Genomic DNA, 42407 nt, shown 5'->3' on the forward strand with positions numbered 1-42407 from the left:
GATACCGCCGCCCCCCCCGGTCCCGTTGTCCCCTCCGCCGGTGGGGGGGCCGTGGGGGCGGGTATTCCCCCGCGAAGGGGCCAGTACAGGCTTAAACATCAGTCGTATATCACCTTCTTCTTCCAGGTCTCTTCCTCATCGGTCTTGAGCCCTTCGGTCAGCTCGTTTTGCTCGTCCTCGGCCGGGGCCATGCGGTCCAGCACCTGAGCGTTGGCGCGGGCCAGCAATTTCTCCAGGTAGGTCAGCTGCTCTTCATATACCTTCGGCTCCGGCTGCTTGCGCAAATACTGCACACCGCGCTCGAAGGCCAGGCGCGCCTGGCCCGGCTGGCCGTTCTGCAGGGCCTGCTGGCCAAGGTTGTTGAAGAACTCGATGTGCAGCAGCACCAGGATATGCCGAATTTCCTTGACCCAGTGCTTGGCCTCGGGCGCGGGCAGGAAGCCTTCCTGGGCGGCGCGGGTGACCTGGTTGTGCAATGCCTCCAGCAGGAAACGCACGTCCTTGGCCTTGACCTCGGTCTGTATCGGGTTGGGCGGGTTGTTGACCGGGGTCTTTTCGCCCAGGGCAATCAGCCCTTCCAGTTCGGCGATGCGCGCCTTGAGTGCGGCATTGTGCTTGTCCAGCGTCAGCTGGCGCTGGTTGAGGTTGAGTTCCAGGCGGGTCAGCAGCAGTTTAAGGGCCGGGGTCATGAACTGGCCGGGGAAGGTTTCGGTGATTTCGCCACAACGGCGCAGGCGGTCGGCCAGCTCTATCTTCAGCCGGGCGCGCTCAAGCTTGCCGTTCTCGACCACATTGTTGAGGTAGCCGATCACGATCAGCAACGCGATACCCGCCACGATGAGCAGGGTGATCAGGAGTGGTGTCACCGTTAATGCCTCATTGAAGAAGAATTACAGCTTTGAGTGTAGTGAGTTTGCCTGGGGGCGAACAGCGGCTATATGCCTGTACCGGCCCTTTCGCGGCTAAAGCCGCCCCCACAAGGATTGCACAAGGCCTGAGGGCGGTGCGTTCGGTGTAGGAGCGGCTTTAGCCGCGAAAGGGCCGGTACAGGTCACCCCGCTCTCTTTATCGTCCACTCAGCCCGGATCTGCACCCCAACCCACCCGGAAGTCATTGATTTAAATAAATTTCTACAAAGGGGTTGACGCCTGTTCGAACCATCCATAGAATGCGCGCCACTTGCAGCGTAAAGCACACAGCGAAACGCGGCAGGGAGTGAAAGCAGGCAGTAATGCCAGCAGCGTGTCCCCTTCGTCTAGTGGCCTAGGACACCGCCCTTTCACGGCGGTAACAGGGGTTCGAGTCCCCTAGGGGACGCCATATTGCGGGAATAGCTCAGTTGGTAGAGCACGACCTTGCCAAGGTCGGGGTCGCGAGTTCGAGTCTCGTTTCCCGCTCCAAATTCTCCGGCAACGCTTAACGGCGGGGCAGGAAATAAAAATCCAGTCTGGATCGTGAGGTTCAGGTGCTGGTGCACTGAAAAGTGTTGTGTGTCCCCTTCGTCTAGTGGCCTAGGACACCGCCCTTTCACGGCGGTAACAGGGGTTCGAGTCCCCTAGGGGACGCCAAATGCGGGAATAGCTCAGTTGGTAGAGCACGACCTTGCCAAGGTCGGGGTCGCGAGTTCGAGTCTCGTTTCCCGCTCCAGTTTAAATACTGTGGCGTCTATGCGGTGCAGTGGTGGTGAAGGTCTTCAGGGCGCTTCACGCCGATAGCGGTAAAGCTTCACAATGCGGGAATAGCTCAGTTGGTAGAGCACGACCTTGCCAAGGTCGGGGTCGCGAGTTCGAGTCTCGTTTCCCGCTCCAATCTAGAAAACCACTCTTAGGAGTGGTTTTTTTTTGCGTTTTTTCTATCCTGCCAACAATCAGTGCCTTGTGACTGATGTCTGCATCTGTCGGCTCGCCAAGCCCTCCCAGCCCAGGGCCAAGCAATGTTCGCCCCTCCCCCGGTCGATGCCATGCTCGGGTCCAGGTCCATGATTTTGGTGCTGGGGCGGCGCCACGGATCACGCCGGGGTGGGTTATCTGCGACCTCAATGACTCAATTTTAGCCGTGTGTTATGCCAAGGTCACCTGATAAAACTACCAGTAGGCGGATGTTGTTGCATGGTTTAAAACCTTTTTGCGTATTGACTTTTTAGAAGAGTTTACATCAAGAAGGGGCTAGTCATGCTGAATGATAATAAAATAGTAAATATCGATCTGTTAAATTGGCCGATGATTGCTGGGCTGGATCGAAAGAAGGTTAATCAACTGCTGTTTCAAGCGTATGTTCAACGGTTTAATGCATCCAGTTTTCTGCCGCCTGTAAGTGGGGTTATTGAAGGTGGTGGTGCTGAGTGGCGGTATAAAATTGAAAGTTTTTTGTTGAGCGAGCCTGTGCTCAATTTTAAATCACTGGATATTTCAAAGTCCAGGGCAGAAATGAGTATGCAAGTGCTAGGCGGCACGCAAATCTCGCAAAAATTTATAAATGGTCAGTGGTACGCCCAGGCGATTGAGTATATAAACCCGTTGCAAGGGCCTGAATTGCTATTCAAGTTGAGGTTGCAGGATACACCGATTGCTGTGGGTGTTGAGGGTGGTTTATCCATCGACTTAAGTACCAGTGATGACTTTGAACTTACGTTTGCCGAGTCGCCGGAAGAGCAGAAGCTGGGAGGCGATTTCTTCAAGATTTTGTTCGGGAAGCTCAAGCCAGAACAACGCGTTTATCCAGTCGGAAAAATCGAGCTCGGCGCTATTCCTTGGTTTCGACCGAAAGCTGCGGTACTGCGAACCCAGAGAAAGCCGGGGAAGGGGAACGATGGGGCTTTGCTGATTTTTGTTCAGTTGGAGACCTCGCCCGCGGGCACGCTGCCTGATGACAGCTGGGATTATATGTTGTCGGAAGAAGGGTCTGCCCGGGTTTGGCTTAACCGCTATTATGTATATTTCCCTCTGATGGAGGGTGGCTTCAAGAGAACTTATGCTGCAAAAACTTACTCCTGTACTCCGGATTCAAAAGGCAGATATACAAATGTAGAAATGATCAGGGGGGATATTAACCTTAAAGAAATTGCTGTTCGTACTGAGACGGTGCTTATAGGCGATATTGGCCGGCTGATGTGTGAGCAGGAATGGCGTTTCGCCCCGATCGTGTCGCCAGGAGGGGGAAGGGTGGTGGGAACGCTGGATGATACTGGTTTCTCGATTAAGGGCATGCCTTTTGATTTTAAAATGAATTTTGACTTTTACACGTTTCACGGAGATGATCGATTTATCTTCTGGAGTAAAGGTTGGAGGGGGGAGTTGTGGAATTTTCTGCGTGAGGAATATCCAATAATCGAAGATAAAAAGATGCTGGTAACAGCAGATTACTCAAGAGGGGAGTTGCCTGATATTGAGCTGAGTCCGTTACTTTTAAAAGATGATGCTGAGTCAACGGGTTTGGCTGAAGTGTCAGATTCCGGTGATCCTTATTTGAACCCTGCCGATAGTGACGGATACGCCAGGTACGTCGCTGAAAAAATGGGAGCGCACATAACCGATTGGCTTCAAGGCGATGAAGCTTTCCGCATACTTTCTAACCATTTAAGCGGGATCTTGAGAGCCGATCTTGAGGTGTCCGCAGATTTAGATAAACTTGCTGATTTGGTCAAGTTTAATTTTGGTGAAGTAATCGATATTAAGAAGCGTAGTCTTGTATTGGACGGTGACGTTATCGGTGATGTTAATCCAGTATTGACAGAATTTCGCATTCTACCCCTGAGCGTGAACCTGTTGGCGGGCGCGACGCATACCTTCAAGGTTTCCCCCGATCAAGAAGACATCGAGTGGTCTCTGGACGACCCAAGTCGTAGCGGAAAGTTAGGGGAAATATCGCCTGACGGGCAATACACTGCCCCGGCCGCCGGTCAGCTTGACGGACTGTTCAGGCATGTGCGCATCATGGCTAAACACAAAAAAACCGGCCATAAATCATTCGCCTTGGTCACCGTTATTAAAAACGCCCTTAATGTTAACCCGTTAATTGACAGCACCTCGGGTATCGCGCGTACGTTGAAGGCAGGTTCCTTAGGTGTAGAAGGTGAAAAGTTAACCTGGAGTGTCAAGAAAACGGGGACAGAAGGCAGCCTCGATAAAACCTCCGGTAGCACGGTCACTTATACGCCATCGACAAACTTCGGCACTGACCCTAACGTCATTTTTGTAGTGGATGAAGTGACTGTAAGCAACGGTAAAGAGTCGGCAACCAGCTACATCGTCAACCGCAAGTCTGACCCCGTGAATGTGATCAAATACGAGGTGAATGCCAATAACACCGTGAGCTGTAGGGCAACGGTTAACGACAAGGACCAATCTGCGACGTGGAAGATTTTGAAAGGGCCCGGCAAGATAGACGCTACTAGCGGCTTGTACACGGCCGATCCTGCGTCAACCATGCGTTTTGTCTTGATTCATTCACTCGTTACAATTCCAGTCGTTGATATGGAATTTGCTGGTTATCTCATCCTCCCGCTTCCGCTAGCCGAGCAAGACCGCGCCCTACCTGGCACGGTGAAAGTCTCGTCAACCGGCGACATTGTGCGCGAAATTCGTCCCATGAGCTGACCCTCCCGCCCGAAAAGCGGGTGCCGGTATGCCCGGCACGCGCTTTTTTGTCGTCATTCAACCAGCAGGGGTATCAGCGCAGCAAAGGCTTGCCAGGTTAGTGAATCGTCGAAAGTGGCGTAAGCCAGAATCTCCAAGGGCTGATTCAAGGTGAAATACTCGAGATCGGCTTTGGTGAAAGTGCCGATCTGTACTTCGCCGCTGTTGCTGGTAACCGTTGTGGTACCGATTGGCCTGCGCAAGTTCCCCCCGGAGCCACGCTGGAGCCCATACAACTCCAGCTTCACCTCTTGCCCGATGGTAACGAACGGCCACGCCTGGGCGCTTACCTTTGCCGTGCCATCCGCCAGCCGCTTGATGCTGAGTTGCCCGCCGTTGACCTGGTCGCAAGACGGTGTCGGCATGTTGGATACCGCCTCGACCTTCAAGGTGTGCGGGTCCGAAGGGGCCCACTCGCCGTCACGTTGCAGCACTTCGTAGTACAGGGTCAGGGTGTAGCCCGATTGTTCGGCCACTCTGTGGGCCGGTATGTGATAGGTGCGCTTGCCCGGCGCGGTCGGTGTTGGTGAAAAGGCGCCGCGCGAGCCCGGTGTGCCCCAGTACACCTTTATGGTTTCGCCAGGTTCGATGGTTTCCTCGCTCTCGGTGACCAGCAGGGTCGCGCCGGAGATGGCCTGGATCGGCCTCAGCGTGCTGCCGCTGCTGCCGCCGTCGGCTTCCTTGACAGTGGGTGGGGGGAGTATACGGGGCGCAGGTGTGGCCTTGGTTGTCAGCGGGTAGTCGTTGCCCTTCTGCGCGGGCGTCAGGGCGCGGGCCTGAATGCTGAAGTAGGCAAAGCGCGTGCCGTCCTTGGCAAGCCGTATGGCAGCGCCGGGGATGCTGATCTGCTGCGCCTGGCCGGCTTCTGCTTTGCTCAAGGTTTTGCGGCCAACCTCGTTATTGCCGCCCGGCAGCTCATTCCAGTACCAGATCAGCAGGTCGCCGGCGTTGCCCCCTTCGTAGGCAGTGGTGGTGCCTTTGAGTTCATCGCCGTTGGCCTTGAGGTACCTGTCGGTTACGCCGGCCGAGATCACCTCTGGCGGGAAGGTGATGAAGCTCATGCCAGGCAACGTGGGGGGCACTTTGTCCACGGTAACGATCAGGTCGTGGGAGGTGGCATCGTTACCATCGCCCAGAACCACGTGGTAGTTCAGGGTGTGCTGGCCATCGCCCATGCGCTCGACAGGTGCCAGGATGTACAGCTCCTCGGGCAGGACCTGGCTGTCCCAGGTTATGCTATCCACCCAGGTACCATCCCAGTAAAGGGTGAGTGTTTCAGGAAATTCGGGTGATGGCTCGGAGTTTTTCCACATCTCGAACTCCACCCGCAACGCTTCGCGCGTAGCGCTCATCGGCAGCAGGTTGGGCTGGCCGTCGGGGATATCGGGAAGCAACTGCAGCACTCTTGGGGGAGGGAGTGATGGGGCCTTGTCATCTGATGGCCTGGCAGTGTCGGCTTCACAAGGGGAAGCGGGGTTTCTGGAACCTGTCATGGAGTAATCCCTCAATAAAAAAGGGGAGGCAATCGTGCCTCCCCCATGTTTGTGTATTACCAGCTGTAACGCAGCCCGGCACTGACGCCCCAGGGCTGTTCTATCTTCTCGCCGTGGCTGTAGTCGAACTCGGCGTGCATCTGCCACTGCTCGGCCCAGGCCACGGATACACCGGTACCGAACTCGGCGCGCGAGCCGGACAGGTCGTTGTGGAAGGTGTTGCCGTTGACCTTGACGTCGTTGTCTTGGGCAAACTCGTGGGCCACTGCCGCCTTCAGGTACGGTTGCACGCTGCGGCCCTGGCCCAGATCGAAGTTGCGGCCTGCCACCGAACCCAGCTTGGCCTGCAGTGAGCGGGCACTGTCGCCATGGCCGCGCATGCCGTTGTCCAGTGTTACGCTCTGGCCTTGCACGGCCATGGCCGAAAGCTGCGCGTAGGGTTCGATGAAGTAGTCGTTGGCCAGGCGCAGGTGGCGGCCGAACTCCACGGAAGCGCCCAGCCCGTTGCTGTCGTAGTCGCCTTTGGCTTGCTTGCCATCGCTCAGGCGCACATCGGCCTGGTTCTGGTAGCGGTTGAACTTGGCTACCGCATCCAGGTAGTAACCGCTTTGCGGTTGCAGCCAGGTCGCATAAGCCCCGATGTGGTAGCTGTCGACCTTGCCCGAGGCGCCGCGGGGCAGGTTCAGGTCCGAGTTGCTATAACCCGCGGTTACCCCGGCCAGCCAGTTGCCATCGCCCAGCGGCAGGGGCGTGTCGGCACCGAACGACAGGCCCTGCTGGGTTTGCTGGTAGCCCGTACCAGCGCTGGATGACACATTGAACTTGTTGCCATAGCTGCGCATCCACGCGCCAGTCTTGCCGGTATCGCGGCGGATTTCACCCATGCGGCTGCGCAGTGTGGTGAGTTCGCCATACCACACGGTTGGTGCGCTGTTGAACAACCCCAGCAGGGTTTGCGTGCCGGGGCTGACGGTACGGGTGGTGGTGTCGAGGTACCAGTCGTTGCCGTCTTCGCTCTGCTTCAGGCCGTAGGAATAGGCGCCCAAGTCAACGGGGCCGCCTGCCAGGGAGAAGCGGGCATCGCCGCTGGCAGTGTGCACCAGGTGCAGGCTGCTCTCGGACTGCGGGTCGCTGCCGCTGCTGCTGACCTGCAGTTGATGGTCGCCAGTGGCATGCCCGGTGACTTCCAGGTGGTCGGCTTCACCCGTGCCGAAATCGACATCCATGATGAACGTGCCGTTGCCTTCCAGGTTGGCCACCGACAGGGAGTGGAAGTCGCCTGCTGCTGCGCCGAAGCGGATGGCCCCGCCGTTCATGGCCAGGTCGTTGAGCTGGGCATCGCGGGTCATTGTCCATTCGGCCTGGCTGTTGATGGCCAGTTTCTCGATGTTTTCCAGGTTGCCTTTCAGGGTGCTGCCGTTTTCCAGCGTGAGGTCGGCGCGCCCACCCTGTTCGGCAACAATGTCGCCCACCAGATGGCTGGCGTTGACCCGCAGCGTAGCGTTGCCGTCAGCGGCAATCGACACCAGCGGGCCGCTGCCGGCACTCAAGGTGGAGCCATTGAGGATATCGATGCTGGCATTGACCGGGTTGCCGGACCCTGCGCCGACCACGATGGCCGAGCCACTTTCGCCGATGACCTGGGTGGCGTCGAGTACCACGCTGCTGGGCCCGGAAGCCTGGCCGCGCACATTGGTAACGCTGATGCCTGCCTGGCCGCCGCTGATGATGCTGTTGCGTGCTGTCAGTGTACCGCCCATCAGTACCGCGCCCTGGGCGGTGCTGTTGGTGCCCCGCAGTTCGCTGTTTTCGAGCGTCATGCTGCTGGCGTTGAGGGTGGCGCCACGCAGCGCGCCGCTGATATGGCTGTTTACGGCGTTGATCTGCGAGCCACCGCGTGCACTGATGCCTTGGCTTCTGGGCCCGCTTACCGTGCTGTCACGAAGGGTGGCGGTGGTGCCGTCCAGCGTCATGCCACTGGCGCCGCCAGCGCCTGTCACGGTGGCGCCATTCACCTCAAGGGTGGAGCCTTTCTCGCCGTCGATCTCTTTGGTGACAGCGCCGTTGACAGTGAGCTTGGCGCCAAACACGTGATAGCTGTCGAGCGGGTCAGCGCCATCGATGATGGTATCTTTGGTAATGGGGATGGCAGCCTCGACGACACCGCTGAACAACAACAAGGCGCTGGCCGATGCAATAGCCAAGGCAATCGCTGAATATCGGCCAGGGTGGGGGCGGGCGGTAATCATTGTCTCTTCCTCGAACATAAGTGGAGTGCAGATGGAAACTGCGGGCAACTTAGTCGGAATGCTCTCTTTTTTATGTAGGAAAATTCTGATCAATGAGTTGACTGAGTCGGCTGGAATCGGGTGCAACAGCTATAGGCACCCGCTGATTAATCAGCTTTAAACCGGACACGTTCCACTTGGGCCGGCGATGTTTACTACCGTGTCAAAAGGATCCGAACTGACTGGGTCACCTTTGTAATCGAACGAAAAGGATACGCGCCCTCGACCTCGGGGGCGCCCACCCACATCGTCGTAGATGGGTAGGATATGTTTGTCGTACGGCTCGATACGCCAGATAAAACCGGTAACTGGGTGGTCAGCATCAATTTTTACGATTTCTTCTTTTACATTCTCCTTGGGGAGCGGAGTGTCGCCGCTCTCGCCCCAATAAGGTTGCCAGGTCAGTGTTATTTCGGCGCCTGCCTGTAGGCCGAACTTGCTCAGGTCTGGCACTTGCAGGCGGAAGGCGGGGTCGGCAGAAGGATTATCTGGATCTTCGAGAGAACTGCAGACCAGACGGCCTGCTGGGTTGAGGCCCAAGAACTCAGGTTTGGGTGCGACTACAATCACAGCCTCTACTTTAACCTCGGTGGCAGGGGCGTGTTGGGCGTTACTGGAGTCATTGGCCCTGATTGCATAATGTACGGGAAGGGCGGGGGCATTGCCCGCCTCGTTGATATAGTTCCAAGGTATTGTCACTTCAATGGGTGAAGGGTCACTGGTATCCACTGTGTAGTCAGCTTCAACCACATGTGTGCCATCCCAGTAAAACTCGACCAGTTGGCCATCTACTGCTGGCGTGTACAGATCGAACTGCAGTGTTGCATCCATGCCGTTGTGCGCCTTGAGCAACTCGTTGGGTGTGCTCGAGCCTTGTGCGAATACCGAGCATGGGGCCAGGTTGGGATTCACCGGGTCTGGCCAGCTGGGGTCGGGGTCGGGGCGTACCGGCCCGATGTAGCTGAAGTCGACTTCGATCATGGTCGATTTGCCCGGGTCTGGCGGCGTCGGGATGGCAAGGCCTCCGCGCCTTACCCGGTAGCTGACAGTTGTTTTTAGCGGGGCCGTTGCGGCGCCATAGGCTGCCTTCAGCACCTCTCTGGGCACCGGCAGTTGATAAGGCAGAGGCCCGACGACCGGGTGTTCGAATACCTGATCGCCCCATTGCACAACGAACGTATCTGTGTGTTCGCCATTTTCGAAGGCGGGTATTTGCACGATCACCCCACGCCTTGCATCTTCCAGGTCGATCGTGTTGTCGCCTGCGGCCTGCGGGACCACCGGGTCGCCCAGGCCCGCCGGGAGCTTGCCCAGTGCGGCAGTAACGTTTTTGTAGATGCCGAGCCGGCTTTCGTTACCGGCGATATCCCAAAGGATGTACACCGCGTAGCAACCACCGTTGCCCACCTGCTTGATCACAGTGGGGGGGATGAACAACTTGCGATCGGCCGGGACGGCAACATACAGGACCGGGTCGGGCAGGTCCGCAGGGTCATCCGGAAGGTGGTTGAGGTAGAACACCGCAACCTTGTCGTTACCTTTCTGCCCCGGGTAGGCTGGAAGTTCGATTTCGAGGCCTTGGGGGTTGGCATCCAGGTAGTCGTCGGTAACGGCTACGTCGGCAATGATCAACGGGGCGGGTGTCGATGTGCCCCATGGGGGCGTGCGATCGACGCGCAAGGTGATGGCAGGCGATTCATAAGGCGGATTGTCCACGAACAGTTCGTAGCGCAGTTCCAGCGTGGCATCAGCGGCCATGTAGGACTTTGGCAGCAAGAGCGTCAGCGGGAAAGGCGTAGTGCCGTCTATGGTCTCGCGCTCCCCAACATTTACCCAATTGCCATCGATCAAGAGTTGCAGTTGTACACCGTCGCCCTCGTAGGCGTCCCGCCACTTCTCAACTTCAACGGGAAGATCGTTATCCACTGCTGTCTTGATCAATGTGCCGTCATTCGGGTCGATAACTGAGTTTACACGCGGGGGTAATACGTCGGCGTCCATCATGGCAAGCCTTTCAACGCGGGCTTGTTCGAATGCCTGGCGAGTTTGTGCTTTGCTTGAAACGGTGGAAGATATGGCCATGGGGTGATGTCTCCTGTAGAGGAAAATCAGGATAGATTATTGTGTTTGGCCTGTATGAATGACAGGCCAAAGGGTACTGAATAGTATCTTGATAAAGCAAAACTGCTTTTTGGGTCGCAAAGGCTTTGCCGCTTTCTAGAAACTTTGTCTACGAAAATCTCTGCCATTAGTTAATCCCAGTAGATATCTTGACTCTCCCTGTCGATGTCTGGCGGTATTGGATCGCTTAAGCAGCTTTGAAGGTGCACTCAGATCTGCTTCAAAAGAAGACCGTTGGAAAATTTGTCTTTGAAGGGGTTCATCAAGCTTATGGACATTGTCCAGGGTTCGCCCAAGTAAATTCGAATGTTTAGCAGAATCCCACGTCATAGAAGGATCCCACGGCATAGAAGGATCCCACGGCATAGAAGGATCCCACGGCATAGAAGGATCCCACGGCATAGAAGGAACCCGCTGTTTACCCAAACCCGTGACCCACTTGGCAATCCCTCGCACCGCCTGGTACCCCTGAATGAGCGCGGCCGGCGCGCCCAGCGCAATACCGGCATACGTCGCAATCTTCCCCGCGAACAACAACCCTGCGTCTTCAAGGGCATACCCAATTGAGCTCAGAATCAGGGCTGTAGCCTCGGCCACCACTGACGCACCGAGCGAGACGGCGGTTACGGTGGCGGCGGTAATAGCTACTCCAGAGGCAATGGCTGCAGGCAAGGCCGCCCCGAAGCTGATCACGCCAAGCACCAGGAATGCTGCGGACAGCCCAATGCTCAGCCAGGCATCACTCGAACTGCCACTGGCGCTGTTACCGCCGGCGAGCGCGTGTGGGTTGTCTTCGTCGGGGCGCCGCGGGCGACCGCCGCTCCAGCCTTCGGCGGCATGCCCGGTGGGGTCGCGGAAGGTAATCGGGTTGCCGTTGCAATAGGCATATGGGTTGAGCCCGCCACCGTCGAACGGGCTCAGTGAATCGGGGCTGTGGAAGCGCATCAGTACCGGGTTGAAGGCGCGATAGCCTCGACCCAGCAGGTACCAGCCTGTGCCCGCTTCCCGGAGCTCGCCGTTGTAACCGAGCACACTCTGCCCGGATGGCGTGGAGTCGCCATAGGCTGCGTAACTGAACGTGGTCATCTCGCCATTGTGCAATTCGCACAGCACGCTGCCACTGGCACTGGTCTGTAGCAGCAGCGTGTCGTTGGCGGAACCGGCTGTCTGTTGCGCCACGGCGTGTTCGGCGGCGTACAGCAAATGTGTGGTCCGGTTTCCTTTTATGGCAACCGACAGGCGGTTTTCCTCGAAGAACAGCAACTGTTGCGGGTCGCTGCCGGCCTGGCTGGCATACAGTTCGTTGTGGGCGTCGTAACGGTAGGTTGCGATTGCGGCGCCTTTGCCATCCTTGACTGCCGTCATTCGTCCGCGGCTGTCATGTTCCGGAGCCAACCCTCGCTCGTCACGTTCCAGGTGGCCATTCTTGTCGTAACTGAAGGTGAGTTTCGGCTTCGCGGGTACGTAGGTGATGCTTTCCAGCTGGCATGGGTCGGCCTTGCGGTAGCCGTAGACAGCCCTTTGTAGTTCCGTGGTGCCCTCAAGCTTGTAGGTGGTGGTCTTGACGTTGTCGTAGCCATCCAGCGTCATGGTCAACTCCATATAGGGTTGACCAAACGGGTCCTTGGGCAGTTGGCTGCCGTTGCATTGGTGGCCGGTCAGGCGCTGGCGGCTGTCGTAGGTGAAGGTCTCGTGCAGTAAAACCTTGCCATCTTGTGTGGTGGTACGCTCATCCAGCAGCTCATCCTTGCCCCACACCTGCGTGACGATGCGGGTCGGCTGGCCGTCGATGGTCTCGGTCCGCTTGTTTTCGCGGCCCTCTTCGTCGTATTCGATTTCGGTGACCTGGGTCGCGCCGCCACTGGCCATATTCTGGGTGGTGATCTTCCAGAGGCGGCCCAAGGTATCGTACTGGTAGCCCACCGTTACCAGGCCTTGGGTCGAAGACTCCAGGCGCAGGTGCGTGTCATACACGTAAGTGGTTTTGAGATCGTTTGCCTGGGTTCGGGAATGGGGCAGGCCTGTCGACGAAATGTCCTGCGAAGTTTTCCATTTCTTGCCGTCTGGACCTGTCCATGTTTCAGACGTCAGTTGCCCAGCCGCGTCATAACCATAGGTCCGCTCGCCGTTTTCGTCCTTCTTGGTATTGCGTGCGGTCAACAGGTCGCCTGTGACCGGGTGGTAGTTGAACTCGAAATCGTCACCGGCGATCAGGCTCTTGTTCGGCGCCAGGCTCAAGGCCAGGTCGTACTCGAACGTGATCGTGTCGCCTGCTGGTGTGGTGTGGCTGTCGGGCTGGCTGCGGCCACCTGTAAAGGCGTAAGTCTCGGTACGTTCGCCCACCGTGCGCGAGACCAGCCGCTCCAGGCTGTCGAACTGCTGGCTGGCAATCTGCTTGCGATCTGCGGCCTTGCCTTCTGGCGTGACCGTCAGCGCAACGGGCAGTGCTTCGGCACTGTGGCTGGCGTAGGCCCGTTCAACCAAAGTGGCATCCGGTAGCCGGGTACTGGTCATGCGGTCACGGGCATCGTAGGTGTAATGGGTGCTGTGCCCGCGTTCATTGGTATCCGTGGTGCAACGCCCCAAGCCGTCATAAACCTGCAGCCGCTCTTGCCCAGGCAAGTACTTCCATTGGCTATCCATGCGCCGGGTGCGAATCGGTTTCTCGAACAGGTTCATCCACGTCTCCACCCTGGACGCAACCTTGCCGTCGCTGCCGGTGGTCCAACGGCGGATCACTGGCCCGGAAGTGTGCTCAACGGTGCCAATCGGGTTGGTTTCCTGATGCTGGGTGATGCCTTCGGGGGTGATGGTTCGTGTGAGCTGGTTCCAGTCATCATACTGATAGCGGGTACGCCGCGATTGTTGCTCGCCAAGGTACCAGTCATGGGTGGTCTCGCTGGCTTTGTTGCCTCGTTCGTCGTAGCTCAGGGCATGGGTGTCGTGCAGGCGTGTCGGCACTGCGCTGTCGACCTTGTCGCGTGCAACACGCACTGGGCGGCCTAGGCCATCCACGTAGGTTCGCGTGTTGGTTCCAAGCGCGTCTGTCAACTTTTGCCCGGGCAACTCCACATTCGCCCCGTCTGTAGCGCCGCGCAGATAGTAGGCATAGCTGCGCTCGGCCGGGAACTTGCCGTCAGCCGAGGCGACGGATTCAAGCGTTACCCGGCCCAGCTTGTCGTAGTCGTAACGTGTGACGACGCCATCCTGGTCGTGCTCTTCGCAGAGCAGGCCGGTACGGGCCGACTCCAGGCGTATCTGGGTAGCCACTTGACCATCCCAGACGCCCATGGTTTTTTCGGTGGTTTGCACCTGCGCAAGCGTGTCGAGTTTGTCGTACTCGAATGTGCTCATGGTCAAGTGGGTACCGCGCAGCGTAGTGCGCATGTTGACCCGGCCGTGCCGGAACGGATCAGTCAGGTCATCCGTGTACCCGTACTGGACCTTCTCCAGTTCTGTCTCCTTGCCCTTGGTGTCCACCGCCAGCAGGGTCTGGTGGTCTACCAGATGGCACGGTTGCAGGTCGGGGTAGCCGTCAGTTACCAGTGCATTGCGTGTGATGTAGGCATAGCGTTGCACCAGCGTTTCGGCATCGTTGCTGGCCGGGACAACCGTGCGTTGGCGCAGATGGCGCACGAAGCCTTCAGGGTCCTGCGGGTGGCCTTCGCTGGCCGCTGCCGGGTACCACATGTTGATTTCTTTTACGCCATTGGCCTTGGTTTGTTCCAGAACGTTGCCTTGGCCATCGTAGGACGTACGTTCAACTTCAGGCTGCCTCAGCGGGGTACTGTTCTTGCGCCACCAGAGGCGGCTGGTTTTGGTGGCGAGCTGGAATGTGCGCGGCTGGTCGTCGAATGCCACATTATTGTGCATCGACTCGTAAGCGGTGACTGTTTGCGCAATGTTGCTGCCTTGGGTGGTTTTTTCCAGGGTTTGCAAATGAAACTGGTTGAAGCGCCGCTCAATGGTGCGCAGCGGCTTGTCATCGACGTACAGCGTTTCCACCGAGCCGTAGCTGTAGTCGCCTACATGCTGATACATCGCGTCCAGGCCCGTTTCATTTTTTCGTGCCCAGTCAATGTTCAGGCCGTAACCCATAAAGTTGTGCCTGACCGGGTTGTCGGGGTCGTTTGGATAGGTATATCGGTTGTCGACTTTCGGCTGCCCAAGGCCAGGATTAACCACATGGTCGGTCACTCGGGGAATAATGCCAGTGACCATGGCCCCGTTCTGGTCCTTGTAGTTAAACCGGTGCCCCTCGTCGCGATACAGTATCAACTCCTCGCCGCCATTTGGCGTGGTGACACCCGCCATGCACCACAGGCCGTGTACCTCGCGGTAGCGGAAGTCCCATGCTCCTTTGTCATGGGTGGGTAACTCGATTCGCGAGACCGAGTTATTGGGCCCGGTCACGTGCATTTTATAGGACGCACCCGGGCCTCCGGCGGCGTCAGGGAAATAGTTCAGAGACAAGATGCCATCGCTGAAGTGAGTGCCGAACACCGGTTCGCCATCGGCCTGGAATATGGTTTTCAAGCGCACGAAACCGCCACCGACAGGCTCATAGTTCAGCCGCAAGACATGCCCAAGAGGCGATGCTACACGCACCGGGACTGCGGCGAGGTTACTGCCGCTACCTTGCAACTCAAGTACCTCGACCAGCCCCGACCGGTGCACGACGCGATAACCGTCGCCGTGGCGGTATAGATGAAAATTGTCCAGTTTCTTCTCACGCATCAGCAACTCGCCGGTTTGCGTGACTTCATCGGTGATCTTGAATGTTTCACCGCTGGCCAGTGTCAGCATGTTGTCACTGGGCGTATAGCGGGTGTGCTGCAATTGCCAGTTGGTGCCGTAGCCGGTGTTCTGATTGCCCATGCTGTTGAATAAAAATACCAGGGGAAAGTCGATCTCCCTCAGGTCATTGGCGCGCACAGGCGGCAGCTCTAACCTCATGGAGTATTGCCCTGTCCGCGCATCCACACCGTGAGCGAGGAAGCTCATGAAATTCATGGCGTTGGATTGAATAAACGTATCGTCGGCAAGTTTAGCAATCATGAAGGTCGGTCCAGGCTGTAAAACGCCATAAGCGGGAAGTGGCTATTGAGGTATCTGGGCACCATAGTGCTCACACGATTCTGGCAAACCCTATCAGCCGCAGCAGTGTCCCGCACCTAGCAGTTTTATCAGTTTGCGAGCCGGCACAAGGCGAGTAAAACGTGGTGGAAATTCGCCGGAAAACACCGAATGACTACGGGTAAAACAGATGAAAACTGACTTGCCAGCACGTGAAATTCCAACGGATACCGAACTGCCAGTACCTGAGGTGCCGCTACTGTCCGGCGATAACCTTAAATTGGCAGATTTAGGTATTGATGATCTGGAAACCTATATCACCTACCCTGGAATTGCCATTGGACAGTCTGTGGCCCCGAATTTCCGGGGGCGAGCGGCGGACGGTTCGGCCGTCGACTTGTTGGCGGACAAGAAAATTATTGATGATCTCGATGATGAAAATAGATACAGGCTGGATATACCCAACAGTATTCTTCAACAACTGAGCGATGGTCAGGTTTTCTATTCGTTTTACACGGTAGAGCATGATAATTTTATAGCGCAATCACTCCGGCGCTTTTTCTTTGTCGATAAAAAGGATGAGGGCGGTGGCGTCGTTGGCTTGCCTGTCCTGCAGTTGCAGCAGTCCCATGAGTTGAAGGTAGACCTCAAGGCGCTCGGCAGCGCCAACGCCCTTCTGGCCGTAGTGCCGTATCAGGCGATGGCGGAAGGTGACCGCGTAACGTTCGTTTACCAATCTTTTATCGACGGCTTTGAAGAGCCCTTCGTTGATTGGAGCTTCACCGTAACCATTGCACCAGAACAAGTTGGCAAGGCGATATTGGCTGAGTTGCCCAATGCTGTGTTGAATTCTGCACAGGGCTTGACCAGCAAAATGTACTACCGCATTGCCTACCGGGATATCGAGGATGAAACCCCGTCTCCGGTGCAGTCAAACTTTCCGGTTGAGGAAGTACTGCCTGCACCTGTGCTGCTGGCGCCGCTGCTCATCAAGGGGCTGGAAGGGGATGTCCTGGATCCGGATGACTGGCCAGACGGCGTCATTGTGCAGGTTCCCTTCCATGAAGACATGCTCGTGGGGGCAGGTGTGGTGCTGTACATCAGTGGTTTACAGCCCTCTATCCAGGCCGTTCAGCTGGACGCCAGTTCCGCTGACAGCAAACGGCTCGAGTTCCTGCTTTCGCAACAATGGCTACGCGACAGGCGTGACCAGGACATCAGCCTCAGTTACCAGTTCGGTGTCGTTGGCCAGGACGGCCGTTCCAAGTCGCTAAAGCTGACGGTGCAGGCGAACCTGGTACTTGCACCCGCCAGCGTGAAAGATGCATTACCCGATGAAGATGATCCTCAGCATCGGTCGGAGGTACCCGGATGGACCCTCCGGGATGGCGCAGAGGTTATTCTGCCGAGTGATCAGGACCTGCCCTCAGACCCCAAATACACCGTGTATTGGGATGGCGATCGCATTTCCCAGGTTGGTACGCAACCGCGTTACGCGGTGCCCAAAAACCTCATACCTGCGAACTTGGGGAAGACCGTTCGTGTTTATTATGAAGTGCAATTTGGTGAGGGCAAGTCTCGGCCATCACCTGATCATCATGTCTTTATAAAGGACTTCGAAAAGAGTCGCTGGCGGACCATCAGTACGCCGGGGTTCGGGAGCAGTGTTTCTTTGGGCGGTGTGGACGAAAAAGTGGGGTTGCCACTGCTTTTGGGATACTGGGTTTTCATGGAGGAAGGCCAGAAAGTCCGCATCGAAGTGCAAGGTAAGGTCAAGGGCGACAACAAAACTTTCGTCATACGGGATGCTGTCGCAGTGACGAAAGAAGAGGCACAAGCGGAGGAAATAAACGCAGCCTTCAAAAAGACTGATCTGGCGTCAATCGATGTGTTTTCAACGTTTGAAATTCGAGTCGCGGTCAGCTTTGATGGCGGCGATTCGTATAAAGATTTTCCGCACCTTTCGAAACAGTTGGAAAAGTAAGCGCGACTATTCGCGTGGGTGAACATCGGTAAGCAGTAGCGCAACGCGATAACGTATTTAAAGCTCAAGGGCCATGTGGCAGTCAAATACTGCATGCGCTGGCATATTTTGCAATTTTCATGAGGACTTCCATCATGGCGGAGACGATTAAAGATATTGTCGATTGGATGCGGGACTACCCAGCGCTGCTTGGTTGGGATTTGATAGCTGCGCTGGATATCAGCGAACTTGATCCCGGCCTGGCAGAGGCGCATTTGCATCGCTGGCGCAACAGCAAGGATCTCGGCGCCATCGAAGGCAACTTCCAGATTGGTGATATGCCGGTCTTCCACTATTTGAGTGGGGTGCGTTTAGGGGCTGTGCAGGTCGATGTAAGTTTCAGCAATCCGCAGCGGCCGGTAATCCGCTGGCACATGGACGTGGAAGGTGGAACTCGCACGGTTGTCGAGGCCCCCAAAAAAATTCGCTCCCTGTCGCGTTTCGACCTGCTGGATCCTGCCCGGTTGCAGTCGCGTACGCCTTTGCAGAACGCCAGTGGGCGGTTGTTGATGGATATGAGTGCGGGCGAAGAATACACGTTCGACCTGGGGCGCAGTGAGTTGGAGCAACTGGCGGGTGGTCGTTTCTTTGAGAAGGTGTTACGGGAAACTGCCAAGGACGACCCTGAACGGGTGCGTTATGTGATAGCCGGTACGCCTGAATCAACCGAGAACCCCTTCCTTGCAACCCGGAGCATCACGGCTTCGAGCTGGAACAGTGCTGACGGCAAACGTGTGGTGCTGTTGCTGCTGGTCGCATTGGCACACGGCGCACCTGGCCTGGTGCCGTCACCTGAAAGTGACTTTCCGTTCCCGCTGCCGGAAGAGGTCGCCAAGGCTGGGCGGGGCACACTGCTGATGAACCTCCAAAGCATGGAACGTGTGGCACTGGGGCACGCGGTGGAGCATCTGCTTGAGGGGGGAGTGTTCAGTTATCAACAGCAGGACAGCGGCAAGCTGGCGATGATGAAGGCTACCGCTGGCACCTTGTGGGTCCCTCCCACAGATTACGAGAGTCGAGCCTTCAAATTCGAATCCGAGGCATTCGAACTAGAGGGCGTCGGCCTGGAAGTCGATTTCCGGGATGCCGAACCGCGGCTGGGCTGGCGCCGGGATTCTGCTGTCACGTTCAGCTACTGGCCGATCGCAAGTGGTGACAGGCAAACCGTCAAAGCTGAGTTCAGGTTGAACCTGGCGCATCAGTTCCAGTTGTTCCATGACAGCGAACATCAGCACATTACCCGCGGGCGTTACTTTGCCTCACTGCGCAAAGAGTCAGAGGTAGAGCTGGTTTCCGGGTTGCCCGAAGGCATCGACGCTGACGAGCTTGCCCAGATACGCGAGTTCATTGCCTACGCCATCACCCGTGCAGTTTATCGGGCAATCGCGCCCCAGTTGAGCGGCCACAGCCCAGAGCAGATGATGGCGCAGTTCCGGTTGGCCGATGTCAGGCACTTCGCTAGCTCGCAGATACAGGTCGAGGCACCCAACAATCTGGCTGTGTTCGCTCCGGTAAGCAGCCAGCCCGCGCAGTTCTCGATCATTCAGCAGAATGTGCTGCTCAAGCCTCGCCAGGAATTTCAGTTCACCCTGGATACCGAAATCCCCAATGTCGAATGGACGGTGGTGCCATTGCCTGGCAGTTCCGGGGAGTGGGGCACCATCGATCCCGCCACGGGGGAGTACTCCGCACCGACTGCGAACAAGATGGGACCACTGGAAACCCGGGTGCTGGTGGTAGCCACTGACCCGGCAACGAGTGCCGAGAGTGTTTCCAAGGTCACCGTGTTGACCAAGGGTGTAACGCTTAACCCCCTGATTCATGTCACCCACGCCAATGCTGATGAAAATTTCCAGGTCGCGCTCACCGCCGGTGCGCTGGATGGCGGCGAGCTCAAGTGGGAACTGGTTGCCGATGAGCAGGGTGGAGGGGGCATCGATGGCGGCTCGGTAGGCCCGACCAACATCTACACGCCGCCTGCCAAACCTTTGCCTGGCATTACCTTCACCGTTGACGAAGTCAGGGTTACCGGTAAGAGCGGAGAGAGTACCAGTAGCGTGCTGCTGGTCGAGCACCAGTCGCCTCTCCTCGAGGTTCTGATCGACCCAGCACAGCAACCGGAATACGGCGTGCAATTGCAGGCACGGTTCAGGGGGCAGCCAATTAAGGGCGTGACGTGGTCGAAGTACACCGGCAGCCCGGGCTACCTCGATGAGCAGACTGGCGTGTATGAACCCGACAGCTATGCACCGGAGCGTTTCGCACTGCTATTCGCCAAGCTCGAAATCGAGCCCCTCGGAACCTTGGAGGGATACACGATCCTGCCCCTGCCGCTGGAACAACACACAGGCGTGCGCGCCTTCCTCACCGCGGTACCGGCAAACAGCAATCAGCAGCACTGATCGAACCTATTCAACCTGGAGGACAGCATCATGGCTGGCTACTCACGTGCAGAAATTGTCGCGAGCATGAAAGGCAAGAGCATTACCTTGGGCTGGGGCGCGGTTTCCGCGTTCAGCCGCTCCCGGCTCAACCACTTACTGGACCAGCAATACCTGAACCGGCTACATGAGCTGCGGTATCTGCCGCCTTTCAACGGCGAGGTGCAGGCCGAAGGCGAGCTTGGCTGGAAAGCGCAAGCGCGCATGATCGAGTTCGGCGCGCCGCGCCTGTCGTTCCACACCGCTTCAATGACTGATTCCAAGGCCATGCTGACCATGAACATCATTGGTGGCAGCCTGACCACGCACAACTCGCTGAGCGACAGTTTCCAGGCGCAGGGCGACCTGACCGAAGCCATGGGCTACTACCTGGAGCTGGAAGTGGACCTGACATTGGCCACTGGCGTGGTCGACCGTCGCGGCCGGGTTACCCTGGACCTGGCCAAAGGGGCACGCTTCAACAGTAACCTGTTGCAAGGGCGCGCTGCTACCGAGCTGAACCAGGCGCTGAGCCGCTGGTTTGCCCGCTTGCCGGCGCACCGAACGGTATTTGAGCTGGGCTTTATCGATTACCACGGTTATACGGCGCTGGCACCGCAAAGCTTCATCCTGCGTACCCAGGCGGCCCCCGGCGCTGCTGTAAGGCACGCTGAAAACCATGGCGATGGTGCGGTGCTGGCGTTCATCCGCCTCGCCGGCAATGCCAGCGATGGGCAGCCACCTGGCGCCAACTTCCCTTACCTGATCCCGAATGACCGCAATGCCAGTGGCGAGGACCTGTACTCGGCCACCCTGGTGGTTGCCAGCAACCTGCTGGAACACGTCACACCCAAGCGCCTGGAGGTCCTCAACAGCTTGCTGTTCCCGGGCCAGCAGGTGTTTGCCGAGGTAGGCCGGGACACACCTGAGGACCTTGCCGTATTTGGCCGTATTGCGCCCCATAACGCGATGCTTACTGTTTTTCCGGCCACCGTCACCATGCGCCCGGGGGGCACCCAGCAGTTTGAGCTGCGCGATTTCGAGGGTGCCAAGTTGACCGCTACCGCGTGGACGGCGCTTAGTGTCAAGAGTCATCTTGCAGTTGGCGATGGCAAGATTACGGCCAACGGGCTGTACAGCGCAGCCAGCGCTCAGGACATGGGGCACGAAACACTGACGGTGGTGGTGACCGCGGAGTACAAGCGCGGTAACGAGACGGTGCGTGCCAGCGCCAGGGTACTGGTCACGTACGAGGCAATCGAGCTGGCCCAGCGCCTGGAAACGCTCCCGGCCACTCTCCCGTCGGTGGCCCTGGGCGGGAGCCATGCCAGTGGTGGAAGCTTGTCATGGAAGTTGTTGGCGCCTGAACTGGGAGCGTTGCAAGCCAGTGGCGCTGGCGCCTTGTTCACGCCGTCCAGTGTCTTTCGCAAGCCTCCGCTGGCTTTGCAGCAGGTTCAGGTTGAACAGGGGGAACAGGTGCGTGCCGGTGTACTGCTGCTTAACGCGCACTACGCGTTGCGGCTGAAATCAACGGCTGGCTAGCTTGACGCGCAGGCTGCCGGCAACGCCGTGCAACGGATCAAGCCGGGGCAGGCGGTGCAGTTCACCTTTGCTGTCGATGACTTTCTGCCGGGTGCGACATCGGCCTGGCGGGCGTTGGGGGACGGTACGGTCGATGCGCAGGGGCACTATACCGCCCCCGCAATATCGTCGGGGATAGATGCCGTGGTCTGCGACCTGGAGCATGACGGGGTCTTGTTCAGTGGTGCATACAACACGGTGCAAGTCTCCACACTGGATGAAGAGAGCAAATGGAACATCCTGGACAGATTCGAACTTTCGGTCCCTGCCAACCGGAACACAGTGTACGGCAATCGTTATCAGCAGCAGCAAGTCGACATCGTGGTGGAAACAGTACCGGTTGACGGTAAGGACTATCGCTTGACACCTACTGAGCAGGCCAGCCTGATGCTGGTCGAGCTAAAGTCCAACGATGACGTGCACGCACTGTCCGAGGCCAGCCAAGGGATTGAAAATGATTGGGTATATGCAACCCGTACTACGCGGAATGCCTTCAAACTAAATGGCCAGCCGGGCTTCAAGGACAGCCCGCACGACCGGCGCCTGAAATCGCCGGGGTCGACGATACATGCAACACGCTATCTGCATGTCAACGATCCGAATGCGGTGAGCGCCAAGTTCTATGCCAGGTTTACCAAGGACGGAGGCGGGGAGTTCACTTCTCGGGACAAGGACCCAACAAGCGGAACCGTGCAGGTGAATGTAGCGTCGCTGCCGACTTACCAGCGTGAGCAGTATTCAATCGAGCGCAGGCGAGTGAAGGGTAAAGAGCCTAATGATGATGGGCGTCCGGGAGATGAATACAATCTTGAATACAGTTCAAGAGATTACTGGCGATTCAGGTGTTTGAATGCCGACTTCTTGACGGCTCAAATAACTAATATGAAGGCTGACGGAAGCATCAAGAAGAAGGCGAATGTGTCGATGATTCGTTGGGAGAGTGAGCACCCCAATGAAATCATGGCCAGCTACACCGGTTTCATCTTTCACGACCGGCTGGAAAAGCAAGAGGCCAATACGCAACCCGAGCGGGTCATTGAATTTGATGAAGACCTCAATAAGGTATTTTCAGATACCACCGAAGTGTGGGGGGGGGAGGTTGTCCACTCCGCGTTCAGCAGTGGCATGGCGGTGATATGCAACGATCGCAAGGATGATGTTGCTTACAAGCCGTTGGGTGAACAGGCGCACCTGGCGCAGGAACTGGTTATCAAGTTCGTCGATGAATACGGTAATGTGCACCATGTTGTGTTTTCCTATGGTGCCAAAGGTCTGTCGGGTAATCGCAACGTAGTGTCCTGGGAACTGTTGCGGCCTAAGGCTTGAATTGCAGTGGCTGGCTGAGCGTTATACCGGCCGCATAAGGAGGATACAGCTATGAAACAGAAAAATTTCCTGCTGATGGCAACGTTGCTAGTTGTTTCGGCGTGTACGAAGGTGGTAGCCGCAGATCAGGTGTCTACGGCGGGGAAAATCATGTTTGCCCAGAAGCTGGTGAATCAAGAGCCGGAGGGGCAGCAATGTACGATACTTATCAAAAGCGACAATGCCGAGCAGACTTATAACTTCAAGACCAATGATACGAGTTGTAACAATGATGTGCACAGTTGGTTTCGAATGGAGAATGCTCCTTCTGCGGTAATTTTCGAATTGAGGTCAGATGCGCAGCAGCTTAAGCCCGGTGAGTGCAGGCCTGACCCTGAAACGCGCTGGATCTTCAAGCTGCGCACTACAAGGCAGCCGACGACGACCGGTTGGATATCAATCCCAGGGCTCAGACTCCTCCCGAAGAATACTATTGTTGATGCCGGTGGTGTCAGGCTGGAAAGTACCCGATATGACGATGGTAACATCGAAGGCAAACTTTCGTGCGTGAAAATAGACCATTGACCCCGGAGCTGGATATGAATGCTACAACTACTGTTTCATCCAGCGCCTTCAATTTCATGAGTTACCTGTGCAACGGTGTCGATCCTCGTACCGGCTAGTACACCATGGCCACCGAACTGCCAGCCATCAAATGCAGTAACCTGCAAGGCCCGCTCAAGCGCCGGCACTCCGGCTGTGGAACGCGATGATATACGTTACAAGCCGTTGGGTGAGCAGGCGTACTTGGCGCAGCCGATAGTCATCAAGTTAATCGATGAGCACGGTAATGTGCACCCTGTTGAGTTTTCCCTAGGGTGCCAAAGGTCAGTCGGGTAATCGCAACGAAGTGGACTGGGAACGGGTGCGGCCTGAGGCTTGAATTGCATTGGCTGGTTGAAAGTTTCATTTGTCGCGTATGGAGAAAACAATGATCAAGCAGAAAATGTTCCTGCTGGTGGCTGCCTTACTGGGTGGGGTGGCTTTTACCAGTATGGTAGCAGCAGAAGATACGGGGGGGGGCTATCATATTTGCCCAGAAGCTGGAGAATGGCGAGCCGGGTGGGCAACAATGCTCGATACCTATCGTAAGAGGTGGATGGAAAAATTATAACTTTCGTTCTGATGATGTCAGTTGTGGTAACGATGTAGTGAGCTACTTTCGCGTCGAAAATGCACCCTCGGCGGTGCTTTTTGAATTGAGGTCTGACGCGCACTCAGGGCAAAGCGGCTTCTGCAAATATGATGACGACACGCGTTGGGTTTTCAGATTGCGTACAACAAGGCAAAGGACAACAACGGGTTGGATTTCAATTCCGGGGCTCAGGGACCGCCCGGAACCGGACATTGTTGATGCGGGTGGTGTCAGGTTGGAAAGCTATAAGGACGACGGTGGCAACATCGAAGGCAAACTTTCGTGCGTGAAAATTAATTATTAATTCAGGAGGTTTGGCATGAGTGCCTCAACAGCCGTTTCATCCAATGCATTCAATTTCATGAGTTACCTGCGCAACGGTGTCGATCCTCGTACCGGCCAGTACACCATGGCGATTGAACTGCCAGACATCAAATGCAATAACCTGCAAGGCCCGATATTTCCCTTGCGCCTTTTCTTCAGCCCGCTCAATCGCCGGGATTCCGGCTATGGAACGGGTTGGAACTTGCAGCTTACCCAGTTTTCTCCGAGCAGTAACGTGATCACCTTGAGCACTGGCGAAGCATTCGAGGTCGATGGTGAGGACTCTGTCACCAAGCGCCTGACCATGACTGAGCAGAAGTTGCAGAGCTTTCACCTGTATCGCCATGGCAGCAATGCCTGGCGTGTGGTTCATCGCTCGGGTCTGGTCGAAATTCTCGAGCAGCGCGGGGCTGGCGACCAGGCGCTTGCCGTACCCGTGCACATCTATTCCCCGGAAGGGCATGGCACACACCTGGATTACACCAGCTTCACCGGCAGCCCGCTGCTGCAGTACGTTCGCCAGGACGATAAGGAACCGCTGCTGCAGATCATCCGTGACGGCTCATCGGTCAGCATGCTGGGTTACCCGGATGGTGTGGGAGGGGGGCTGGCCGAATACCAGTTCGCCTTGGGGGCCGATGCACTGGTTGAGCGGATTGTCCTGCCGTCCGACCCAGACCCCAAGAAGCGAGGCAGCTGGCGGATGAAGTACGAGAAGAAAAACGACTTCTATTGCATCAACCGTGTAGAGACACCGACCAACGCTGTGGAAACGCTGCTTTACCAGGACGAAGGCCACCTGTTCCCAACGAAAAGCACGCTCAAGGCACTACCGCGCGTCACAGGCTTTAAAAGAGACCCTGGGCATGGTCAGCCAGTTGAAGATGTGCGGTATACCTACCCGAACGACCCTGACAACCCGGTAAAACACAACTTCCTCGGTTACGGCCTGAATATCGACTGGACCAAGGGCAACGCCCAGGATGCGCTCTACCAATACGTGGGCAATTACAGCTACGGTTCAGTGGAGTCGCTCTACGAGAACGAGAAAGTGGTACGCAGCATCGAGCGTCGCTTCAACCAGTTCCACTTGTCGACGCTGGAAAAGACCACGCAGGGCAAATGTGTAAGCCAGACCGTGCTGAAGTACAACCTGCCGCAAACCCCCACCGCGTTCAAGGATTTACCGCGCAATTTCCAGTTGCCAACCGAGACCAGTCGCCTCTGGTGGCTGAGCGGCACAACGCCCAATCGCCCGGCGGAGGTTGAGCGTAGCGCTTATGACAGCCAGGGTAACTTGCTGTCTCGTGTGCAAGCCAATGGCGTTGAGGAAAAGTACGTCTGGTATGCCCCTGACGAGCAGGCCGAGGGGCACCCCAAAGACCCTGAGGGCTTCATTCGGCACCTGAAGGAAAAGCATGTTATTCCGGCCCCGTCGACGGCTGGCAAGGCTGCCACCGTCATCAACCGTTATGCCTACGTGACGCTGCCAGCCTTGACCGGCGGTGATCGCCCAAGCCTCGAACCTTGGTATGTCGTGGACTACGAAACACTCGTGGAAAAAGGCAGCTCGGAAACCGAATGGCAACGCACGGTTTATGACTATGAGCGATCAACAGACAAACCCTGGAAGTTTGGCCGGGTTGTCAGCAAAGTCATGACCATGGGCGGTAAAGCCACAACCTCGACTTATGCGTACGCCTTGCTACCGTACGTAGCCAAGGGGCGGCCGAACCGCAATGTGGCGCATGTCGCCAGCCCCCGTGCAGGCGAGATGGTGCTGCAGACCAAAGAGACGTTGACCGGCTTTGACGGGCATTACAAGGACATCACCACCGAGCACTCGGTGTTGCACGACCTGCCACTGTTAAACAGCGATGATCAGGGTATCGAAATTCGTTACGAGTACAACACCTTGCGGCAAACCGTGCGCGAGATCGTGGCGCCCGAAAAAGCCTCTGAGGCCGAACGTCGCTATGCGTACCAGCTGTGTGCAGAGCTGAAGCAGCAGGCCAGCCAGGAGGCTTGGGACGTCAAAAACGTGCAAACCCGCACGCTGTTCGACGGCCTGCAGCGAGCAATCGAGGAGTATCGCCAGGACCAGGATGACCTGATGGGGCAAGGTAAAGACGAACTCCACCTGCGCTATGAGGCCAGCCACACGGTATTTGGTGAGCTCGCCAGTGAAACCGAAATCGACTGGCTGGGCAAAAAGCTGCTCAAGCTGAAAAGCACATTCGCCTACGACGACTGGGGCCAACAGTTGAGCGTGACCTCGCCGGACGGGGTCAAGACCGTTGAGCAGACCGACCCTGTCGGCAATGCGCGCTACAAGGATGGGCCAGTGCAGTATGCCTGGCGTGAGGATGCTAAGGGCAACAAGACCGGCGTTACCGAAACCTGGTTTAACTTGTTCGAAAAACCGGTACGTGTGGAGCGCTTTGATCGCGAGAACAAGCCGAACAGCCTGACCGTAAACGAATACGATGGCTTGGGGCGGTCGGCCAAGGAGACGGTCGGGTTGAGCAAGCTGCGTGTCAACGAATACCGCTACGACATCTTCGATCGCCTGGTTACCCACCAACTGCCGAGCAAGGATGTGGTCACCCGCGAGTATGCCAGCCACAGTGCTGATGACCTGCCTACGAAAATCTCGGTTGCAGGCAAGGTGCTTGGCTTGCAGACCTTCGATGGCCTTGGCCGTCGGGACAGTGAGACGACCGGTGGGCGCAAGCAGACGTTCGAATACCGGCAGGGTGAGCGCCAGCCGTGGAAGGCGACTAAGTACAAGCGCGACCCTGCCCAGTTCGACGTGATTGAATATAAGTATGAACCGGCCCTGAGTGAAGAGCCTATCGAGCGCGTCATCCATGGCAGTGAGGAAAAGCCTGCGGAATACGGGTTCGATCCGCAGAATGCTCGCCTGACCGATTTCGAGGTGCCGGGGCATGGGGTTCATCGCACTTACTTCAGTACAGGAGAAGTCGACACTGAAACCCGGACCATCGACGGCGAACTGTTTGAAATGAACTACCGCTACAGCCTGCTCGGCCGGCTGGAAAGTTATACCGATGTTCTCAAGCAGGAACAGCTTTACCGATATGACCCGTATGGCAGGCTGGAGTACACGAGCCTGGCCGGCGTCACGGCCACCTTCACGTACGATGACTTTGGCCGTACCGAATCCTATACCACCGAGGAGGGCGGGCGAAAACTGGTCACATCACTCAAGTATGACGATTTCGAGCGGGAGAGCCGCCGTACCTTCGACTTTGGCGATGTGATACAGACCTTGAGCCAGTGGTACAACGACGTGGACGGCATGAGCCAGCGCACATTGACCGAAGGACCGGAGGGTAGCGAAAAGGTACTGCGCGACGAACACTATGAGTACGATACCAGCGATCGCCTGACGGTTTATACGTGCAAGGGCAAGGATGACAACAGCATGCCGGAGCAACCGCCAGAAGACCCGTGGGGCAACAAGATTCACAGCCAGGTATTCACTTTCGATGCGTTCAACAACATCAAAACCCTGACCACGACGGACACCGACAAGAAACTGCACAGGACCCAATATCAATTCACGAATACTGCCGATCCGGCGCAGCTCACTGGCTTTGCACATGTTCCTGCAGGCGGATCACCGCAAACGTTCGCACTCAAATACGACGACTACGGCAACATGACCGATGATGCCCAGGGCCTGACGATGACCTATAACGCGTTCAACCAGCTGATGACGGCGACGCGTGACGGTGAAACTCAGCACTATAACTACGATGCCAAGGACATCTTGAGTGGCACCCTCAGCGAGTAATGCCTGATGTTCGCTCCCGGCCCCTGCAACAGGGGCCGGGGGCATTTCAGCGGTAACGCAACGTGAAATTCACCGCGCCTTTGGCTTCACCAGCCCTGACCTTTGCCGCGGTCTGTATGAAATGGGCGCCAAACTTCAAGGCCATGCTGCCAGGGCTGATCGGCAGCAAGGTTACCTCACGGTTCAGGGGCAGCGGGCTGCCATCCTCCATGACGACCTGAATGGCGATGCCGGCGTCGTTGGTAGCATCATTGCTCAGGCTCATTATTCCGTTGTCTGGATCGAGCGGGCGTGAACCACTGGTCGGGTCCAGTTCGATCGTTACCCGGGTGAGGCCTATGGGGGTGGTCTGGCAACTGGTCAGGGCGATTTCGAAGCCTGCGGTGCGGGTGGTGAACGGCGGGCCGGTGAAGTCGCTGCGTTCCCACGACCCCAGGTCTACCGGGTTGGGCTTTACCGGGTCGCCGATGATTTGGCATTGCGCTTGGACGACGGTGGCGGTTACCCGGTAGTCGAGCACTTCACCAATGCTTTCGAAGTCCTGGATGCCGCGGAACAGCAGGGTATTGACGCTGTGCGCGCCTGGCGCAATGTCGCCAGTCTTTATCAAGGTTATGTCGTTGAAGAGCACCCTGTTGACATCGACATCGAAGCCGATCGGCTTGGTCAGGCTGGTACTGAAGGGCACCAGCGTATGTCCTAGGTCCGGGACGTAGTAGTTGCCACCTGTGCCGTCAAACGGAGCTGAGAGCTTCACGCGAGCGCCGATGCCTTCGACGTTTGTCTTGAGTACGTGGCCGTCTTCGAAGGGGGGCAAAGGGTCTGGGAAAATCGGTGCCTGGGCCACGAACCTGAAGCGCATGGGCGTTGAAGGTTTACCGTCTGTGTTGCAGCTCAGCTTCAGGTTACCGCCACCATCGGCAAGGGTGAAATCGCCGGTTACTCCACCGATCACACCGCCTAACGGTGCATCCTTGGCGATGTGAAGCGTATTGAGATTACGCGTGAACACCATGGGTATGGGGCCTGTGCCGCTCCATTTGCAGTAATTGTTCGGGTCTGCGAGGGCTAGCTCGGGGGCTGCGAGCAGGCCAAGGCACAGGGTATGACGAAGAAGTTTCATGGGCGCGGTCCTGGCGCTACGTGGCGAACGGGTTCACCACGTAGCGTGTTGCGAGATGGGGGTCAAAGGCACGTCAGTGTCTGCAGGCGGTAGCCTTGGGCTTCAGGCATGGCCTGAGGGGCCAGGTGCACGCTGCATTGGGCGGCAACCTCGTCGCCCCAGTGTGCGGTGAGCTGTTGTGCCTCCAGGCTGGTCGTCAGGATGACTTGGCCGGCCTGGCCAACCATGCCCAGCACTTCACCCGAGGCGTCTGCCAGGTGGGCACCGAATGGCAGGGGGTGGCCATTGGGCAGCAAGGTCGTGAGCACCAGGCGGTTTACCCGTCGGGCCTGGAATGTGGCTTTTACCACTGCGCCACGGCGCGGTACCACCTGGGCGGTGCCGTTGTCTATTTCCACGTCTGGTCCGAGGCGGTCGGTGTTCAGCACCAGCGAATTGCTCTTGTAGGGGCGCAGGTAGGGGAGCAACGCATAACCTTTGGCGTTGGTGCGCACGGCTGTCGTGTTCTGCAAGCCCACGTCGGCGATGCCAGGCACCTCCACCAGGGCCATGGTTTCACCCAGGTAAGGGCCGGCCTCGATGCCGTCCGCATGCACCAGCAAGGCGCCGTTGGCGTGCAGTGACAGGCTGTGGTAGTCCTCGCCTTTGCTCAGCCCGGCACCCAGGGTGGCGTGTGCCGCCTGGTAGCCGGTGCCGACCGTGAAGTCGTGCTGCTGGCGTTCGTTGCGGCTGGCGCTGAGGTTATAGCTCAATTGCTCGTTGTAGCTGCCGGTCAGGCTGGCTTGCTGTCGGGAGCCGTTGCGCGTGTGCTGGGTGTTCATGCTCATGTTGCTGCTGCGGCCGAATGCCAGCGGGAATGACAGGCTTAGGCCGACCTGGCGGTCCTTGCCGTAGCCGTTGTCCTGCAGTGACTGCGAGGCATACAGGTGGTAGCTGACACCGCGGTGCGAGGTGCTGAGGTTGACCTGGAACTGGCGCTCCACATCCTGACGTTGCCAGTAGTCCTGCTGCGTCAGGTTCAGGCTCACCGAGCTGCGCTCGCCAAACGTCTGATACAGCGAAGCTTCGAGACGACGGCGTTGGCCGCCGCGAAACTGCTGGTCGTGGCTGCGTTGGCGTACCCACTGCTCGAAGTCGCGGTAACCTTCGGTGGAATAACGGTAGCCGGCGAAGCGCAGGTTGGTGCCGATGCCGAAGGTCTTGCTGTACTTGAACGAGTAGCTCATGCCGTCGAGGTCGCGGGCCTGTGGGCTGGCAAACGCACTGTTCGAGTGGGTCACGTCGAATGACACTGCCCCCAGGCTGCCCAGGTCGCGTGCAATACCCAACGCTTCGGCACGGTAGCCTTGGCTGGCCATCAGGCCGCCATACAGGGTGGTGTTCCAGGCGGTGCCCAGCGCCAGGGTGCCTTGCCACAACTGCGGCGTCTGCAGGTCGCCAGTGGGGTTGTAGCGCCCTGCAGTGGTGCTGTAGCGGGCCACGCCTGGGCGCAGCAGGTTGCCGATGTTGGCATACGGCTGAATGAAGCGGCGGACCTGGCCATCGGCTTCGGTCAGGACCACTTCCAGTTCGCCGGTGCCGCCGACGGCCAGGTCATCGATGGCATAGGGGCCTGGGCTGACATAAGTGGAATAGAGCGGGTAGCCGTTCTGCCAGATATCCAGCTTGGCCCGTGTCTGGGCCACGCCGCGGATGGTCGGCGCATAGCTGCGATGGGTGTCGGGCAGCATGTCGAAGTCCGAAGCCAGGCGCACCCCGGTAACCGGTATGCCGCGAAATACATCGCTGTCGGTGAATGTTTCGCCGATTGTCAGGTTACCCCAGGTGCCGGGCAGGTCAGTTTGCGCATAGGTGTAGGCACGGGTCCATTCGCGGTGGCCCTGGCTGTCCTGGCGCCACGTCTGGCTGCTGCGCAGGCGCCAATCGGCCAGGTTCACGCCACTGTTCAGGTACAGGTCGTGGCTGTCGAAACGCCCCTGCCCGCGGTTCTGGCCCTGCAGGGTCGAGGCCTGGTAGTTGACGAATGCGGCGGTGATGCCACTGTCCCACAGCGCTGGGTCCACTTGCCCGCGGATGTCACGGCGCAGGGCAATCTGTGGGATCGATACCGCCAGCCGCAGCCGGCTACCGTCAAAGTCCACGCGGGCGCCAGGGACCACGGCAGGCAGGTCGAGGCAAGGCTGTTCGAGCAGGGCAGGGTCCGGCAAGCCATCAAGGCGCAGGCCCAGTTCACCGAGCAATGTCGGCGACAGACAAGGCTGCAATTGCTTGCCGTTGCTGTCGAGCTCGAAGGCGATCTCGCGCTGGCCCACGTACTCGAAATTGACCGACAGCTCGACCCGGTAAGTGCCAGGTACAAGGTCAACCGTGCTCGCCAGTTGGCTCAGGGCCAGTTGTGCGCTGTTTGCCGGTTGGTCCGGGTGCTGGAACATGAAGCCGGCCTGGAATTCGATTTCGCCAGATGCTTCCGGCTCGGCGTAGGCCGCTGCCGCCGGCAGGGCGGCCAGCAGCAGGCAAGCGCGGCGCAAGCGATGGCGGCCACGGCAAAGGGGGAAATTGGGCATACGGGTGCTCCTGGAGCGTGCCGGTCGGTGTCAGGGCGCGTCGAGTACAGGCAGGGTCAAGGGATCGCTGGTGCCGCCGTAGTCGTTGATGACGCTGACGAGCACCTGCTTGGCCGCGACCGGCAGCGGGAACAGTTGTTCACTGAAAGGGGCAAGCATGTCGGCGTTGGCCAGCGGGCGGGCTTGCTTGCCATTGACCGCCTCCAGGCGGTTGAAGGTGTAGTGGTAGGGCGTGGGGTTGTGGATGCGCAGATGGGGTACACCAGCAACCTGGACCTTGCGGGCTTGCAGTTCTTTCAGTTGCCGCACAGGGTCGCCACTGACCTGGTTGGGTCGGTAGAACAGCTTGATACGCGTGCGCAGGGCAATGTTGAGGGCGTTGCGCTGTTCACCGACCGCCTGGGGGATTTCCTGCAGGTTGAAGAAGAACAGGGATTCGCGGTCTTGTGGCAGGTCGTTGGGCAAGCCACTGATCTGCACCGATTGCTCTCTGCCAGCGGTCAGCTTGAACAAGCCCGGGGCGGTCATGAACGGTACTGCCGTGGTGCTGTCATCGGCTTCGGTGTTGACCCAGGCCTGTGCGGCATAGGGGCGCTTGCCAGGGTTGGCGATGACCACCGAAGTACTGCGCTGGTGGCCTTCGTAGACAATGCGGGTAGTGCTGATGGTAAGGGCGGCGTGGGCACTGTCGAGCATGCAGGCCAGAAGCAGCAGGCAACCGCCCAACAACGTGGAAGTGCGGGTGACGGGAAACATGGGAGTGACCTAGAGAATAAGCTGGGGAGTCCAGGTGCACGAAGGCACCTGGAGGAACATCAAGGCAGCGTGACCATGAAGTTCACATCGGCATTGGCAACACCCTCGGTCACCGCACCGGTGCTCACGTAGGAGGCGAAGAACTTCAACTCCGTTACGCCGGTGGATGCCACGTCGTACTCCTTGGATTCGGTGCGCGGAGCAATCGTGGTGTAGCCGTCATCCTTGATCTCCAGGGCGAGGCCACCCGCACCACCCGTGCGAACGGCGTAGTACTCACCAGCCGGGCCAGCATCGCCGTGGTGTGAGTCGAAGGTCACCTTGGATTTGTAACCCGCTGGAATCGTGCAGGTGGGATCGTCGGCATCCACGCGCAGGGCGAATGCGATGTCTGGTGTAGAAGTGTTCTTGGCGAAATACTTGACTGGCCAGTTTTCCAGCTCTACCGCGCCAATTGGGCCAGCGCCCGGTACGACGATTTCAATTGGGCAGGTTCCGCCGCCGTTGATATTGCCCTTGAAGAGAATTTGACCGCGTTCATCGGCAAAGGCGGTGCTGCTTGCCAAGCCCAGGGCAAGCACCATCAGAGTTTTTTTCATTGTTCAATCCGTACGTTGAAAGGTTGGCTGGTTGCGTGCAGGGCACGCAGCATTTCAGGTTGCCGAGGCATCCTTGAAACGAGCACAGCGTACGGACAGGGGGGGTGCAGCGGATGTAGGCCACGGTGGAAAAGGCAGGTTGAAAATTCGGCAGGTGCCTGGCCAGCGGATGGCCAGGTGCCAGGCAGATCAATGGCGGGACGTTGGGCCTGCCGGGTTCAGCAACTGCTTTTCAGCGTGCCAGTCGAATGGCTCACCGTTCTGCTCGGCCTCGTAGCGGCGCTCTTCCAGTTGCTGGTACACATCCAGCTCCTCGTCAGGCATGTAGTGCAAGCAGTCGCCCGCGAAGAACCACAACAGGTCGCGCGGTACCAGGTGGGCGATTTGCGGGTAGCGCTGGATCACCTGGCAGATCAGGTCCTGGCCCAGGTATTGGCTTGCCAGCGGATCTTGCGGCAGCAAAGTCAGCAGCTCGTCGAAGCGTTCGAGGAACAGGGCGTGGCTTTCCTCCGGTACCTGCTCGGCTTCACCCAGGGCCACCAGAATGGTGCGCAGGTGGTTCAGCAGGTGCAGGTGGTATTCCAAGTGGGGGTTGGCCATGGGGGCGGTCCTCGGGGTGGTTGAAACGGGGGCGGAGTATACGCCGGTTGGGGGCGGGTAGGGGAAGGCAGTGGCCTGCATCGTGCCGGCCTCTTCGCGGGTGAACCCGCTCCCGCAGGGATAGCATCAGCCTCAGACCTACGCGGTACCTGTAGGAGCTGGCTTGCCTGCGAAGGGCCGCAAAGCGGCCCCGGCGATCTCGGATCAGGATGCGGAATATGCCTGCCTGTACCGGCCTCTTCGCGGGCTCGCCCGCTCCCACAGTGATAACACAACATTCCTGGCCTGCGCTGCTGTACCGGGTCGCGTCTGGCAATCAGCAGATCAGCGCACCTTGCCCTGCTCAGGCAGCAACTGCTGCTTGTCGAAGGCATCCACATCGATCACCACCCGGCGCGCCTGTTCCGCCGCCTGCAGCCGTTGTCCTTCACCGGGTTGCAATACACCACTCTCGACAGCCGCATCGATCATCGACTGCCCGGGTGCCGGCCGTACCTTGCCCTCCTTGAGCGCCTGATGCAGTGCCTTGTGTAGCGGCACAGCCTCGTCCAGCAAGTCGCAGGCCCGTTGCAACGCCGCCACCGGGTCACCATCAGCCTGTGGCCGGAAGCAACCCGCAAGCAACTCTTCCAGTGCCGGGTCACCCTTGTTGCGGCCAATCAATGCCGCCACCTCGGCATCCAGTTCATCGCTCGGCCCGGTATGGCGGCGGCCGAAGGGGAACACCAGCACGCGCAGCGCACAGCCGACAAAACGGTTGGGGAAGTTGTCGAGCAGCCGGTCCAGGGCCTTTTCCGCCTGGCCCAGGCTTTCTTCCATGGCCCAGCGCAACAGCGGTTGCATGTGCTCCGGCGAGCCGAGGTCGTGGTAGCGCTTGAGCGCAGCGCTGGACAGGTACAGGTAGCTGAGCACATCACCCAGCCGGGCACTCAGGCGCTCGCGGCGCTTGAGGGCACCGCCCAGCAGCATCATCGACAGGTCAGCCAAAAGGGCGAAGGCTGACGTCTGGCGGTTGAGCGCACGGAAGTAGCCTTGGCTTAACGCGTCACCCGGCACGCTTTCCAGGCGGCCTAACCCCAGGTTGAACACCAGCGTGCTCGCCGCGTTGCCAGCGGCGAACATGATGTGCTTCATCAGCAGGTCGTCGAACTCGCGCAGCGCCTGGTCGCGATCTTCGCGGCCTGCCAGGGCCATCTCCTTGAGCACGAACGGGTGGCAGCGGATGGCGCCCTGGCCGAAGATCATCAGGTTGCGCGAGAGGATGTTCGCGCCCTCGACGGTGATGAAGATCGGCGCCCCTTGCCAGTTGCGGCCCAGGTAGTTGTTCGGGCCCATGATGATGCCCTTGCCGCCATGCACGTCCATGGCGTGCTGGATGCATTCGCGGCCGCGTTCGGTGAGGTGATACTTGAGGATCGCCGACAGCACCGAGGGTTTTTCGCCCAGGTCCACGGCCTTGGCCGTTAGCAGGCGGGCGCTGTCCATCAGCCAGGCGTTGCCGCCGATGCGTGCCAGCGATTCCTGAATGCCTTCGAAGTCCGCCAGCGGCACATTGAACTGCTCGCGGATGTTGGCGTACTGGCCGGTGACCAGGCTGGTGTACTTGGCGGCGCCGGTGCCTACGGCGGGCAGTGAGATGGAGCGGCCCACCGACAGGCAGTTCATCAGCATCATCCAGCCCTTGCCGAGCATGGCCTGGCCGCCGATGAGGAAGTCCAACGGCACGAACACGTCCTTGCCGCTGTTTGGCCCGTTCATGAAGGCGGCGCCCAGCGGCAGGTGGCGTTTGCCGATGTCCACGCCGGGGGTGTCGGTGGGTATCAACGCAAGGCTGATGCCCAGCTCTTCCTGATCGCCCAGCAGGTGGTCAGGGTCGTAGGCCTTGAACGCCAGCCCCAGCAGCGTGGCGATGGGGCCCAGGGTGATGTAGCGTTTTTCCCAGTTAAGCCGAAGGCCGATCACTTCCTCGCCCTGCCATTGGCCTTTGCAGATGACCCCAGTGTCAGGCATGGCCCCTGCATCGGAGCCGGCCAACGGGCCGGTTAGCGCGAAACATGGGATTTCATCGCCGCGGGCCAGGCGCGGCAGGTAATGGTTGCGTTGTTCGTCGGTGCCATAGTGCAGCAGCAGTTCAGCCGGGCCGAGCGAGTTGGGCACCATCACCGTAGAGGCAAGATCGCCGCTACGGGTGGCCAGCTTCATCGCGACCTGGGAGTGGGCGTAGGCCGAAAAGCCCTTGCCGCCGTATTCCTTGGGAATGATCAGCGCGAAGAAGCCATTGTCCTTGATATGCGCCCAGGCTTCCGGCGGCAGGTCCATGTCCTGGCCGATCTGCCAGTCGCTGACCATGGTGCACAGCGCTTCTGTCGGGCCATCGATGAAGGTTTGTTCTTCTTCGGTCAGCTTCGGCGCCGGGTAGTCGAGCAGGATGCGCCAGTCGGGGCGGCCACTGAACAGTTCGCCATCCCACCACACGGTGCCGGCGTCGATCGCTTCGCGCTCGGTTTGGGACATCGGCGGCAGGGTACGCTGGAACCACTGGAATACCGGGGCTGTAAATACCTTGCGGCGCCACTCCGGCAGCGCCACCAGGGCGATTTTCAGCGCAAGTACCAGCCATATCAGGGCCAGCAACCAGCCAGGGGCGCTGCTGAAAATGCCCATCAGCAGCACGTAGGCCGCCATGATGCCGAGAATCTGCAAGGGCGCCAGGCGCCGGTGCGTAAGGTATGCCGCGCCGATCACCAGCATTACCAACCACAACAGCAACATAATCGGTCCTCCTTGGAACCAGGGGGGGGCTTGAGCCGTCCCGGATAGCTTAGACGCAACGCCGGGAACGGCAGGGTCAGAACAGTGACAGGGTGTGGCGGTGGGAGTTTCAGTCTGTTGTTTGCCTGTACCGGCCCTTTCGCGGGTAAACCCGCTCCCACAGGGGATCGCGAACCTGCTGTAGGAGCGGGTTTACCCGCGAAAGGGCCGGTACAGGCAACAAAACTCTGGAGTAGACTGTCAGCCCTCCGCATTCATAAGGACGTTGCCATGCTGAAGATCTGGGGCCGCAAGAATTCGAGCAATGTGCGCAAGGCGCTGTGGATCGCCCACGAACTGGGCCTGGACTTCGAGTCCATCGACGCCGGTGGCGCCTTCGGCGTGGTCAACGAGCCGCACTACCGCGCCCGCAACCCCAACGGCCTGGTGCCGATGCTGGAGGACGGCGACCTGACCTTGTGGGAGTCCAACACCATCGTCCGCTACCTGTGTGCCGAATACGGCGCTGAACAGGGCTGGTACCTGGAAGACCCGCGTCAGCGTGCCCTGGCCGACAAGTGGATGGACTGGACCACCTCATCCTTCGCCACGCCGTTCCGCCCGCTGTTCTGGGGCCTGCTGCGCACCCCGGAAGACCAGCGCGATTGGGTGGCGATCAACGCCGCGCACAAGCAGTGCGCCCAGCTGCTGGCCATTGCCGACGAAACCCTGGCCAAACAGCCGTATCTTTCCGGTGACCAGATCGGCATGGGCGACATCCCACTGGGTAGCTTCGTCTATGCCTGGTTCGAAATGCCCATCGAGCGCCCGGCCATGCACCACCTGGAGGCCTGGTACGAACGCCTGAAGGCGCGCCCGGCCTACCAGGCTGCGGTGATGACTGCGCTGACCTGATCGAACACCACGGCTGTTTCGATAGTCACTATCAATACACATGACTGTACTTGTGCGGCCAGGCCAAGCACCATTGGCCGCACTCACTGCGCCAGTGATTTTGCCTGGCGTGTCCTGCACCTTTTTCTTCGGTAAGTGACCCGCTATGAGTTCCGCCCTGTCCATCCGACAGCTGACCAAGACCTACGGCAACGGCTTCCAGGCCCTCAAGGGCATCGATCTCGATGTCGCCGAAGGCGACTTCTTCGCCTTGCTCGGCCCCAATGGCGCCGGTAAATCCACCACCATCGGCATCCTTTCCACCCTGGTGAACAAGACCAGCGGCACGGTCAGCGTGTTCGGCCACGACCTGGACCGCGAGCCCTCGGCGCTCAAGCGCTGCCTGGGCGTGGTGCCGCAGGAATTCAATTTCAACCAGTTCGAGAAGTGCTTCGACATCGTCGTGACCCAGGCCGGGTACTACGGTATCCCGCCGAAGATCGCCAAGGCCCGCGCTGAACAGTACCTGACCCAGTTGGGCCTGTGGGACAAGCGCGACGTGCCATCGCGTTCGCTGTCCGGCGGCATGAAGCGCCGGCTGATGATTGCCCGTGCGCTCATCCACGAGCCGCGCCTGCTGATCCTCGACGAGCCCACTGCCGGGGTGGACATCGAGTTGCGCCGTTCGATGTGGAGCTTCCTCACCGAGCTGAACCAGAAAGGCATCACCATCATCCTCACCACCCACTACCTGGAAGAGGCTGAGCAGCTGTGCCGTAACATCGGCATCATCGACCACGGCACCATCGTCGAGAACACCAGCATGCGCCAGTTGCTGGGCAAGCTGCATGTCGAAACCTTCGTCCTCGACATCAAGCAGGACCTGGCCACGGCGCCGGTATTGCAGGGTTACCCGTGCCGGCTGCTGACCCCGCACACCCTTGAAGTGCAGGTGGACAAGGACATCGGTATCACCGCGCTGTTCGGCCAGCTGGCGCTGCAGAACATCGAAGTGCAGAGCCTGCGCAACAAGACCAACCGACTCGAGGAGCTGTTCGTGTCCCTGGTGGAAAAAAACCTGTCGAAGGTGGCCGTATGAGTGTGGAACTGCGCACCAACTGGGTCGCCCTGAACACCATCGTCTACCGCGAAGTGCGGCGCTTCTTGCGCATCTGGCCGCAGACCTTGCTGCCGCCGGCCATCACCATGGTCCTGTACTTCGTCATCTTCGGTAACCTGATCGGCCGGCAGATCGGCGACATGGGCGGCTTCACTTACATGCAGTACATCGTGCCGGGGCTGATCATGATGTCGGTGATCACCAACTCGTACGGCAACGTGGTATCGAGCTTCTTCGGCAGCAAGTTCCAGCGTTCGATCGAAGAGCTGATGGTGTCGCCGGTATCGCCGCACACCATCCTCGTCGGCTATGTGCTGGGTGGCGTGCTGCGCGGCCTGGCGGTGGGGGTGATCGTGACCATCCTGTCGATGTTCTTCACCGACCTGCAGGTGCACCACCTGGGCGTGACCGTGATCGTGGTGCTGCTGACCGCGACCATCTTCTCGCTGCTGGGCTTCGTCAACGCAGTGTTCGCACGCAACTTCGATGACATCTCGATCATCCCGACCTTCGTGCTGACGCCGCTGACCTACCTGGGCGGGGTGTTCTATTCGATCAACCTGCTGCCGCCGTTCTGGCAGACCGTGTCGCTGGCCAACCCGGTGCTGCACATGGTCAACTCGTTCCGCTACGGCATTCTAGGGGTGTCGGATATCAGCATTGGTACGGCGATCACCTTCATGGTGGTGGCCACTGCCGTGCTCTACACCCTGTGTGTTCGCCTGCTGGTCAGCGGCCGCGGCATGCGCGCCTGAGGCCTTGCACCGGCATAGGCGGCGACGCCATTGCCGGCCCACCCACCAGCGCCAGTACAGCATGGTGGCGAAGTAGCCCACGATGCCCAGCACTACGCCGCACACCACCGAGCCGAGCAGGAAGGGTTGCCACAGCGTCGCCAGCTGGTCGGTGATCCATTCGAAGGTCAGCTCATCGGGCAGGGTGCGTGGCGGCACCTGCATCAGCCAGGCACCGGTCATGTAGGTGACGAAGAACACTGGCGGCATGGTCAGCGGGTTGGTCAGCCACACCAGGCTGACCGCAATCGGCAGGTTGCCGCGCACCGGAATGGCCAGCGCGGCGGCCAGCAGCATCTGTGCCGGCATCGGGATCAGCGCCGCGAACAGGCCCACGCCCATGGCCCGTGCCACCGAATGGCGGTTCAGGTGCCAGAGGTTCGGGTCATGCAGCAACTTGCCGAAAAAACGTAAGGACTTGTGTTCCCGAATAGTGGTCGGGTCCGGCATGTAGCGTTTGAACATTCGGCGCGGCATGTAGGCTCCCGGAGCGTTGATCCGGGCAGTATGCCCTTATTCCCGCTCAGCCTCGTTTAGAGTTTGTGACAATTGTTGAGCAAGTGCTGCCGGCAATTGGGCTATGCCTCAGAGGGTGATTTGCCTTCTGGAGCTCTACCTCATGCGCACAAGGATGTTTGCGCTCGCGCTCGGGCTACTGTGCCTGGGCTTTCTCCCCGCATTGCCATCGGTCGGATGGCTGCTACTGCTGGCGGTGCTGGCTGTCGGTTGCCTGTTTGCTCGCGTGTGGGCACTGGGCTGTTTTGTGTTGGGCTTGTGTTGGGCCTGTTGGTCGGCGCAGCAGGCGCTGGATGATCGCTTGGCCCCTGTGCTTGATGGCCGTACGGTGTGGCTGGAGGGCAGGGTGGTCGGCTTGCCGGCGCGCACTGCGCAAGGTGTGCGCTTCGAACTGGAAGCAGCCCACTCGCGGCGCGCCGAACTGCCGCAGCGCCTGCAATTGAGCTGGTTCGGCGGGCCGCCGCTGCGTGCCGGCGAGCAATGGCGGCTGGCAGTGACCTTGCAGCGCCCGACCGGGTTGCTCAACCCGCACGGGCCGGACCAAGAGGCGCAACTGCTGGCGCGGCGGGTGGGTGGCACAGGCACGGTCAAGGCCGGGCAACTGCTGGCACCGGTAGCTGGCGGTTGGCGCGACACCCTTCGCCAGCGCCTGCTGGCCGTCGAGGCCTATGGCCGGCAAGCGGCGCTGGTGGCATTGGTGCTCGGCGACGGCGCGGGTCTGGCCAGGCAGGACTGGCAAACGCTACAGGCCACCGGCACGGTGCACCTGCTGGTGATCTCGGGCCAGCACATCGGCCTGGTGGCCGGTTTGCTCTATGGCCTGGTCGCCGGGTTGGCGCGCTGGGGGCTGTGGCCCACACGGCTGCCGTGGTTGCCATGGGCGTGTGGGCTGGCCATGGCGGCGGCGCTGGCCTATGGCTGGCTGGCCGGTGGTGGGGTGCCGGTGCAGCGCGCCTGCCTGATGCTGGCCGTGGTGCTGCTCTGGCGCCTGCGCTTTCGCCATCTTGGCGCTTTCCTTCCCATGCTGCTGGCGCTGGTTGCCGTGTTGCTGGTCGAACCGTTGGCGGCATTGCTACCCGGGTTCTGGCTGTCGTTTGCCGCCGTGGCCACGCTCATCTATTGCTTCAGTGCCCGTTTGGGCGGCTGGCGGCCCTGGCAAGCCTGGACCCGGGCGCAATGGGTAATTGCCATCGGCTTGCTGCCGGTGCTGCTGGCTACAGGCCTGCCGGTGAGCCTGAGTGCGCCGTTGGCCAACCTGGTGGCGGTGCCGTGGATCAGTCTGGCGGTGTTGCCGTTGGCGCTATTGGGCACGTTGCTACTGCCACTGGGCGGGGCAGGGGAGGCGCTGTTGTGGCTGGCGGGAGGGCTGCTGGATATGCTGTTCCGCGGGCTGGCGCTGGTGGCTCAGCAGCGTCCGGCATGGGTGCCGCCAGCCTTGCCGTTGTGGGCCTGGTTGCTGGTCTGCTGGGGGCTTTGCTGCTGTTGCTGCCCCGTGGCGTGCCGCTGCGTGGGTTGGGCGGGGTGATGCTATTGGCCCTCTGGGTACCCCGGGAGCCGGTGCCGTTCGGCCAGGTCGAGGTCTGGCAACTGGACGTTGGCCAAGGGTTGGCGGTGCTGTTGCGTACCCGCCATCACAACCTGTTGTACGACGCCGGGCCGGCCAGGGGCGATAGCGACCTGGGCGAGCGGGTGGTGCTGCCGACCTTGCGCAAGTTGGGGGTGGGCAGCCTGGACCTGATGCTGGTCAGCCATGCGCATGCCGACCATGCGGGTGGTGCTGCGGCAGTCATGCGTGGCTTGTCGGTCGGGCGGGTAATCGGTGGGGAAACGCTGGACGATGTCCAGTTGCAGCCTTGTGCCAGTGGCGAGCATTGGGACTGGGATGGTGTGCGTTTTTCGCTGTGGCGCTGGGCCCATGGGCAGAGCAGTAATGACCGCTCTTGTGTACTGCTGGTCGAGGCGCAGGGCGAGCGGTTGTTGCTGGCGGGTGATATGGAAGCCGGCGCCGAACGGGCCTGGCTGGCAGCCACCGAAGTGCCACGTATCGACTGGCTGCAGGCGCCGCACCATGGTAGCCGCAGTTCTTCCAGCGAGGCCTTCATCCGCGCCGCGGCGCCGCGCGGGGTGCTGGTTTCGAGGGGGCGCAACAACAGCTTCGGGCACCCGCATGCGCAGGTGGTCGAGCGCTATCGGCGGCATAGGGTGGTGATGCATGACACGGCGGTGGAGGGGGCGTTGCGGTTAGTGCTGGGTGGGCAAGGGGAGGTGGAGAGTGTGCGCCGGCAGCGGCGGTTCTGGCGTGATGTCGTTGGTGGCTGAGCTGGCCCTTTCGCGGGTGAAAAACCACCCAAAAATTCAATAAAAAAAATTTGGTTGACGGTTTAACCGACAAACAAACAGAACAACCCCC

At 59.1% G+C, this 42407-nt stretch carries 23 protein-coding genes, 5 tRNA genes and 1 pseudogene; 17 read left to right on the forward strand and 12 right to left on the reverse strand.

Going from position 1 to position 42407, the window contains the following annotated elements; translation table 11 throughout:
• Positions 1-98 precede the first annotated feature (98 nt).
• Positions 99-866 (reverse strand): hypothetical protein, encoded by a 768-nt coding sequence (locus tag ABE456_RS18185; RefSeq protein WP_346645141.1) that lies wholly within the window; start codon positions 864-866, stop codon positions 99-101.
• 378 nt (positions 867-1244) lie between these two features.
• Here ABE456_RS18185 and ABE456_RS18190 point away from each other — a divergent pair.
• The 6 genes from ABE456_RS18190 (at position 1245) to ABE456_RS18215 (ending at position 4595) form a co-directional block, all read left to right on the forward strand.
• Positions 1245-1320: transfer RNA gene (locus ABE456_RS18190), tRNA-Glu, on the forward strand.
• A gap of 4 nt (positions 1321-1324) precedes the next feature.
• A tRNA-Gly gene (locus ABE456_RS18195) sits at positions 1325-1400 on the forward strand.
• 92 nt (positions 1401-1492) lie between these two features.
• Positions 1493-1568: transfer RNA gene (locus ABE456_RS18200), tRNA-Glu, on the forward strand.
• Between the two features lie 3 nt (positions 1569-1571).
• Positions 1572-1647: transfer RNA gene (locus ABE456_RS18205), tRNA-Gly, on the forward strand.
• A gap of 85 nt (positions 1648-1732) precedes the next feature.
• A tRNA-Gly gene (locus tag ABE456_RS18210) sits at positions 1733-1808 on the forward strand.
• A 363-nt stretch (positions 1809-2171) separates the two neighbouring features.
• Positions 2172-4595, forward strand: coding sequence for a hypothetical protein (locus ABE456_RS18215; protein ID WP_346645142.1), 2424 nt, complete (start codon positions 2172-2174; stop codon positions 4593-4595).
• 53 nt (positions 4596-4648) lie between these two features.
• Here the strand turns inward: ABE456_RS18215 and ABE456_RS18220 are convergent, their stop codons facing one another.
• The 4 genes from ABE456_RS18220 to ABE456_RS18235 form a co-directional block, all read right to left on the reverse strand.
• Positions 4649-6028, reverse strand: coding sequence for a hypothetical protein (locus ABE456_RS18220; RefSeq protein WP_346645143.1), 1380 nt, complete (start codon positions 6026-6028; stop codon positions 4649-4651).
• A gap of 155 nt (positions 6029-6183) precedes the next feature.
• Positions 6184-8376 (reverse strand): autotransporter outer membrane beta-barrel domain-containing protein, encoded by a 2193-nt coding sequence (locus tag ABE456_RS18225; protein ID WP_346645144.1) that lies wholly within the window; start codon positions 8374-8376, stop codon positions 6184-6186.
• Between the two features lie 156 nt (positions 8377-8532).
• Positions 8533-10497 carry a hypothetical protein gene (locus ABE456_RS18230; RefSeq protein WP_346645145.1) on the reverse strand — a complete coding sequence of 655 codons (1965 nt, stop codon included), beginning with the start codon at positions 10495-10497 and terminating at the stop codon, positions 8533-8535.
• A gap of 135 nt (positions 10498-10632) precedes the next feature.
• Positions 10633-15594, reverse strand: a complete 4962-nt coding sequence (locus tag ABE456_RS18235; protein WP_346645146.1) for an RHS repeat-associated core domain-containing protein — start codon at positions 15592-15594, stop codon at positions 10633-10635.
• Between the two features lie 208 nt (positions 15595-15802).
• Between ABE456_RS18235 and ABE456_RS18240 the strand changes: the two genes are divergently transcribed.
• The 7 genes from ABE456_RS18240 to ABE456_RS18270 all read left to right on the forward strand — a co-directional run bounded on the left by ABE456_RS18240 (position 15803) and on the right by ABE456_RS18270 (position 28280).
• Positions 15803-17596, forward strand: a complete 1794-nt coding sequence (locus tag ABE456_RS18240; RefSeq protein ID WP_346645147.1) for a hypothetical protein — start codon at positions 15803-15805, stop codon at positions 17594-17596.
• Between the two features lie 134 nt (positions 17597-17730).
• Entirely contained in the window at positions 17731-20037 is a 2307-nt protein-coding gene (locus tag ABE456_RS18245; protein WP_346645148.1) for a hypothetical protein, read from the forward strand.
• A 30-nt stretch (positions 20038-20067) separates the two neighbouring features.
• Positions 20068-21597 (forward strand): hypothetical protein, encoded by a 1530-nt coding sequence (locus ABE456_RS18250; protein WP_346645149.1) that lies wholly within the window; start codon positions 20068-20070, stop codon positions 21595-21597.
• Positions 21598-21624: 27 nt separating this feature from the next.
• Positions 21625-22962, forward strand: a complete 1338-nt coding sequence (locus ABE456_RS18255) for a hypothetical protein (protein ID WP_346645150.1) — start codon at positions 21625-21627, stop codon at positions 22960-22962.
• A gap of 51 nt (positions 22963-23013) precedes the next feature.
• A complete protein-coding gene (locus tag ABE456_RS18260) occupies positions 23014-23526 on the forward strand; it encodes a hypothetical protein (protein WP_346645151.1) in 513 nt (170 codons plus the stop codon).
• Between the two features lie 406 nt (positions 23527-23932).
• A complete protein-coding gene (locus ABE456_RS18265) occupies positions 23933-24115 on the forward strand; it encodes a hypothetical protein (RefSeq protein WP_346645152.1) in 183 nt (60 codons plus the stop codon).
• Between the two features lie 340 nt (positions 24116-24455).
• On the forward strand, positions 24456-28280 hold the full coding sequence (locus tag ABE456_RS18270; protein WP_346645153.1) for a sugar-binding protein: 3825 nt from the start codon (positions 24456-24458) through the stop codon (positions 28278-28280).
• A gap of 46 nt (positions 28281-28326) precedes the next feature.
• Here ABE456_RS18270 and ABE456_RS18275 read toward each other — a convergent pair whose 3' ends face one another.
• The 6 genes from ABE456_RS18275 to ABE456_RS18300 all read right to left on the reverse strand — a co-directional run bounded on the left by ABE456_RS18275 (position 28327) and on the right by ABE456_RS18300 (position 36694).
• Complete coding sequence (locus ABE456_RS18275; protein ID WP_346645154.1) at positions 28327-29403, reverse strand: fimbrial protein; 1077 nt, start codon at positions 29401-29403, stop codon at positions 28327-28329.
• Between the two features lie 62 nt (positions 29404-29465).
• The gene (locus tag ABE456_RS18280; RefSeq protein ID WP_346645155.1) at positions 29466-31967 is read right to left on the reverse strand and encodes a fimbria/pilus outer membrane usher protein; all 2502 of its coding nucleotides are present in this window, start codon (positions 31965-31967) and stop codon (positions 29466-29468) included.
• A 30-nt stretch (positions 31968-31997) separates the two neighbouring features.
• On the reverse strand, positions 31998-32723 hold the full coding sequence (locus ABE456_RS18285; protein ID WP_346645156.1) for a molecular chaperone: 726 nt from the start codon (positions 32721-32723) through the stop codon (positions 31998-32000).
• A 59-nt stretch (positions 32724-32782) separates the two neighbouring features.
• On the reverse strand, positions 32783-33322 hold the full coding sequence (locus tag ABE456_RS18290) for a fimbrial protein (protein ID WP_346645157.1): 540 nt from the start codon (positions 33320-33322) through the stop codon (positions 32783-32785).
• Positions 33323-33511: 189 nt separating this feature from the next.
• Positions 33512-33922 (reverse strand): PA2817 family protein, encoded by a 411-nt coding sequence (locus ABE456_RS18295; RefSeq protein ID WP_346645158.1) that lies wholly within the window; start codon positions 33920-33922, stop codon positions 33512-33514.
• Positions 33923-34246: 324 nt separating this feature from the next.
• A complete protein-coding gene (locus ABE456_RS18300; RefSeq protein ID WP_346645159.1) occupies positions 34247-36694 on the reverse strand; it encodes an acyl-CoA dehydrogenase in 2448 nt (815 codons plus the stop codon).
• Positions 36695-36964: 270 nt separating this feature from the next.
• Here ABE456_RS18300 and ABE456_RS18305 point away from each other — a divergent pair, with 270 nt between their 5' ends.
• The 3 genes from ABE456_RS18305 to ABE456_RS18315 all read left to right on the forward strand — a co-directional run bounded on the left by ABE456_RS18305 (position 36965) and on the right by ABE456_RS18315 (position 39442).
• The gene (locus ABE456_RS18305) at positions 36965-37588 is read left to right on the forward strand and encodes a glutathione S-transferase (RefSeq protein WP_346645160.1); all 624 of its coding nucleotides are present in this window, start codon (positions 36965-36967) and stop codon (positions 37586-37588) included.
• Positions 37589-37733: 145 nt separating this feature from the next.
• Positions 37734-38666, forward strand: a complete 933-nt coding sequence (locus ABE456_RS18310; RefSeq protein WP_346645161.1) for an ABC transporter ATP-binding protein — start codon at positions 37734-37736, stop codon at positions 38664-38666.
• Entirely contained in the window at positions 38663-39442 is a 780-nt protein-coding gene (locus tag ABE456_RS18315; RefSeq protein WP_346645162.1) for an ABC transporter permease, read from the forward strand. The genes ABE456_RS18310 and ABE456_RS18315 overlap by 4 nt, the downstream gene beginning before the upstream one ends.
• Here ABE456_RS18315 and ABE456_RS18320 read toward each other — a convergent pair.
• Complete coding sequence (locus ABE456_RS18320) at positions 39326-39958, reverse strand: DUF2062 domain-containing protein (RefSeq protein ID WP_346645163.1); 633 nt, start codon at positions 39956-39958, stop codon at positions 39326-39328. The two genes, ABE456_RS18315 and ABE456_RS18320, sit on opposite strands and share 117 nt — an antisense overlap.
• 142 nt (positions 39959-40100) lie before the next feature.
• Between ABE456_RS18320 and ABE456_RS18325 the strand changes: the two are divergent.
• Positions 40101-42316: pseudogene (locus tag ABE456_RS18325) on the forward strand (DNA internalization-related competence protein ComEC/Rec2).
• Positions 42317-42407 lie beyond the last annotated feature (91 nt).

This window comes from Pseudomonas sp. TWI929 (genome assembly GCF_039673335.1).
In the GTDB taxonomy this organism is placed as follows: Bacteria; Pseudomonadota; Gammaproteobacteria; order Pseudomonadales; family Pseudomonadaceae; genus Aquipseudomonas.

Excerpts from the sequence above, each read along its gene's own strand:
- ABE456_RS18250 (WP_346645149.1), top strand. The coding sequence starts at position 20,068 with ATGGCTGGCTACTCACGTGCAGAAATTGTCGCGAGCATGAAAGGCAAG.
- ABE456_RS18320 (WP_346645163.1), bottom strand. The coding sequence starts at position 39,958 with ATGCCGCGCCGAATGTTCAAACGCTACATGCCGGACCCGACCACTATT.
- ABE456_RS18260 (WP_346645151.1), top strand. The coding sequence starts at position 23,014 with ATGAAACAGAAAAATTTCCTGCTGATGGCAACGTTGCTAGTTGTTTCG.
- ABE456_RS18230 (WP_346645145.1), bottom strand. The coding sequence starts at position 10,497 with ATGGCCATATCTTCCACCGTTTCAAGCAAAGCACAAACTCGCCAGGCA.
- ABE456_RS18265 (WP_346645152.1), top strand. The coding sequence starts at position 23,933 with ATGATCAAGCAGAAAATGTTCCTGCTGGTGGCTGCCTTACTGGGTGGG.
- ABE456_RS18290 (WP_346645157.1), bottom strand. The coding sequence starts at position 33,322 with ATGAAAAAAACTCTGATGGTGCTTGCCCTGGGCTTGGCAAGCAGCACC.
- ABE456_RS18225 (WP_346645144.1), bottom strand. The coding sequence starts at position 8,376 with ATGATTACCGCCCGCCCCCACCCTGGCCGATATTCAGCGATTGCCTTG.
- ABE456_RS18305 (WP_346645160.1), top strand. The coding sequence starts at position 36,965 with ATGCTGAAGATCTGGGGCCGCAAGAATTCGAGCAATGTGCGCAAGGCG.
- ABE456_RS18245 (WP_346645148.1), top strand. The coding sequence starts at position 17,731 with ATGGCGGAGACGATTAAAGATATTGTCGATTGGATGCGGGACTACCCA.
- ABE456_RS18275 (WP_346645154.1), bottom strand. The coding sequence starts at position 29,403 with ATGAAACTTCTTCGTCATACCCTGTGCCTTGGCCTGCTCGCAGCCCCC.
- ABE456_RS18315 (WP_346645162.1), top strand. The coding sequence starts at position 38,663 with ATGAGTGTGGAACTGCGCACCAACTGGGTCGCCCTGAACACCATCGTC.
- ABE456_RS18270 (WP_346645153.1), top strand. The coding sequence starts at position 24,456 with ATGAGTGCCTCAACAGCCGTTTCATCCAATGCATTCAATTTCATGAGT.
- ABE456_RS18310 (WP_346645161.1), top strand. The coding sequence starts at position 37,734 with ATGAGTTCCGCCCTGTCCATCCGACAGCTGACCAAGACCTACGGCAAC.
- ABE456_RS18300 (WP_346645159.1), bottom strand. The coding sequence starts at position 36,694 with ATGTTGCTGTTGTGGTTGGTAATGCTGGTGATCGGCGCGGCATACCTT.
- ABE456_RS18215 (WP_346645142.1), top strand. The coding sequence starts at position 2,172 with ATGCTGAATGATAATAAAATAGTAAATATCGATCTGTTAAATTGGCCG.
- ABE456_RS18240 (WP_346645147.1), top strand. The coding sequence starts at position 15,803 with ATGAAAACTGACTTGCCAGCACGTGAAATTCCAACGGATACCGAACTG.
- ABE456_RS18295 (WP_346645158.1), bottom strand. The coding sequence starts at position 33,922 with ATGGCCAACCCCCACTTGGAATACCACCTGCACCTGCTGAACCACCTG.
- ABE456_RS18280 (WP_346645155.1), bottom strand. The coding sequence starts at position 31,967 with ATGCCCAATTTCCCCCTTTGCCGTGGCCGCCATCGCTTGCGCCGCGCT.
- ABE456_RS18285 (WP_346645156.1), bottom strand. The coding sequence starts at position 32,723 with ATGTTTCCCGTCACCCGCACTTCCACGTTGTTGGGCGGTTGCCTGCTG.
- ABE456_RS18235 (WP_346645146.1), bottom strand. The coding sequence starts at position 15,594 with ATGATTGCTAAACTTGCCGACGATACGTTTATTCAATCCAACGCCATG.